At 61.9% G+C, this 56,047-nt stretch carries 54 protein-coding genes and 1 pseudogene (2 of these 55 running past the window's edge); 29 read left to right on the forward strand and 26 right to left on the reverse strand.

Features of this window, described 5'->3' with window-relative positions; genetic code table 11:
• The 4 genes from M0808_RS10605 to M0808_RS10620 form a co-directional block, all read left to right on the forward strand.
• A protein-coding gene (locus tag M0808_RS10605) for a sigma-54-dependent Fis family transcriptional regulator (protein ID WP_247841007.1) crosses the window boundary here: on the forward strand, positions 1-987 show its 3' portion. Its footprint begins 921 nt before the window's first position; only the last 987 of its 1,908 coding nucleotides appear in the window; its start codon lies off the left edge, out of view; the stop codon is at positions 985-987.
• Positions 988-1,144: 157 nt separating this feature from the next.
• Positions 1,145-2,494: a UDP-N-acetylmuramate:L-alanyl-gamma-D-glutamyl-meso-diaminopimelate ligase gene (mpl, locus tag M0808_RS10610; RefSeq protein WP_098965788.1), complete on the forward strand. Its 1,350-nt coding sequence runs from the start codon at positions 1,145-1,147 to the stop codon at positions 2,492-2,494.
• On the forward strand, positions 2,491-3,138 hold the full coding sequence (gene ubiX, locus M0808_RS10615) for a flavin prenyltransferase UbiX (RefSeq protein ID WP_134787415.1): 648 nt from the start codon (positions 2,491-2,493) through the stop codon (positions 3,136-3,138). Before mpl ends, ubiX begins: the two co-directional genes overlap by 4 nt.
• Positions 3,131-3,415, forward strand: a complete 285-nt coding sequence (locus tag M0808_RS10620) for a YceK/YidQ family lipoprotein (RefSeq protein ID WP_096796309.1) — start codon at positions 3,131-3,133, stop codon at positions 3,413-3,415. The genes ubiX and M0808_RS10620 overlap by 8 nt, the downstream gene beginning before the upstream one ends.
• Before the next feature lie 134 nt (positions 3,416-3,549).
• On the opposite strand, the gene M0808_RS10625 is transcribed toward M0808_RS10620, so the two are convergent.
• From M0808_RS10625 to M0808_RS10635, 3 genes are all read right to left on the reverse strand, one after another.
• Complete coding sequence (locus M0808_RS10625; protein ID WP_095139170.1) at positions 3,550-4,191, reverse strand: oxidoreductase; 642 nt, start codon at positions 4,189-4,191, stop codon at positions 3,550-3,552.
• Between the two features lie 27 nt (positions 4,192-4,218).
• Positions 4,219-5,946 (reverse strand): C13 family peptidase, encoded by a 1,728-nt coding sequence (locus M0808_RS10630; RefSeq protein WP_135296635.1) that lies wholly within the window; start codon positions 5,944-5,946, stop codon positions 4,219-4,221.
• A gap of 110 nt (positions 5,947-6,056) precedes the next feature.
• Positions 6,057-6,512 (reverse strand): MaoC family dehydratase, encoded by a 456-nt coding sequence (locus M0808_RS10635; protein ID WP_003228575.1) that lies wholly within the window; start codon positions 6,510-6,512, stop codon positions 6,057-6,059.
• Positions 6,513-6,692: 180 nt separating this feature from the next.
• Between M0808_RS10635 and M0808_RS10640 the strand changes: the two genes are divergently transcribed.
• The 3 genes from M0808_RS10640 to M0808_RS10650 are packed head-to-tail and all read left to right on the forward strand — an operon-like array spanning position 6,693 to position 8,372.
• Positions 6,693-7,055 (forward strand): CidA/LrgA family protein, encoded by a 363-nt coding sequence (locus M0808_RS10640; protein ID WP_095139173.1) that lies wholly within the window; start codon positions 6,693-6,695, stop codon positions 7,053-7,055.
• Positions 7,055-7,771, forward strand: coding sequence for an LrgB family protein (locus M0808_RS10645; RefSeq protein ID WP_027612903.1), 717 nt, complete (start codon positions 7,055-7,057; stop codon positions 7,769-7,771). The genes M0808_RS10640 and M0808_RS10645 overlap by 1 nt, the downstream gene beginning before the upstream one ends.
• 10 nt (positions 7,772-7,781) lie before the next feature.
• Positions 7,782-8,372 carry an LON peptidase substrate-binding domain-containing protein gene (locus M0808_RS10650; protein WP_247841009.1) on the forward strand — a complete coding sequence of 197 codons (591 nt, stop codon included), beginning with the start codon at positions 7,782-7,784 and terminating at the stop codon, positions 8,370-8,372.
• Between the two features lie 3 nt (positions 8,373-8,375).
• Here the strand turns inward: M0808_RS10650 and M0808_RS10655 are convergent, their stop codons facing one another.
• Positions 8,376-9,692: a bifunctional DedA family/phosphatase PAP2 family protein gene (locus tag M0808_RS10655; RefSeq protein ID WP_223007246.1), complete on the reverse strand. Its 1,317-nt coding sequence runs from the start codon at positions 9,690-9,692 to the stop codon at positions 8,376-8,378.
• A gap of 190 nt (positions 9,693-9,882) precedes the next feature.
• Complete coding sequence (locus M0808_RS10660) at positions 9,883-10,581, reverse strand: DNA-3-methyladenine glycosylase (protein WP_027612901.1); 699 nt, start codon at positions 10,579-10,581, stop codon at positions 9,883-9,885.
• 177 nt (positions 10,582-10,758) lie between these two features.
• Here M0808_RS10660 and M0808_RS10665 point away from each other — a divergent pair, with 177 nt between their 5' ends.
• The 13 genes from M0808_RS10665 (at position 10,759) to M0808_RS10725 (ending at position 23,303) form a co-directional block, all read left to right on the forward strand.
• The gene (locus M0808_RS10665; RefSeq protein WP_027612900.1) at positions 10,759-12,030 is read left to right on the forward strand and encodes a glutamate-5-semialdehyde dehydrogenase; all 1,272 of its coding nucleotides are present in this window, start codon (positions 10,759-10,761) and stop codon (positions 12,028-12,030) included.
• The gene (gene nadD / locus M0808_RS10670; protein WP_049827899.1) at positions 11,999-12,721 is read left to right on the forward strand and encodes a nicotinate-nucleotide adenylyltransferase; all 723 of its coding nucleotides are present in this window, start codon (positions 11,999-12,001) and stop codon (positions 12,719-12,721) included. The genes M0808_RS10665 and nadD overlap by 32 nt, the downstream gene beginning before the upstream one ends.
• Positions 12,722-12,793: 72 nt before the next feature.
• Entirely contained in the window at positions 12,794-13,288 is a 495-nt protein-coding gene (rsfS, locus tag M0808_RS10675; RefSeq protein WP_007960601.1) for a ribosome silencing factor, read from the forward strand.
• A 9-nt stretch (positions 13,289-13,297) separates the two neighbouring features.
• Complete coding sequence (rlmH, locus tag M0808_RS10680) at positions 13,298-13,765, forward strand: 23S rRNA (pseudouridine(1915)-N(3))-methyltransferase RlmH (RefSeq protein ID WP_003185785.1); 468 nt, start codon at positions 13,298-13,300, stop codon at positions 13,763-13,765.
• A gap of 10 nt (positions 13,766-13,775) precedes the next feature.
• Entirely contained in the window at positions 13,776-15,671 is a 1,896-nt protein-coding gene (gene mrdA, locus M0808_RS10685) for a penicillin-binding protein 2 (protein ID WP_027612897.1), read from the forward strand.
• Between the two features lie 31 nt (positions 15,672-15,702).
• On the forward strand, positions 15,703-16,806 hold the full coding sequence (gene rodA / locus M0808_RS10690; RefSeq protein WP_166497270.1) for a rod shape-determining protein RodA: 1,104 nt from the start codon (positions 15,703-15,705) through the stop codon (positions 16,804-16,806).
• Positions 16,807-16,823: 17 nt separating this feature from the next.
• Entirely contained in the window at positions 16,824-17,834 is a 1,011-nt protein-coding gene (mltB, locus tag M0808_RS10695) for a lytic murein transglycosylase B (RefSeq protein ID WP_007960589.1), read from the forward strand.
• The gene (locus M0808_RS10700) at positions 17,834-18,844 is read left to right on the forward strand and encodes a septal ring lytic transglycosylase RlpA family protein (RefSeq protein ID WP_007960588.1); all 1,011 of its coding nucleotides are present in this window, start codon (positions 17,834-17,836) and stop codon (positions 18,842-18,844) included. Before mltB ends, M0808_RS10700 begins: the two co-directional genes overlap by 1 nt.
• 187 nt (positions 18,845-19,031) lie before the next feature.
• Entirely contained in the window at positions 19,032-20,189 is a 1,158-nt protein-coding gene (locus tag M0808_RS10705; protein ID WP_003228546.1) for a D-alanyl-D-alanine carboxypeptidase family protein, read from the forward strand.
• An 87-nt stretch (positions 20,190-20,276) separates the two neighbouring features.
• Complete coding sequence (locus M0808_RS10710) at positions 20,277-20,552, forward strand: DUF493 domain-containing protein (RefSeq protein WP_003215438.1); 276 nt, start codon at positions 20,277-20,279, stop codon at positions 20,550-20,552.
• Positions 20,552-21,199 carry a lipoyl(octanoyl) transferase LipB gene (lipB, locus tag M0808_RS10715; RefSeq protein WP_027612894.1) on the forward strand — a complete coding sequence of 216 codons (648 nt, stop codon included), beginning with the start codon at positions 20,552-20,554 and terminating at the stop codon, positions 21,197-21,199. The genes M0808_RS10710 and lipB overlap by 1 nt, the downstream gene beginning before the upstream one ends.
• Positions 21,200-21,224: 25 nt before the next feature.
• The gene (gene lipA / locus M0808_RS10720) at positions 21,225-22,223 is read left to right on the forward strand and encodes a lipoyl synthase (RefSeq protein ID WP_160768663.1); all 999 of its coding nucleotides are present in this window, start codon (positions 21,225-21,227) and stop codon (positions 22,221-22,223) included.
• 129 nt (positions 22,224-22,352) lie between these two features.
• Positions 22,353-23,303, forward strand: a complete 951-nt coding sequence (locus tag M0808_RS10725) for an LD-carboxypeptidase (RefSeq protein ID WP_247841012.1) — start codon at positions 22,353-22,355, stop codon at positions 23,301-23,303.
• A gap of 126 nt (positions 23,304-23,429) precedes the next feature.
• Here the strand turns inward: M0808_RS10725 and M0808_RS10730 are convergent, their stop codons facing one another.
• From M0808_RS10730 to leuS, 5 genes are all read right to left on the reverse strand, one after another.
• Positions 23,430-24,752, reverse strand: a complete 1,323-nt coding sequence (locus tag M0808_RS10730; protein WP_247841014.1) for a lytic murein transglycosylase — start codon at positions 24,750-24,752, stop codon at positions 23,430-23,432.
• 61 nt (positions 24,753-24,813) lie between these two features.
• On the reverse strand, positions 24,814-24,978 hold the full coding sequence (gene arfA, locus M0808_RS10735; protein WP_027612891.1) for an alternative ribosome rescue factor ArfA: 165 nt from the start codon (positions 24,976-24,978) through the stop codon (positions 24,814-24,816).
• A gap of 199 nt (positions 24,979-25,177) precedes the next feature.
• On the reverse strand, positions 25,178-26,215 hold the full coding sequence (gene holA / locus M0808_RS10740; RefSeq protein ID WP_003228535.1) for a DNA polymerase III subunit delta: 1,038 nt from the start codon (positions 26,213-26,215) through the stop codon (positions 25,178-25,180).
• Positions 26,216-26,254: 39 nt separating this feature from the next.
• On the reverse strand, positions 26,255-26,860 hold the full coding sequence (gene lptE / locus M0808_RS10745) for an LPS assembly lipoprotein LptE (protein ID WP_247841016.1): 606 nt from the start codon (positions 26,858-26,860) through the stop codon (positions 26,255-26,257).
• Between the two features lie 88 nt (positions 26,861-26,948).
• Entirely contained in the window at positions 26,949-29,555 is a 2,607-nt protein-coding gene (gene leuS, locus M0808_RS10750) for a leucine--tRNA ligase (protein ID WP_108183903.1), read from the reverse strand.
• A gap of 256 nt (positions 29,556-29,811) precedes the next feature.
• Between leuS and M0808_RS10755 the strand changes: the two genes are divergently transcribed.
• Positions 29,812-30,135 (forward strand): hypothetical protein, encoded by a 324-nt coding sequence (locus M0808_RS10755; protein WP_247841018.1) that lies wholly within the window; start codon positions 29,812-29,814, stop codon positions 30,133-30,135.
• Between the two features lie 105 nt (positions 30,136-30,240).
• Positions 30,241-31,020 carry a YdcF family protein gene (locus M0808_RS10760; protein WP_115988823.1) on the forward strand — a complete coding sequence of 260 codons (780 nt, stop codon included), beginning with the start codon at positions 30,241-30,243 and terminating at the stop codon, positions 31,018-31,020.
• A gap of 91 nt (positions 31,021-31,111) precedes the next feature.
• On the opposite strand, the gene lnt is transcribed toward M0808_RS10760, so the two are convergent.
• The 5 genes from lnt to miaB form a co-directional block, all read right to left on the reverse strand.
• Entirely contained in the window at positions 31,112-32,635 is a 1,524-nt protein-coding gene (gene lnt / locus M0808_RS10765) for an apolipoprotein N-acyltransferase (protein WP_247841020.1), read from the reverse strand.
• Positions 32,636-32,649: 14 nt separating this feature from the next.
• Complete coding sequence (locus tag M0808_RS10770) at positions 32,650-33,489, reverse strand: HlyC/CorC family transporter (RefSeq protein ID WP_027612886.1); 840 nt, start codon at positions 33,487-33,489, stop codon at positions 32,650-32,652.
• 5 nt (positions 33,490-33,494) lie between these two features.
• Entirely contained in the window at positions 33,495-33,989 is a 495-nt protein-coding gene (gene ybeY / locus M0808_RS10775) for an rRNA maturation RNase YbeY (protein WP_096795275.1), read from the reverse strand.
• The gene (locus tag M0808_RS10780) at positions 33,982-34,980 is read right to left on the reverse strand and encodes a PhoH family protein (protein WP_247841022.1); all 999 of its coding nucleotides are present in this window, start codon (positions 34,978-34,980) and stop codon (positions 33,982-33,984) included. The genes ybeY and M0808_RS10780 overlap by 8 nt, the downstream gene beginning before the upstream one ends.
• Before the next feature lie 284 nt (positions 34,981-35,264).
• Positions 35,265-36,593 (reverse strand): tRNA (N6-isopentenyl adenosine(37)-C2)-methylthiotransferase MiaB, encoded by a 1,329-nt coding sequence (gene miaB / locus M0808_RS10785; protein WP_247841024.1) that lies wholly within the window; start codon positions 36,591-36,593, stop codon positions 35,265-35,267.
• 133 nt (positions 36,594-36,726) lie between these two features.
• Here miaB and M0808_RS10790 point away from each other — a divergent pair, with 133 nt between their 5' ends.
• Positions 36,727-37,056, forward strand: coding sequence for a DUF1820 family protein (locus tag M0808_RS10790; protein WP_003185742.1), 330 nt, complete (start codon positions 36,727-36,729; stop codon positions 37,054-37,056).
• Between the two features lie 166 nt (positions 37,057-37,222).
• Here the strand turns inward: M0808_RS10790 and M0808_RS10795 are convergent, their stop codons facing one another.
• The 4 genes from M0808_RS10795 to M0808_RS10810 all read right to left on the reverse strand — a co-directional run bounded on the left by M0808_RS10795 (position 37,223) and on the right by M0808_RS10810 (position 40,741).
• Positions 37,223-37,777: a tetratricopeptide repeat protein gene (locus M0808_RS10795; protein ID WP_003228518.1), complete on the reverse strand. Its 555-nt coding sequence runs from the start codon at positions 37,775-37,777 to the stop codon at positions 37,223-37,225.
• A gap of 225 nt (positions 37,778-38,002) precedes the next feature.
• Positions 38,003-39,286, reverse strand: a complete 1,284-nt coding sequence (hemL, locus tag M0808_RS10800) for a glutamate-1-semialdehyde 2,1-aminomutase (RefSeq protein WP_098965768.1) — start codon at positions 39,284-39,286, stop codon at positions 38,003-38,005.
• 15 nt (positions 39,287-39,301) lie between these two features.
• Positions 39,302-39,925, reverse strand: a complete 624-nt coding sequence (thiE, locus tag M0808_RS10805) for a thiamine phosphate synthase (protein ID WP_247841026.1) — start codon at positions 39,923-39,925, stop codon at positions 39,302-39,304.
• 18 nt (positions 39,926-39,943) lie between these two features.
• A complete protein-coding gene (locus M0808_RS10810; protein ID WP_007960553.1) occupies positions 39,944-40,741 on the reverse strand; it encodes a hydroxymethylpyrimidine/phosphomethylpyrimidine kinase in 798 nt (265 codons plus the stop codon).
• 474 nt (positions 40,742-41,215) lie between these two features.
• Between M0808_RS10810 and M0808_RS10815 the strand changes: the two genes are divergently transcribed.
• Together M0808_RS10815 and M0808_RS10820 are read left to right on the forward strand one after the other, a co-directional pair.
• Positions 41,216-43,570, forward strand: coding sequence for a hybrid sensor histidine kinase/response regulator (locus M0808_RS10815; RefSeq protein ID WP_247841028.1), 2,355 nt, complete (start codon positions 41,216-41,218; stop codon positions 43,568-43,570).
• 97 nt (positions 43,571-43,667) lie between these two features.
• Entirely contained in the window at positions 43,668-45,317 is a 1,650-nt protein-coding gene (locus M0808_RS10820; RefSeq protein WP_247841029.1) for an acyl-CoA dehydrogenase family protein, read from the forward strand.
• A 16-nt stretch (positions 45,318-45,333) separates the two neighbouring features.
• On the opposite strand, the pseudogene M0808_RS28565 reads toward M0808_RS10820, so the two are convergent.
• Positions 45,334-45,462: pseudogene (locus M0808_RS28565) on the reverse strand (DUF4381 domain-containing protein); the annotation flags it as partial.
• Between the two features lie 37 nt (positions 45,463-45,499).
• On the opposite strand from M0808_RS28565, the gene amn reads away from it, so the two are divergent.
• On the forward strand, positions 45,500-46,999 hold the full coding sequence (gene amn, locus M0808_RS10830) for an AMP nucleosidase (protein WP_247841031.1): 1,500 nt from the start codon (positions 45,500-45,502) through the stop codon (positions 46,997-46,999).
• Between the two features lie 72 nt (positions 47,000-47,071).
• A complete protein-coding gene (locus tag M0808_RS10835) occupies positions 47,072-47,707 on the forward strand; it encodes a pseudouridine synthase (RefSeq protein ID WP_247841033.1) in 636 nt (211 codons plus the stop codon).
• On the opposite strand, the gene M0808_RS10840 is transcribed toward M0808_RS10835, so the two are convergent.
• Positions 47,702-47,911, reverse strand: a complete 210-nt coding sequence (locus M0808_RS10840) for a DUF2788 domain-containing protein (RefSeq protein WP_003228500.1) — start codon at positions 47,909-47,911, stop codon at positions 47,702-47,704. The two genes, M0808_RS10835 and M0808_RS10840, sit on opposite strands and share 6 nt — an antisense overlap.
• A 188-nt stretch (positions 47,912-48,099) precedes the next feature.
• Positions 48,100-48,579 carry an Lrp/AsnC family transcriptional regulator gene (locus tag M0808_RS10845; protein WP_008081091.1) on the reverse strand — a complete coding sequence of 160 codons (480 nt, stop codon included), beginning with the start codon at positions 48,577-48,579 and terminating at the stop codon, positions 48,100-48,102.
• Positions 48,580-49,033: 454 nt separating this feature from the next.
• Between M0808_RS10845 and M0808_RS10850 the strand changes: the two genes are divergently transcribed.
• Positions 49,034-50,074, forward strand: coding sequence for a DUF6515 family protein (locus tag M0808_RS10850; protein WP_096795269.1), 1,041 nt, complete (start codon positions 49,034-49,036; stop codon positions 50,072-50,074).
• Here the strand turns inward: M0808_RS10850 and M0808_RS10855 are convergent.
• Positions 50,068-50,976: a cation diffusion facilitator family transporter gene (locus M0808_RS10855; protein WP_027612877.1), complete on the reverse strand. Its 909-nt coding sequence runs from the start codon at positions 50,974-50,976 to the stop codon at positions 50,068-50,070. The two genes, M0808_RS10850 and M0808_RS10855, sit on opposite strands and share 7 nt — an antisense overlap.
• Positions 50,977-50,985: 9 nt before the next feature.
• Entirely contained in the window at positions 50,986-51,405 is a 420-nt protein-coding gene (locus M0808_RS10860) for a hypothetical protein (protein ID WP_003228492.1), read from the reverse strand.
• A gap of 363 nt (positions 51,406-51,768) precedes the next feature.
• Between M0808_RS10860 and hrpB the strand changes: the two genes are divergently transcribed.
• On the forward strand, positions 51,769-54,288 hold the full coding sequence (hrpB, locus tag M0808_RS10865; protein ID WP_247841035.1) for an ATP-dependent helicase HrpB: 2,520 nt from the start codon (positions 51,769-51,771) through the stop codon (positions 54,286-54,288).
• Positions 54,289-54,449: 161 nt separating this feature from the next.
• Here the strand turns inward: hrpB and M0808_RS10870 are convergent, their stop codons facing one another.
• Positions 54,450-55,529, reverse strand: a complete 1,080-nt coding sequence (locus M0808_RS10870) for an endonuclease/exonuclease/phosphatase family protein (protein ID WP_247841037.1) — start codon at positions 55,527-55,529, stop codon at positions 54,450-54,452.
• A 74-nt stretch (positions 55,530-55,603) separates the two neighbouring features.
• Positions 55,604-56,047 carry the 3' portion of a YciC family protein gene (locus M0808_RS10875; RefSeq protein WP_139054430.1) on the reverse strand. It continues 231 nt past the right edge of the window, so the window shows 444 of its 675 coding nt (coding positions 232-675); its start codon lies off the right edge, out of view; its stop codon occupies positions 55,604-55,606.

Consider the following 56,047-nt stretch of genomic DNA (forward strand, 5'->3'; position numbering starts at 1 on the left):
CGCGGCGAATCGCGCAAGCCGGCGCCGATCCTGCCGGCCCCGATCGTGGCCAAGCCGCAAGCGCTGGCGGGCATTTGCCTCGGCGACGCGGCGCTGCAAGCGGATTTCCGCAAGGCGCTGCGGGTGTTCGAACGCGACGTGCCGCTGCTGATCAACGGTGAGACCGGCTCCGGCAAGGAAGCCTTTGCCAAGGCTGTGCATCACGCCAGCCAGCGCGCCAGCAAAGCCTTCGTCGCCCTCAATTGTGCGGCGATCCCGGAAAGCCTGATCGAGAGCGAGCTGTTCGGTTATCGCGGCGGCAGTTTCACCGGCGCGCGCAAGGACGGCATGCGCGGCAAGCTGCAGCAGGCCGATGGCGGCACGTTGTTTCTCGATGAAATCGGTGACATGCCGCTGGCGCTGCAAACCCGGTTGTTGCGAGTGCTGGAAGACCGGCAGGTGGTGCCGATCGGCGGCGAGCCGGAAGCGGTCAACGTGCGGATCATCAGCGCCACTCACCGTAATCTGCTGGAGCGGGTCGAAGGCGGCAGCTTCCGTGAAGATCTGTATTACCGGCTCAATGGGCTGGAGGTCGCGCTGCCGGCGCTGCGTGAGCGTAGCGACAAGTCGCAGTTGCTGGATTTCCTGCTGGCCGAGGAGGCCGGCGGCGAGACAATCGTGATCGACGAACCGGCGCGCCAGGCGTTGCTGGCCTTCAACTGGCCGGGCAACGTTCGGCAGTTGCGCAATGTTCTGCGCACATTGGCGGCATTGTGTGATGAAGGGCGAATCGGGCTGGAGGATTTGCCGGCGATGATTCGGCAGACGCGGCCGGCGCTGGAGCTGAGGTCGGTTGAGTCCGAGCATCCGCTGGAAGACGCTGAACGTCTGGCGTTGCTCGATGTGCTGGAGCAAACGCGCTGGCACATGACCCAGACCGCGCAGCAGCTCGGGGTCAGCCGCAATACCCTCTATAGAAAGCTTCGTAAGCACGCGATCTCCCGTTAAACCGCGTCGCGCCATTCGCGAGCAAGCCCGCTCCCACAGGATCAGCGCCAACCTTGTGGGAGCGGGCTTGCTCGCGAAGGCGTCGGCGCAGGCGAAACACAAGGTGCGATTTTTCCCACCCTACGCTAACCTGCGGCCATGTTTTACGAGGTCGACTATGCACATTCATATTCTGGGTATCTGCGGGACTTTCATGGGCTCGATGGCGGTTCTGGCCAAAGAGCTGGGCCATCACGTGACCGGCTCCGACGCCAACGTCTATCCGCCGATGAGCACGCAGCTTGAGGCCCAGGGCATTCAGTTGACCCAGGGCTACGACCCGGCCCAGCTCGATCCGGCACCGGATCTGGTGGTGATCGGCAACGCCATGTCCCGCGGCAACCCAGCGGTGGAATATGTGCTGAACAAAGGCCTGCCGTACGTCTCCGGCCCACAATGGCTGGCCGATCACGTGCTGCAAGGGCGCTGGGTGCTGGCGGTCGCCGGTACGCACGGCAAGACCACCACCAGCAGCATGCTCGCCTGGGTGCTGGAACATGCCGGGATGAGCCCGGGGTTCCTGATCGGCGGCGTGCCGCAGAACTTCTCGGTGTCCGCACGTCTGGGCGGCACGCCGTTCTTCGTGATCGAGGCCGACGAGTACGACAGCGCGTTTTTCGACAAGCGTTCGAAGTTCGTCCACTACCGTCCGCGCACCGCGATCCTCAACAACCTTGAGTTCGATCACGCCGACATCTTCCCCGATTTGCCGGCGATCGAGCGGCAGTTTCACCACTTGGTGCGGACCATTCCGAGCGAAGGTCTGGTGATCCACCCCACCACCGAACCGGCCTTGCAGCGCGTGATTGAAATGGGCTGCTGGACTCCGGTGCAGACCACCGGCGTCGGCGGTCAGTGGCAGGTCAAGTTGCTCAAGGACGATGGCTCTGCGTTCGAAGTGATGTTCGACGGCGTGTCCCAAGGCACTGTCGAATGGGAGCTGACTGGGCAGCACAACGTCGCCAACGCCCTGGCTGCGCTGGCTGCGGCGCGGCATGTCGGTGTGGTGCCAGCGATGGGCATCGCCGGCTTGAGCGCATTCAAGAACGTCAAACGCCGGATGGAGAAAGTTGCGGAAGTACGCGGCATCACCATCTACGACGACTTCGCCCACCACCCGACCGCGATCGCCACCACACTTGATGGCTTGCGCAAGCGCATCGGCGACGCACCGCTGATCGCGATCATCGAGCCGCGCTCCAACTCGATGAAGCTCGGCGCGCACCGTGACGGTCTGCCGGACAGCGTAGTCGATGCCGATCAGGTGATCTGGTACGCCCCGGCCAACCTCGGTTGGGATCTGGGCGCCACTGCCGCACTGTGCAGCGTGCCATCGATTGTCAGCGATTCGCTGGAAGGCATCATCGAACGCGTGAAGAGCCAGGCCCAGCCCGGCACCCACGTGGTGATCATGAGCAACGGCGGTTTCGGCGGCCTGCACGGCAAACTCGCCGAGGCGCTGCAATGAACACTTTTTCCCAGAGCGGCGGCCCGGAACGCATCACGCTGGCGATGACCGGCGCGTCCGGCGCGCAGTATGGATTGCGCCTGCTCGACTGCCTGGTACGGGAAGATCGCGAAGTGCACTTCCTGATCTCCAAGGCCGCGCAACTGGTGATGGCCACCGAGACCGATGTCACGCTGCCGCCCAAGCCGCAGATGATGCAGGCGTTCCTCACCGAATACACCGGGGCGGCCGCCGGGCAGATCCGCGTGTACGGCAAGGAAGACTGGATGTCGCCGGTAGCTTCGGGCTCCGGCGCACCGGCGGCGATGGTCGTGGTGCCGTGTTCCACGGGTACCTTGTCGGCGATTGCCACGGGCGCGTGCAACAACCTGATCGAGCGCGCGGCGGACGTCACCTTGAAGGAGCGGCGCCAGTTGATTCTGGTGCCGCGCGAGGCACCGTATTCGAGCATTCATCTGGAGCACATGCTCAAGTTGTCGAACATGGGCGTGACCATCCTGCCGGCCTCGCCGGGTTTCTATCACCAGCCGCAGACCATCGACGACCTGATCGATTTCGTCGTGGCGCGGATTCTCAATCTGCTGGGCATTCCACAGGACATGCTGCCGCGTTGGGGCGAGCATCATCTGAGCAGCGATGAATAAGCTGTTGATGATTGCGCTGGCGCTGCAACTGGCCGGCTGCGCCACCGCGCGCACGCTGGATGCCGCCAAGCCGGGGGCGCCGGTGGTGTATTCCGGGACACGCCTGGATTTGTACGCGATGAATGGCGGGTGCTGTGCGATGGACCGCTTCGGGGCTGAAGCGCCGAGTTATCCGGGAGTGGACCTGCCGGCGAGTGCGTTGCTCGATACGCTGTTGTTGCCGTTGTCGTTGCTCACGGTGATCGGCGTGGGGTTTCAGGCGACTGGCGGGTTGTAGGGGAGCGCTGCGCACTCCATTCGCGGGCAAGCCACGCTCCCACAGGGATTGAGTCGTGCGCTAAATCTGTGTTCGCTGAAGACTACTGTGGGAGCGGGCTTGCCCGCGAAGAGGCCAGCCCAGACACCACAAAACTATTTGCCGAGCTTTCGTAGCTCATCCGACTCAACCACCCGCACCCCATCCTGTTCTTCCAGCGCCAGGCGCCACATCGCCCGGGCCAGCTGGCAGGCTTCGATGCCGCGGTACTTGCCGGGAATCAGTTTGGAAAACGGCGCCGCCAGCTGTTCGCCCAGGCGCGGTTCGGTACGATCACCCAGCAACAGCGATGGCCGGCAGATGGTCAGTTGCGGCCAGTCCTGCGCGCGCAACGCCTGCTCCATCTCGCCTTTGACCCGGTTGTAGAAAATCGACGATTTCGGATCGGCGCCCAGCGCGCTGATCACGATCAGGTGCCGCGCGCCCATCTCCCGCGCACGTTTGGCGAAGGCCACCACCATGTCCAGATCCACCGCGCGGAACGCGGCTTCGGAACCGGCCTGTTTGATCGTGGTGCCGAGGCAGCAATAGGCGATATCGACGCGACCACTGAGTTGCGGCAGAAACGCCTGTGGGTCGCCCACCGGGTTTTCCAGGTGCGGATGCTCCGCCAATGGACGACGGGACGGGGCGAGCACGCGGGTGATCGTCGGCTCGTTGAGCAAACGGTCGAGCAGATGCTCACCGGTCAGTCCGGTAGCTCCGGCAAGCAAAACGTGCTGAGGCGTCAAGTACATAGTGTTTCTCCCTTGATACTGTTCAGCTTAGTTGCTGTTTGTTGCTCCGTCGTTCAATGCAGCACTCTGCAACGCTTTTCTGGCCTGCTGTTTACGCAGCAGTTGCCAGTGCGCCAGCACGGTTTTCGGTGCCCAGATCTGTGGTTCCGAGGCTTCGAAGTTATCCGCCAGTTCGCGCTCGGCGACGGTGGCCTTGGCCAGTTTGAAGGCCTGCTCCAGATCGTCGGTCTGGTTCAGGGCCTGAGCGAACAGGGCGTCGCCGAAGTAGGTGAAGTTGGCTTCTTCCGAGCAACCGAACGACACGCGATCGGCACGCGAGGCGGTCATGATCAGTGTGCGCTCATCTTTCAGCGCGGGGATGAAACCGCCGGAATAGCACGATGAGATCACGATCACCTTGTCGCGATTTTTCAGTGGCGCGAGCACGGCGGCGAGTTCGTCGGCGGGCAGGTCGGCCAGCTCCATGCGCGGCTGGTCGAGCACCAGCTCGTGTTCGGCGGTGCCGTGGCTGGTCAGGTAGATGAACACCAGGTCTTCCGGGCCGCTGCGTTCAGCGAGGGTCTGTGCGGCGCGGCGCAGGTTTTCGCGAGTGGCCATCGGCCGGTCGACGAGGTGGTCGCGGTGGTTGACCAGACGAATCTGGCCGTAGGCACCGAAACGTGTGGTGAGCATGTTGGCGACGTAGTCGGACTCGCGCAGGAACACGCTTTGCTTGCCGTCGCCACCGAGGGTCAGGGTGTACAGCTCGACTGCCGGCGTCGAGGCGGGCACGGCGGCCAGCGCGTTATCGAGTAGGCGGCCCTGGGCCAGAAGGCCGAGTTCGAGGGTGTCGGGCAACAGCTTGCCGTCGGCGTCACGTACGCGCTGGCCGTTGATCCAGGTGCCGCTGAGCACGGTGCCGTCGGTCAGCACCAGAGTGCCGCGTCCGGCGTAGCTGTCGCCGTCGAACCCGCCGATGTAGAAGCTGCCGTCAGACAGGTTCAAGCGGCCCTGACCGCTGAAGCGCCAGTCGTTGAAGAAGCCGATGTAATGGCTGCCGTCGGCACCGATCAGTTCGCCCTTGCCGGTCAGCGCACCTTCCTTGAACTGGCCGAGCCACACGTCGCCGTCGGCGTTCTCGTAGCGGCCCTTGCCGTGCAGTTGGCTGTTCTTGAAGCCGCCGACATAGATATCGCCATCGGCACTGTTGAATGTGCCATTGCCTTCGAGCTGGCCGTTGACGAAATGGCCACTGAAGGTGTTGCCGCTAGAGTCGCCGCGCTGTCCTTCGCCGTTGGGTTTGCCGTGCGCGAACTGGCCCTGATAGGAGCTGCCGTCGTCCATTTCCAGACGGCCCAGCCCGGAATACTGGTCAGCCTTGAACTCGCCACGGTAGGTCATGGCGTTTTCTTTGAGCGTGCCTTCGCCATCGCGTCGGCCCTGCTTGAAACCGCCGGTGTAACTGCTGGCGTTGGTGGTCAGGCTGCCCTGGCCATCGAACAGGCCTTGCTGGAACTGGCCGCGATAGACCTCGCCGTTGCTGCCGTGCCACTCGCCCTGGCCATGCCATTGGCCCTTGTCGAACTGCCCGGCGTACCAACTGCCATTGGGGTAGTCGACCCGGCCCTGGCCTTGCAGCAGGCCGTTGACCAGTTCACCGCGATAGCGTCCGCCGTCCGGCAGCCGTGCATCCGGGGGCAACAGCGATTCGCCGTCGCCGCACGCGGTGAGCATCAGGGTCAGGGCAAGGGGTGCAAGAGAAGCGAGTGGGCGCATAGCGGGATCCGGGCAATTAGGCGACCGAGTATGCCGCAGCTATGTGACCTTATACAGCCGGGAAAACAGCGCTGATGCGAAACAGCGTGCGCTGTTTCGCATCCCGTGACTTAAACGAAGCAGAGCGACAACGGTTCGGCGATATAGGCCGGTTTGTCCGAGCCTTCTATCTCAAGCGTCGCGGTGGCCTTGAGCAGCCATTGACCGGGTTTTTTCTCGGTCACTTCGGCCAGATCGACCTTCAGGCGCACTTTTGAATTGACCTTCACCGGCTGGATGAAACGCACGCTGTCCAGACCGTAATTGACCACCATCTTCAGGCCTTGCGGCAGCACGAGGATGTCTTCCATCAGTTTCGGGATCAGCGACAACGACAGGAAACCGTGGGCAATGGTGCTGCCAAAAGGCGTTTGCGCGGCTTTGACCGGATCGACATGGATGAACTGATAATCCCCGGTGGCTTCGGCGAACAGGTTGATGCGCTCCTGATCGATGGTGAGCCATTCGGAACGTCCGAGTTCCTTGCCGACATAATCTTTGAGCTCTGCAACGGGAACATAGGGCATTGAGACTCTCCTTGGGTTCATCGGTTTTATAGTTTTTCAGGTGGGGGATTTGACCGCCCTGCGAACCACTGTAGATCAACATGGCGATTTGCTCCGGTCAACCGACCATGCTTTTGGCGAATGCCGATCCATAGCGCTGCCGTGCTTATAATGCCGAGGACTTGCGGGGGGAGATGTCTGATGTTGTTACGTGGCCTGACCATGCTGGTGCTGTTCCAATTGCTCGGCACGGCACTCAACCATTTGCTGTTGCCGGTGCTGCCGGGGCCGATCATCGGCCTGCTGCTGTTGCTGGTGTTCCTGATCATTCGCGGTGAAGTCGGCGAGCCGCTGAACCTCGCGGCCGGCAGTCTGTTGCGTTATCTGCCGCTGCTGCTGGTGCCGCCGGCGGTGGGCGTGATGGTTTATGCGAGCGACATTGCCGCTGACTTCTGGGCCATTGTCGGCGCGCTGGTGTTGTCGTTGATCCTGTCGATGGCCTTCGCCGGGGTGCTGATGCAACGCCTGGTCAAGCGCCATGCGCCGCACTCGGAGGAGTCGTGATGCTCTTCGATTGGCAAGGCGCCTGGGCTTCGGTGATCCATCATCCGCTGTTCGGCATCGGCATCACCCTCGGTGCCTATCAACTGGTACTGGCGGCGTTCGAGAAAACCCGCTGGATCTTTCTGCAACCGGTGCTGGTCTCGATGCTGGTGGTGATCGGCGTGCTGGTCGGCTGCGGCCTGACCTACGCCGAGTACCGCAAGAGCACCGAAATCCTCAGCATTCTGCTGGGCCCGGCGACGGTGGCGCTGGCGGTGCCGTTGTATCTGAACCTCAAGCGCATCCGCCAATTGTTCTGGCCGATTTTTACTACGCTGGTGATAGGCGGTGTAGTCGCCACGGGCATGGGCGTGTTGCTCGGCTGGTGGTTCGGTGCCGAGCACATGATTCTGATGACCATGGCGCCGAAGTCGGTGACCTCGCCGATTGCCATGCTGGTGGCCGAGCAGATCGGTGGTGTGGCGGCGCTGGCGGCGGTGTTCGTGCTGATCACCGGGGTGATCGGCGCGATCTTCGGCCCGGCGCTGCTGACCCGGCTCGGCGTGCACAGCCCCGAGGCGCGCGGCATGGCGCTGGGCATGACCGCGCACGCGGTCGGCACGTCGGTGGCGTTGCAGGAAAGCGATGAGTGCGGCGCCTTCGCGGCGCTGGCGATGAGTCTGATGGGCGTGGCCACGGCGGTGTTCCTGCCGTTGGCGGTGTCGATGGTGGTGTAAGGAAATGTCTATGAGTCTGCCGCTTTTTCCGCTCAACACAGTGCTGTTCCCCGGCTGCAACCTCGACTTGCAGATCTTCGAGGCGCGCTACCTGGACATGATCGGCCGCTGCATGAAACAGGCCGGCGGTTTCGGCGTGGTGTGCATCCTCGATGGCCATGAAGTCGGCGTCGCGGCAGAAGGCTTTGCCCTGGTCGGCTGCGAAGCGCGGATCACCGATTTCCAGCAACAGGACAACGGTCTGCTCGGGATCCGGGTGCAGGGCGGGCGGCGTTTTCAGGTGTTGCGCACGGAAGTGCAGCGCGATCAGTTGATCCTCGCCGACGTCGAGTGGCTGGACGATGAGCCGGAGCAACCGCTGCAGGACGAAGACGCCGATCTGGTGGCGCTGCTCAAGGCCTTGGCCGAGCACCCGATGGTCGAGGCGTTGAACATGGGCACCGAAGCGTTGGGGCAGCAGTCGCTGGCCAATCAACTGGCGTATCTGCTGCCGTTCGCCGAAGAAGACAAGATCGATCTGCTGCAACTCGACGATCCGCAGCAGCGACTGGATGCGATCCAGGCGCTGCTCGATGAGCTGCAGGGCGAGCTGTTCGCCTGAGTATCAGTAGGCGTAACGCAACATCGTGTCCGGCAGATGCCGCAGAACGAACAGGCTGAACAGCACCAGCAGTGCCGGCAGAATCAGCCACCAGACCTTGAACGGCATGGCATTGAGCGGCGCCTTGCGCTGACTCAGCCACAAGCCCGCCGCACATACGCATGCCGCCAGCATTGCGCCGGCCAGAATATCCGTCGGCCAGTGCGCCCCCAGATAAACCCGTGACAAAGCAATCGACAGCGCCGGAATACAGCCGAGCAGCAGCCAGGTCAGGCGCATGCGCGGCGGTTGGCCGCGACCGGCGAGAACCGCCAGCACCAGAAACAGCGCGAACGAACCGGAGGCATGACCGCTGGGCATGCTGTAGCTGGTCAGCGGATCGGTCAGCACTTCCGGGCGGACCCGGGCGAAAAACTGTTTGGTGACGGTATTGAGGAGCGCGGTGCACAGCAGCACGCCACCGGCAAAGATTGCCTGGCGCCATTGCCGGCACAGCAGCAACAGACCGGTGAGCAGGGCGCTGAACATCAACATATTGCGGAATTCACCGATCAGGGTGAAGGTCACTGCGATTTCATCGAGCATCGGCTGGCGATGTTCCTGCACCAGGGTCATCACGCCCTGGTCGAGGGCGTGCAGATACGGATAGCCAATAAACAGGCCGATCAGAATCAACAGGCTCATGCTGCTGATCCAGATCGTCGCACGGCGATGCTGGCGCAAGCTGCTGTTGACGCTCATGCCGACCATCACCGCAATACTGGCGGCAACGATGCCGGCCTGCAGCCAGAAACCTTCCGGCAGCGGCAAGCGGATCGCCGCGCCGGTGGCCCAACCCGGCAGCAGGTAGGCGACGCTCCAGCCGGCAGCGGCCAGCAGGCTGACGGCGGCGAAACGCGGGAAGGGCATGTCGCACATCCCGGCAACCATCGGCAACATCGGCCGCAACGGGCCGATGAAGCGCCCTACCAGCAGGCTGGCGATGCCGTAACGCTGGAAGTAGGTTTCGGCCCCGGCCATCCATTCCGGATGGTGGCGCAGTCCCGGCAGGCGGCGGATGTTCTGATGGAAATGGCGGCCGAGGAAGTACGAGATCACATCGCCGAGTATCCCGCCGAGAAAGCCCAGCAGCAGGGTTTCACTCAACGACAGTGCGCCGCTACCGGCGAGTACGGCCACGGCAAACAGCAACACCGTGCCGGGCACGATCAGCCCGGCAATTGCCAGGCACTCTACGCAAGCGACGATAAATACCGCAGCCGCCAGCCACTGCGGATTGGCGGCGAGCCACCCGGTCACGCTATCGAGCCATGGGCCCATACACACAACTCCATCAAATCTTCAATAAGTCCCGAAGGCTGTACAAAATTTCAGCAATCACTCAGTACCCCTGTGGGAGCGGGCTTGCTCGCGAATGCGGTGTGTCATCAACGAGCTCGTATCTGACACGCCCTCTTCGCGAGCAAGCCCGCTCCCACAAGGGCGCATTGGGTTCAAAACCTGTGTCACTTCAGGACAGCAAAAAATAATCGCGACCTTCGACCTGGCCCCGACGCAGCGGGTTCCGCGTGCACCACTGGGCATACGCGGCGTCGACGAAGCGGTACATCAGGTGTTCGTCGCGGCCATGGGGGATGCCCAGGCGGGTGGTCTGGATAATCTGGGTCGGCGCCGGCCCGGTGTCTTCCACCAGCATCAGCTCGTGATCGAAACGCTTGGCGTCCCACATCGGCACCTTCAACCCCAGCGCCTTGCACAGCAGCGTCTGCCCGGCGCAAAGCTTTTGCGAAGGACGCGGCCGGCCTTGGGCATCGGGATTGTTCAGCAGCATCTGCGCCAGACTCGCCGGCCCACTGATTTCATCGACCCACGGGTAGGCGGACTTGATCAGCACCGCATTGCCCGGCCCCTGAGCGCTGAAGTTCAGCGAATCGCCACCGCGGGCGTAATACATATAGATGTGCCCGCCATCCAGAAACAAAGCCTTACGTTTTTCCGTATAGCCGAGCGATGCATGACTGCCTTTTTCCGCGCAGTAATAGGCTTCGGTTTCGATGATCCGGGCGCTGAGCCACAGATCGCCGACCCGGTGGCGGATGACTTTGCCGAGCAGATCGCGGGCCAGCACTTGCGCGTCACGGTCGAAAAAAGCGTCCGGGAGGCCCAGTGGCAGGCGCTCGGCGATGGCGCGATCGGTCAGGTTGGACATGGCAAACGGTGTTTATCCAGGCGAAGGAGGTCGTGATGATAACAATCCGCGGCTTAATTACGGCTGAACGTCGGCAAATTGCAGTCCATTTCGACCATCCGCCTGTCACCGCTGTTAGTCCCGGGACGCGACAGCTATAATCTGCCGCTTTCCTCTTTGCCAAGACCCCAGCAGACCATGACTGAGTCCGTTCTTGACTACATGACCCGATTGGGTCGCGCCGCCCGCGAAGCTTCCCGGGTCATCGGCCGTGCCAGCACCGCGCAGAAAAACCGCGCCTTGCAGGCTGCTGCCAATGCGCTGGACGCTGCTCGCGCCGAGCTGGCCGCAGCCAATGAACAGGATCTGGCCGCCGGTCGCGCCAATGGTCTGGAACCAGCCTTGCTGGAGCGCCTGGAACTGACCCCGGCGCGCATCGACGGCATGATCGTCGGACTGCGTCAGGTGGCGGCACTGCCGGATCCGGTCGGTGCGATCCGCGACATGAGCTTTCGCCCGTCCGGGATTCAGGTCGGCAAGATGCGCGTACCGCTGGGCGTGATCGGGATCATCTACGAATCCCGGCCCAATGTGACCATCGACGCCGCCAGCCTGTGCCTGAAGTCTGGTAACGCGACCATCCTGCGCGGTGGCTCCGAGGCGATTCATTCCAACCGCGCGATTGCCGCGTGCATCCAGCGCGGTCTGGCCGAGGCCGAATTGCCGGCAGCCGTGGTGCAAGTGGTCGAAACCACCGACCGTGCCGCCGTCGGCGCGATGATCAGCATGCCCGAGTACGTCGACGTGATCGTGCCGCGCGGTGGCCGTGGCCTGATCGAACGTATCAGCCGTGATGCCCGGGTGCCGGTGATCAAGCACCTGGACGGTATCTGCCACGTATTTGTCAGCGAGCACGCCGATCTGGCCAAAGCCCAGCGCATCGCCTTCAATGCCAAGACTTACCGTTATGGCATCTGCGGCGCGATGGAGACCTTGCTGGTTGATCAAAGTGTTGCGAAGGATTTCCTGCCGTCGATGGCTGCCCAGTTCCGCGAGAAAGGCGTCGAGCTGCGTGGCTGCGAACGCACCCGGGCGATCATCGACGTGGTAGCGGCCAGCGAAGACGACTGGAGCACCGAGTATCTGGCGCCGATCCTGTCGATCCGTGTGGTCGACGGACTGGATCAGGCCATCGAACACATCAACCATTACGGCTCGCATCACACCGACTCGATCGTCAGCGAAAACCTCGCCGACACCCGGCGTTTCGTTGCGGAAGTCGACTCGGCGTCGGTGATGATCAACACCCCGACCTGCTTCGCCGATGGATTCGAATACGGATTGGGTGCCGAGATCGGCATTTCTACTGATAAGCTGCACGCCCGCGGCCCGGTGGGCCTCGAAGGACTGACCTGCGAGAAGTACATCGTGGTCGGTGATGGCCAGTTGCGCGGCCAGGCGACGGTCTGACTTGACCGACCTCGACTTGACAGCGCCGCTGCCTGACGGCGAACTCCGACCCCGGCGCATCGGCGTACTGGGCGGCACGTTCGACCCGGTGCACATCGGCCATTTGCGTGGTGCGCTGGAAGTCGCCGAAGCGCTGCTGCTCGACGAGCTGCGCATGATGCCCAGCGCCCGGCCGCCGCACCGCGATACGCCGCAGGTGTCGGCGCAGGATCGGTTGGCAATGGTTGAGTGCGCGGTGGCCGGAGTGCCGCCGCTGGTGGTGGACGCCCGCGAATTGCAGCGGGACAAGCCGTCTTACACCATTGATACCCTGGAGTTGATGCGTGCCGAAATGGCCGCCGAGACCCAGGTTTTTCTGCTTTTGGGCTGGGACGCATTTTGCGGCCTGCCCACTTGGCACCGCTGGGAAGAGTTGCTCCAGCATTGCCACATCCTGGTGCTACAGCGCCCGGACGCCGACAGCGAACCGCCGGATGCCTTGCGCAACCTGCTGGCAGCGCGTTCGGTGAGCGACCCGCTGGCCCTGAAAGGGCCGAGCGGACAGATTGCATTCGTCTGGCAGACACCGCTCGCGGTTTCCGCCACCCAGATCCGTCAACTGCTGGCCAGCGGTAAGTCGGTACGTTTCCTGGTGCCCGACGCGGTCCTGGCCTACATCGATGCGCACGGTCTGTACCGTGCGTCGAACTGAACAAGGCGTGCTTCACTGATACGAATCCACGTATCGCCAAGCCGCCGAATATACGAGCAAAACGAGTTTTATATGACTGACAAAGACGTAAGCAAAGTTAAGCGCAAAGGCACGTTCAAGAGCGCACCGCTGCCGGAAGTCGCCAACACCAACGAGCCGCTCAAGGGCGACGAGCTGGTCAAGGTTGCCGTGGCAGCCCTGGAAGACGTCAAGGCACAAGACATCCAGATCATCGATGTTCGCGACAAGCAGAGCATCACCGACTACATGATCATCGCCACCGGTACGTCCAATCGCCAGATCAACGCGATGCTGGACAAGGTCCGTGAAGAAGTCAAAAAGCAGGGCGCCAAGCCGCTGGGCGAAGAAGGCAAGGGCGACAGCGACTGGGTGCTGCTCGACCTCGACCTGGTGATCGTGCACATGATGACTGCCTCGGCGCGTCAGTTCTACGACCTGGAGCGCCTGTGGGCCGGTGCCGAGCAAAGCCGTGCGGCAGACGCCAAGCACCACAGCCCGGAAAACACCCACGAGCATTTCACCAAGCTCAACAAAGACCAGCTGTAAGGGATTGCTGTGCGACTGCGACTGATCGCCGTCGGTTCACGCATGCCCAAGTGGGTGGAAGAAGGCTGGCATGAATATGCCAAGCGTCTTCCGTCCGAGCTGGCGCTGGAACTGGTGGAAATTCCGCTCAATACCCGTGGCAAGAACGCCGACGTGGCCCGTTTCATCCGCCAGGAAGGCGAAGCCATGCTGGCCAAGGTCGGGCCGAACGAGCGGATCGTCACGCTGGAAGTCCACGGCAAGCCCTGGAGCACCGAGCAACTGGCGGTCGAACTCGACCGTTGGCGGCTGGATTCGCGCACGGTCAATTTCATGGTCGGTGGCCCCGAAGGGCTGGCGCCGGAAGTCTGTGCCCGCGCCGATCAGCGCTGGTCGTTGTCGCCGCTGACCTTGCCGCACCCGCTGGTGCGGATCCTGATCGGCGAACAGCTGTACCGTGCCTGGACCGTGCTGTCCGGTCACCCTTACCACAAGTAGTCCTGCCCTCATGTCTCAGCCGATCCGCATTAAGGACCACGAAAAGGACGCCCGCCTGGTGCGTAGCCGCGTCGTGTTCGGGGCCATTGCGGTCATGCTGTTGATCTGCGTGCTGATTGCGCGGCTGTACTACTTGCAGGTGATCCAGTACGAGTACCACTCGACGCTCTCGGAAAACAACCGCGTCCATGTGCAGCCGATTCCGCCGACCCGCGGCTTGATCTTCGACCGCAACGGCGTGGTGGTGGCGGACAACCGCCCGAGCTTCAGCCTGAGCATGACCCGCGAGCGTTCCGGCGACTGGCAGCAAGTGCTCGACGTGATCGTCGAAGTGCTGCAACTGACGCCCGAGGACCGGGTGATCTTCGAGAAACGCATGCGTCAGGGGCGTCGGCCATTCGAGCCGGTGCCGATCCTGTTCGAGCTGACCGAAGAGCAGATTGCCCGGATCGCGGTGAACCAGTTCCGCCTGCCTGGGGTGGAAGTGGTCGCGCAACTGGTGCGCCACTACCCGCAGGGCGCGCATTTTGCGCACTCGGTGGGTTACATGGGGCGCATCAACGAGAAAGAGCTGAAGACCCTCGACCCGGTCAACTACAGCGGCACCCACCACATCGGCAAGACCGGCATCGAGCGTTTCTACGAGCCGGAACTGCACGGCCAGGTGGGTTACGAGGAAGTCGAAACCAACGCCCGGGGCCGCGTATTGCGCGTGCTCAAGCGTACCGATCCGATTCCCGGCAAGGACATCGTCCTGAGCCTGGACATCAAACTGCAGGAAGCGGCCGAAGCCGCGCTGGGCGGGCGTCGCGGCGCGGTGGTGGCGCTCGATCCGAAGACTGGCGAAGTGCTGGCGATGGTCAGCCAGCCGAGTTTCGACCCGAACCTGTTCGTCACCGGCATCAGCTTCAAGGCCTATGCCGAACTGCGCGATTCCATCGACCGGCCGCTGTTCAACCGCGTGCTGCGCGGCCTGTACCCGCCGGGTTCGACGATCAAGCCGGCGGTGGCGATTGCCGGTCTCGATTCTGGCGTAGTGACGGCGTCGAGCCGGGTGTTCGACCCCGGTTACTACATGCTGCCCAACTACGATCACAAGTACCGCAACTGGAACCGCACCGGTGACGGCTTCGTCGATCTCGACACGGCGATCATGCGTTCCAACGACACCTACTTCTATGACCTGGCGCACAAGCTGGGCATCGATCGGTTGTCGGCCTACATGAACAAGTTCGGCATCGGCCAGAAGGTCTCGCTGGACATGTTCGAAGAATCCCCCGGCCTGATGCCATCCCGCGAGTGGAAACGCGCGACACGCAAGCAGGCGTGGTTCCCGGGCGAAACCCTGATTCTGGGGATCGGCCAGGGTTATATGCAGTCCACACCGCTGCAACTGGCGCAGGCTACGGCGCTGGTCGCCAACAAAGGCATCTGGAACCGGCCGCACCTGGCCAAGACCATTGAGGGCGCCAAACCGGTAGACGAGAACCCGATGCCGGACATCGTCCTGCGCGATCCGTCGGACTGGACCAAGGTCAACCACGGCATGCAGCAGGTGATGCACGGCGCCCGGGGTACTGCGCGCAAGGCAGCAATCGGTGCGCAATACCGCATCGCCGGCAAGTCCGGTACCGCTCAGGTCGTCGCGATCAAACAAGGTGAAAAATACGACCGCTCCAAGGTTCAGGAACGCCACCGCGACCACGCCTTGTTCGTTGGTTTCGCCCCGGCCGACAACCCGAAAATAGTGGTTTCGGTGATGGTCGAGAACGGTGAGTCCGGCTCCGGTGTCGCCGCGCCAGTGGTGCGTCAGGTCATGGATGCCTGGCTTCTGGATCAGGATGGTCGATTGAAGGCCGAATACGCCGGTCCTATCAGTGCGGAGGCTACGGCCCGTGATGAATAATTTTGATCGCATGCTCTCCAGCGAGGATGTGATGCGTCGCCGGGCGACGCTGCTGCAACGCCTGCATATCGATGGCCCGCTGTTGATCCTGCTGCTGATCCTCGCTGCGGGCAGTCTGTTCGTGCTGTATTCGGCCAGTGGCAAAAGCTGGGATCTGCTGGGCAAACAAGCCACTTCGTTCGGCATCGGCCTGGTGTCGATGATTGTCATCGCCCAGTTCGAGCCACGGTTCATGGCGCGTTGGGTACCGCTCGGTTACGTGATCGGCGTGGTGCTGCTGTTGGTGGTGGACATCATGGGCCACAACGCCATGGGCGCGACGCGCTGGATCAACATCCCCGGGGTGATCCGCTTCCAGCCCTCGGAGTTCATGAAGATTCTGATGCCGGCGACGATTGCCTGGTATCTGTCCAAGCGCACGCTGCCGCCGCAGCTCAAGCACGTCGGCATCAGCCTGATGCTGATCGGTGTGCCGTTCATTCTGATCGTGCGCCAGCCCGACCTCGGTACGTCACTGCTGATTCTGGCCGGCGGCGCGTTCGTGCTGTTCATGGGTGGGCTGCGCTGGCGCTGGATCCTCAGCGTGCTGGCCGCTGCCGTACCGGTGGCGATCGCCATGTGGTTCTTCATCATGCACGACTACCAGAAGCAGCGGATCCTCACGTTCCTCGACCCGGAAAGCGATCCGCTCGGCACCGGCTGGAACATCATCCAGTCGAAAGCCGCGATCGGTTCCGGCGGTGTGTTCGGCAAGGGCTGGCTGCTGGGCACCCAGTCGCACCTGGACTTTTTGCCGGAAAGCCACACCGACTTCATCATCGCCGTACTGGGCGAAGAGTTCGGACTGGTGGGCATCTGCGCGTTGCTGCTGATCTATCTGTTGCTGATCGGTCGCGGCCTGGTGATTACCGCCCAGGCGCAGACGCTGTTCGGCAAATTGCTCGCCGGCGCGCTGACCATGACGTTTTTTGTTTATGTTTTCGTCAACATCGGTATGGTCAGTGGCCTGTTGCCGGTGGTGGGGGTGCCGTTGCCCTTCATTAGCTACGGAGGAACTTCGCTGGTGACACTGCTGTCAGCGTTTGGGGTTTTGATGTCGATTCATACGCATCGCAAGTGGATCGCACAGGTTTGAATAAGGTGAAGAGTTCAATGCAAGTCATGCGCAGCTGGGCGACTCGTTACGCGCCGTGGGTCGGCCTGGTCGGCATCCTTGGCAGCGCGCAGGAAGCGCTGGCCGGCGATTACGAAGGTTCACCGCAGGTGGCCGAATTCGTCGGTGAAATGACCCGCGACTACGGTTTTGCCGGCGAGCAACTGATGGCGGTGTTCCGCGAGGCGCAGCGCAAGCAGGCGATTCTCGACGCCATCTCCAAACCCGCCGAGCGGGTCAAGCAGTGGAAAGAATATCGCCCGATGTTCATCACCGACGCGCGCATCGCCCGTGGTGTGGACTTCTGGCGCCAGCACGAGGCCGTACTGGCCCGTGCCGAGCAGGAATACGGCGTACCGGCACAAGTCATCGTGTCGATCATCGGCGTCGAGACCTTTTTCGGACGTAATACCGGCAATTACCGGGTGATTGATGCATTGTCCACGCTCGGTTTCGACTATCCTCCCCGTGCCGAATTTTTCCGCAAGGAATTGCGTGAGTTCCTGCTGCTGGCCCGTGAAGAACAGGTCGATCCATTGACCCTCAAAGGCTCGTACGCCGGGGCGATGGGCCTGCCGCAATTCATGCCGAGCAGCTTTCGCGCCTATGCGGTGGATTTCGACGGTGACGGTCACATCAATATCTGGACCAATCCGGACGATGCGATCGGCAGCGTGGCCAGTTACTTCAAACGGCATGGCTGGGTCGCCGGGGAACCGGTGGTCAGTCGCGCCGATGTGCGCGGCGAGCAGGTCGATGAAGGCCTGACCACTGGCATCGAGCCGACGAAAACGGTCGGAGAGTTGCGGGCGCTGGGCTGGTCAAGTCATGATGCGCTGCGCGATGATATGCCGGTTACTGCATTTCGCCTCGAAGGCGACAACGGCCCTGAATACTGGATGGGCCTGAAGAATTTCTACGCGATCACGCGTTATAACCGCAGCGTGATGTACGCCATGGCCGTACATCAACTGTCTGAAGAGCTGGTAAAAGCACGGGGCGTCAAGTAATGCGGGCATTGCCTATCAATAAACCCCTGAAGCTGGTGGCTTTCGCTGCGTTGGCGGTGCTGGTCGCCAGCTGTTCGACCAGCCGCGCGCCGACCCAGAAGACTTCGTCCACCGCCGTACGCGCGCAGCCGGGGCTGGACATCAACCGCGCGCACAAAGACGGCGCGCCGTGGTGGGATGTCGATGTTTCGCGGATCCCGGACGCCACGCCGACCCTGCACACCGGCCCGTACAAGGCCAACCCGTACACCGTGCTGGGCAAGACCTATTTCCCGTTGCAGGAATCCAAGACCTACGTCGCCTCGGGCACGGCGTCCTGGTACGGCACCAAGTTCCACGGGCAGAACACCGCCAACGGCGAAGTGTATGACCTGTACGGCATGAGTGCCGCTCACAAGACTCTGCCACTGCCAAGTTACGTTCGGGTGACCAACCTGGACAACAACAAGAGCGTGATCCTGCGGGTCAACGATCGCGGGCCGTTCTATTCGGACCGGATCATCGACTTGTCCTACGCGGCCGCGAAGAAGCTCGGTTATGCCGAAATCGGCACCGCGCGGGTCAAGGTCGAGGGCATCGATCCGCAGCAATGGTGGGCCGCCAAGGGCCGTCCGGCGCCGCTGATGCTCAACGAGCCGCAAGTCGCGCAGAATAGCGCCCCGGTGATCACGGCGTCGGCCGGTACCATCGAGCAGTGGACCCCGCCGCCGCAGCAACATGCCTCTGACACTGTCCCTGTACAGATCAGCGCAAAAAAAAACGCTTCTGCACCAGCGTCTGGCCAGTATCTGCAGGTGGGCGCGTTCGCCAACCCGGACGCTGCAGAACTCCTGAGGTCGAAGCTCAGCGGGATGGTGAGCGCTCCGGTGTTCATCAGCTCGATCGTGCGCAATCAGCAGACCCTGCACCGGGTACGCCTGGGGCCGATCGGGTCGCCGGGTGAGATCGCGCAGGTGCAGAACAGCGTGCGCCTGGCCAATCTCGGCTCGCCGAGCGTGGTCACCGAGTAAGAAACGTAGCACTTGATTGACGGTTCACTTGCGGTTTTGGGGGGTGAACCAGGTTGTTGGCTCGTCGAAGAACAAAAGCCCGGCAAGGGTGACTGGAGTGAGCAACTGAACACGCGATGGCCCGTTAGAAGGCTGTCTGAATAGTTTTGCCTTCGGGCAAGTTTCCATTAGCGATTTCGAGAGACGGATGAACATCACCACCTTTGCCAAACGCCTGTGTCTGCTAGTCCCGCTGCTCCTCTCGCCAGCCGCTTTCGCGGCCGAGATGATGCCGTCGCCACCTCAACTGGCTGCAAAAGCCTACGTGCTCATGGACGCCAGCAGCGGCAACGTGCTGGTGGAGAACAACGGTGACCAGCGTCTGCCGCCAGCCAGCCTGACCAAACTGATGACCGCGTACATCGCTACGCTGGAAATCCGTCGTGGCCAGATCGGTGAAAACGATCCGGTGACCGTCAGCGAAAACGCCTGGCGTACCGGCGGTTCGCGGATGTTCATCAAAGTCGGCTCGCAAGTGACCGTCAGCGACCTGCTGCACGGCATCATCATCCAGTCCGGCAACGACGCCAGCGTGGCGCTGTCCGAGCACATCGCCGGCAGCGAAGACGCGTTCGCCGACCTGATGAACAAGACGGTCGCCGATCTGGGCATGACCAACTCGCACTTCATGAACCCGACCGGTCTGCCGAACCCTGAGCACTACTCGTCGGCTCACGACATGGCGATCCTGGCCCGTGCGATCATCCATGAAGACCCGGCTCACTACGCGATCTACTCGCAGAAAGAGTTCTTCTGGAACGGCATCAAGCAGCCTAACCGCAACCTGCTGCTGTGGCGCGACAAAACCGTTGACGGTCTGAAAACCGGTCACACCGACGAAGCCGGCTACTGCATGGTGTCCTCGGCTGTACGTGATGGCCAGCGTCTGATCGCCGTGGTGTTCGGCACCAACAGCGAAGTGGCGCGTGCCGCTGAAACCCAGAAGCTGCTGACCTACGGTTTCCGTTTCTTCGAAACCCAGACCTTCTACCAGAAGGGCACCGAACTGGCTCAGGCCCCGGTGTGGAAAGGCACCACCAGTCAAGTCAAGGCCGGCCTGGCTGAAGACCTGACCATGACCCTGCCAAAAGGCCAGCTGAAAAAGCTCGCTGCCAGCATGACCATGAACCCGCAACTGACCGCGCCAATCGCCAAGGGCGACGTGATCGGTAAAGTCGAAGTGAAACTGGACGACAAGGTAGTGCACAGCGCTGACCTGATCGCCCTGGACGCTGTCGAGGAGGGTGGTATCTTCCGTCGCATGTGGGATAGCATCCGTCTATTCTTCTACGGCTTGTTCAACTGAATTTAGTGTGCACCTGCATGCCCCCGCGCTGATCCGGCGCGGGGGCATGCCCGTCGCCACGGCTTACGCTTACGAGGCCGTTACGCCATGACCGATACCGAAGTAAAGGCGCCAAAGATCGAATTCCCCAACGTTGATTACCCGGTTAAGGTGATCAGCGACACCGGTGTGGGCAACAAGGACAAGATCATCGAGATCGTCAAGAAACACGCGACGATCAACCATGACCGTGTGGATGAGCGCCAGAGCACAAACGGCAAATACACCACGATTCAGTTGCACATCGTCGCCACCGACCAGGACCAGCTGTACAACATCAACAGCGAACTGCGGGCTACCGGCTTCGTGCACATGGTGCTGTGATGCCGGGCACGTTGGGCTTTCGCGAGCTCGGCCAGATGGCTTACGAGCCGGTCTGGCACGCCATGCAACGCTTCACCAACGAACGCGGCAGCGATGCCGCCGACGAAATCTGGCTGGTCGAGCACCCTCCGGTGTTCACCCAGGGCCAGGCCGGCAAGGCCGAACACCTGTTGCTGCCGGGCGATATCCCGGTGGTACAGGTCGATCGCGGCGGGCAGGTGACTTATCATGGCCCGGGCCAGTTGGTCGCCTACCTGTTGCTGGATGTGCGCAAGCTGGGTTTCGGCGTACGTGATCTGGTCACGCGCATGGAACAGTGCCTGATCGAACTGCTGGCCAGCTACGGCGTCACTGCCGCCGCCAAGCCAGATGCTCCCGGCGTCTATGTCGACGGAGCGAAAATCGCTTCTCTGGGTTTGCGGATTCGCCACGGTTGCTCCTTTCATGGCCTGGCTCTGAACGTGGATATGAACCTGGAGCCGTTTCGACGGATTAATCCCTGCGGCTATGCCGGGCTGGCAATGACCCAGCTGAGCGATCACGCAGGATCGATTGAATTTGCCGAGGTAAGTGCCCGGCTGCGCGCGCAGCTCGTCAAACACCTCGACTATGCTGAGCAGACGACCCTGACGGGCGGAATCGACTGATATGACTACTGATGCAGTGCAAACCATGATCCCGACGCTCGACGTGACCGAGCGCCCGGCCCCGCGTCCCAAGGTTGAAGCCGGCGTCAAGCTGCGCGGCGCCGAGAAGGTTGCACGCATCCCGGTAAAGATCATTCCGACCACCGAACTGCCGAAGAAACCCGACTGGATTCGCGTGCGCATCCCGGTTTCGCCGGAAGTCGACCGGATCAAGAGCCTGCTGCGCAAGCACAAGCTGCACAGCGTCTGCGAAGAAGCCTCCTGCCCGAACCTGGGCGAGTGCTTCTCCGGCGGCACCGCGACCTTCATGATCATGGGCGACATCTGCACCCGTCGTTGCCCGTTCTGCGACGTTGGCCACGGTCGTCCGAAACCACTGGACGTCAACGAGCCGGAAAGCCTGGCGATCGCCATTGCCGACCTCAAGCTCAAGTACGTGGTGATCACCTCGGTTGACCGCGACGACCTGCGTGACGGCGGTGCCCAGCACTTTGCCGACTGCATCCGCGAGATCCGCAAGCTGTCGCCGAACGTGCAGTTGGAAACCCTGGTTCCGGACTACCGTGGCCGCATGGACATCGCCCTTGAGATCACCGCCGCCGAGCCGCCGGATGTGTTCAACCACAACCTGGAAACCGTGCCGCGCCTGTACAAGGCTGCGCGTCCGGGTTCGGACTACCAGTGGTCGCTGACCCTGCTGCAACGCTTCAAGCAGATGATGCCGCACATCCCGACCAAATCCGGCCTGATGCTGGGTCTGGGCGAGACCGACGAAGAAGTCATCGAAGTCATGAAGCGCATGCGCGAACACGACATCGACATGCTGACCCTCGGCCAGTACCTGCAACCGTCGCGCAGCCACTTGCCGGTGCAGCGTTTCGTGCACCCGGACACCTTCGCCTGGTTCGCCGAGGAAGGTTACAAGATGGGCTTCAAGAACGTTGCTTCCGGCCCGCTGGTACGTTCCTCGTATCACGCCGACGAGCAGGCGAAACTGGTCAAGGCTGAACTGCTCGGTTCCTGATCCGGCGCTGATAGCCTCGAAAAATACCCGCTTCGGCGGGTATTTTTGTTTGGGCCTGCCGCGCACTCTTTTGTTTGTCTCTGGACCTGACTACTGTGTCTGCAAGACTTTACACAGGGAGACCCATGGATGACCGTTCGACCGACCCACAGCCTTTTTCCGCATAAACCCGTACCGGCGCTGCCGTCCGAAGGGCAGATCGGCGTGATCGCGCCCGCCGGCCCCGGTGCGCTGGACACGGAAAAGGCTGTGCAGTGGATGCGCGCCCGCGGCTATGCGTTGAAAGTGTTCCCCGGTGTCTACGAGAAGGCTGGCTATCTGGCCGGCAGCGATGACGTGCGCCTCAACGACCTGCATGCCGCGTTCGCCGACCCTGAAGTCGACGCGATCATCTGCCTGCGCGGCGGCTACGGTACGCCGCGCCTGCTGGACCGGATCGATTACGATCTGCTGAGTCGTCACGCCAAGCCGTTTGTCGGCTACAGCGACATCACCGCGCTGCATCTGGCGATCAGTCGCTACGCCGGGTTCGTGACCTTCCACGGCCCGCTGCTCAACGCCGATTTGCTGGGCGACAAGGAGCCGCCGACTGTCACTTCATTCTTCGCCATGCTGCGCGGTCAGTTGAAGGCGGGGAGTGTGTTGAGCCATCCGGTGGCTTATCCCTTGACCACCGTCGAACCGGGCATTGCGCACGGGCGTTTGCTCGGCGGCAATCTGGCGATGATCGCCGCAACGCTGGGCACACCGTATGAGATTGATGTCGAGGGCGTGATTCTGCTGATCGAGGACGTCAACGAGCCGCTGTATCGCATCGACCGTTTGCTCACGCAGATGCGTCTGGCCGGCAAGCTGGCCAGATTGCGCGGTGTGCTGGTGGGGGATGTCGCCGGGGTCGATGTCGAGGCTTTGAACCGCTTGCTCAAGCAGACGTTCGAGCCGTTACGGATTCCGGTGCTGTCGGGGTGGCGCAGCGGGCATTGTGATCCGAACCTGACGCTGCCGATGGGGGCGCTGGTTCGACTGGATGCGGGGAAGAAGGAATTGATGTTGGAACAGGATGTGGTGATCAAAGCCTAACGTTTGGTTGCCAGTGAGTCAGTCTTCGGGAGCAAGCCCCCTCCCACATTGGATTCGTGTCGTACACAGAACCAATGTGGGAGCGAGCTTGCTCGCGAAGGCGGCATCAGCCATACGATTATCGTTCTATTGGCTGCGCAGGCTCTCAAGCAGCTTATGCGTCGGATACCCGTCCGCCGGCCAGCCAAACGCCTGCTGGGCACTGCGGATCGCCTTGCGGGTATTGGCGCCGATAATCCCATCCGCCGTTCCCGCATCGTAGTTACGCGCGCTCAGCAGGTTCTGCAATTCGATACGCTCGGTGCGGCTCAGTGGCAGATCGTCTTTCGGCCATGTGCCATTGATCAGGCCTGCGCCGTTGAAGCGCTCGGACAACAGGCTGACCGCCAGCGCATAGGACGACGAGTTGTTGTACTTGAGGATCGCCCGGAAGTTATCGAGGATCAGGAACGCCGGGCCACGGTAACCGGCCGGCAGCAGCAGGGCGGCAGACAGTTGTTCCGAGCCGGCCGGGGCCTGACCGCCATTGGGCAGGATCACGCCCAGTTGACGCCATTCGGCAACGGTCTTGCGCATCGCGCCATCGGCCAGGGTGTAGTTGAAGCCGCTCGGCAGTTGCACTTCGAAGCCCCATGGCTGACCACGCTGCCAGCCGGAGCTTTGCAGGTAATGCGCTGTGGAGGCCAGGGCATCGGCCGGGCTGCCCCAGATGTCGCGGCGGCCGTCACCGTCGAAATCCACGGCGTGGGTGTTGTAGGTGGTCGGAATGAACTGGGTCTGGCCCATCGCGCCGGCCCACGAGCCGAGCATTTTCTCCGGAGTGATATCGCCCTGTTGCAGGATCTGCAGCGCCGCGATCAGTTGTGCATGAGCAAATGCGGGGCGACGGCCTTCGTAGGCCAGGGTCGCCAGCGAGTTGATCACCGATTTGCTGCCCTGGAACTGACCGAAGTTGCTTTCCATGCCCCATACCGACACCAGTGCCTGGCGATCCACGCCATAACGCTGTTCGATGCTTTGCAGGATGTCGGCGTACTGACTGATCAGCGCCTGCCCCTTGCGCACTCGCAGCGGCGACAGGGCGCCATCGAGGTATTCCCATACTGGACGAGAGAACTCCGGCTGGCTGCGGTCGGCTTTGATCACACTGGCATCGAAGCTGACATTGGCAAACGCGCGGTCGAACAGATCGGCGCGGATCCCGGCCGCCAGCGCATCCTTGCGGAAACCCGCCTGCCATTCGGCAAAGGTCTGGGTTGGCTGAAGATCAAGCGGGTCAGCGGACGGCACTACCGGCGGGATGATTGCCGGGGCTGTTGCGACAGGGGCGGCTTGAAGGGGTTGCGCATCGGCGGCGGTAGGTTTTTCCGCGCAGGCGACAAGCAGAATGAAGCTGGAGGCAGCGATCAGTTGGCGAACGGGCCAACGACGGGAAAGACTGAAGGGCATGCACAGTTCCAGGGGATACGAATCAGGTGCAGACCTTAACATGACCAGGGGGTGCTGTGCTTCAGGCAGCCAGAAAGTAAGAAGCCTCCCAGCTATTAGACTGGAAGGCTTCGCGGCGGTAGCTGCCTTTACCCTTGGTTGGTCGTTCCTGGCGACTGCGGAACAGGGGTTGGGCGATGATGGATTTGGCCTTGTTCGGGCCATGTTTCGATGGCTTTTTGCTCATGAGGGTTCTCTCGGTAAGTGGGTGCTGCGGGGCGAATAATCTGCCGAAGCCGCGCGTCTGTCCAGCCTCTATTGCGTAGGAATATTCTGACGCCTTCGCGAGCAAGCCCGCTCCCACAGTCGACCGAGTTCTATCATGTGAATGCGATCGACTGTGGGAGCGGGCTTGCTCGCGAAAGGGCGTTATGCGGTTGAACGTCTTACTCGGCGGGCAGTGAAAGACGCTGGCCGGACATCAACAGCGCCAACCGGCTCAGGCTCATCCAAGGGGAACCGGCGGCTTGCCCCTTGATCTGCGCATCGATGCGCTGGGCTTCGAGCAGCAACTGCGCCCAGCGTTGTGCCGAATAGCGTTGCAGGGCTTTGCTCATCAGGGGTTTGCGCTTGTCCCAGACTGGCGGTTTCGCCTGGCTGAAGCACTTGTCCAGCGGCGTGCCCTGGCTGTACTGCAGCGAAATATTGGCCAGCAGGCGCAACTCCCGCGCCAGTGCCCAGAGAATCACCGGTGGCTCGACGCCTTCACCGCGCAGGCCTTCAAGCATGCGCAAGGCGTGGGCCGGTTCGCCGTTGAGTACGGCGTCGGTCAGGCCAAACACGTCGAAGCGCGCACTGTCGGCCACTGCGGCCTGCACGGTTTCGACGGTGATCTGCCCACCTTCGGCCATCAACTTGAGCTTTTCGATTTCCTGCGCGGCGGCGAGCAGGTTGCCCTCGACGCGTGCGGCGATGAGTTCGACCGCGTCCTGGCTGGCCGACAAACCGGCTTGCGACAGACGCTGGCGAATCCAGCTCGGCAACTGGTTGGCATCCACCGGCCAGATCTGGATGAACTGGGTCTGCTGGCCTTCGACCAGGGCCTTGCCCCACTTGGTTTTCTGCGCACTGCCGTCGAGCTTGGGCAAGCTGATCAGCAGCACCGTGTCTTCAGCGGGGCGCGAGCAGTATTCGATCAGCGCGGCAGCGCCCTTGTCACCGGGCTTGCCCGAAGGCAGGCGCAGTTCCAGTAGGCGTTTTTCGGCGAACAGCGACATGCTGGCTCCGGCCTGCAACAAGGTCCCCCAATCGAAATTGGCGTCGGCGGCGAACACCTGGCGTTCGTCGAAACCTTGCTGGCGGGCAGCACTGCGAATGGCGTCGGCGGCTTCCTGGCACAACAGCGGGTCATCGCCGCTGATGATATAGACGGGCGCGAGCGCGCCTTGCAGGTGTTTGCCGAGTTGAGCGGGAGCGAGCTTCATAAGAGAGGGCGAACGGGGCGCCTGAGCGCCCCGTACGTCTTACTGCTGCGGCAGTTCGAGCGGCGACTGACGCGGGGTTTCCGCTTCAGCTTTCTGTGCCGCCTTCAGCGCGTCGGCTTCAGCCCGGGCACGGTCGTTGGCCGCTTGCTGCAATTGCTGCAGTTGGCCCGGCGTCAGCTGTTGCAGGCGCAGCATCATGCGCTGAACCAGTTCGCGACGGGTTTCGCGACGGGCGTCGTTGGCTTCCTGATCGGAGCCGACGAGGTTGTTGCCGTCGTGGATGAACACTTTCTGCACTTCAAGCTTGTCGCTCAGCAGGTTCAGATTGTGTTCGCCTACGATGTCGTAGTTCAGCACGGTGGTCACTTGGTACTCACCCGTACGACCGGCGCCGGCGTAGCTGAGGATGCGCTGGTTTTCCTGTTCGTCAGCCAGATACAGCTTGTACGGTGCACCGCTGTAGACCTTGACGCCGCTGGACTCGAGCACCTGACGCAGCTGGGTGACGGTCTCGCCATAAGCGTTACGGGCGCTCAGATCGAGCTCCTTGATCGACAGTTCGTTGGTGCCGGTGCCACGCAGCTGGAAACCGCAGGCGCTCAGCAGAACGGCGAGGCCTATCACCAGCAGATTGCGTTTGATCATTGTGTTGCTCCCCTTGAAACCATGTGGGCCGACCCTGCGGCCCGAAAGGTTTTACAGTGCGTCAGGCGAACCTGACGCCCAATCCAATTTAGCTGGCGACGATGTTAACCAGTTTCCCCGGTACAACGATCACTTTGCGAATGGTCAGACCGTCGACGAAACGCAGCACGTTTTCGTTTGCGCGCGCAGCCGCTTCAACTTCTTCGCGGGTGGCGCTGGCCGGCATTTCGATCTGGCCACGCAGCTTGCCGTTCACTTGAATGACCAGTTGCAGGCTGTCCTGCACCAGTGCGCTTTCATCGACCGCAGGCCAGCCGGCATCGATCACCGGGTCAGCGTGGCCCAGTTGATTCCACAGCTCATGGCTGATGTGCGGCGTGATCGGAGCCAGCAGCAACGTCACGGCTTCCAGACCTTCGTGAATCAGCGCGCGGTCCTGTTCGGTGCCTTGCGCAGCTTTTTCCAGCACGTTCATCAGCGTCATCACCTGAGCGATGGCGGTGTTGAATTTGTGGTTCTGGCCGACGTCATGGCTGGCCTGTTTGATGGCCAGGTGGATGGCGCGGCGCACGGCTTTCTGCTCGTCGTTCAGGCCTGCGATGTCCAGTTTGCCCGGCAGGCCCTGGGTCACATGGGCCTGCGCCAGACGCCAGACGCGCTTGAGGAAGCGGTGCGAGCCTTCAACGCCGGAGTCCGACCATTCGGCACTCATGTCCGGCGGCGAAGCGAACATCATGAACAGGCGGCAGGTGTCGGCGCCGAACTGATCGATCATCGACTGTGGGTCGACGCCGTTGTTCTTCGACTTGGCCATTTTCTCGGTGCCACCGATTTCCACCGGCAAGCCGTCGGATTTCAGTTTGGCGCTGATGACCTTGGCCTTGCTGTCACGCTCCAGTTCCACGTCCGCCGGGTTGAACCAGGTGTAGGCACCATTGGCTTCGCGGCGATAGTAAGTTTCGGCGATCACCATGCCCTGGGTCAGCAGGTTCTTGAACGGCTCGTTGGAGCTGACCAGACCTTCGTCACGCATCAGCTTGTGGAAGAAACGCGCGTACAGCAGGTGAAGAATGGCGTGTTCGATACCGCCGATGTACTGATCCACCGGCAGCCAGTGGTCGGCCGCGGATTTTTCCACCAGGCCGCCTTCGAAGTGCGGCGAGGCGTAACGGGCGTAGTACCACGAGGACTCGACGAAGGTGTCCATGGTGTCGGTTTCACGCTTGGCAGGCTGGCCGCATTTCGGGCAACTGCACTCGTAGAATTCCGGCATGCGTGCCAGCGGCGAACCGGCGCCGTCCGGCACCACGTCTTCCGGCAGCACCACCGGCAACTGGTCTTCCGGGACCGGCACGTCACCGCAGGTGGCGCAGTGGATGATCGGAATCGGGCAGCCCCAGTAGCGCTGACGGCTGATGCCCCAGTCGCGCAGGCGGAACTGGGTACGCGAGGCGCCGAGGTTTTTCTTGATCAGGGCGACTTCCATGGCGTCGAACGCGCCGGTGAAGTCCAGGCCGTCGAACTCGCCGGAGTTGATCAGCGTGCCGTGCTCGCCGTAGGCGTCTTGCCACGGAGCCGGGTTGGTGTCGCCGGAGCTGGTGCGTACAACCGATTTCACCGGCAGGTTGTACTTGTGGGCGAATTCGAAATCGCGCTCGTCGTGCGCCGGAACTGCCATCACGGCGCCGTCGCCGTAGTGCATCAGCACGTAGTTGGCGACCCATACCGGGAGTTTTTCACCGGTCAGCGGGTGCTCGACGAACAGGCCGGTCGGCAGGCCTTTCTTCTCTTGAGTGGCGACGTCGGCTTCAGCGACGCTGCCGCCCTTGCATTCGGCGATGAACGCTTGCAGCTCAGGATTGTTCTGCGCGGCCTGGGTGGCCAGCGGGTGTTCGGCAGCCACGGCAACGTAGGTTGCGCCCATCAGGGTGTCCGGACGGGTGGTGAAGACCTTGAGGGTGCCTGCTTCGCCGATCGAGTCGACGTTGTACGGGAACTGCACTTCCATGCCGCGGGACTTGCCGATCCAGTTGCGCTGCATGGTCTTGACCTGTTCCGGCCAGCCAGTCAGTTCGTCGAGGCTCTCCAGCAGCTCATCCGCGTAAGCGGTGATCTTGAAGTAGTACATCGGGATTTCGCGCTTTTCGATCAGCGCGCCGGAGCGCCAGCCGCGCCCGTCGATCACTTGTTCGTTGGCCAGCACGGTCTGGTCGACCGGGTCCCAGTTCACGGTGCCGTTCTTGCGGTAGATCACACCTTTTTCGAACAGGCGGGTGAACAGCCATTGTTCCCAGCGGTAGTAATCCGGCTTGCAGGTGGTCACTTCACGGGACCAGTCCACCGCGAGGCCCAGGCTGCGCAGCTGGGACTTCATGTAGGCGATGTTTTCGTAGGTCCACTTGGCGGGTGCCACGTTGTTCTTCATCGCGGCGTTTTCCGCCGGCATGCCGAAGGCGTCCCAACCCATCGGTTGCAGAACGTTCTTGCCTTGCATGCGCTGGTAGCGGGAGATCACGTCGCCGATGGTGTAGTTGCGCACGTGCCCCATGTGTAGCTTGCCGCTGGGGTAAGGGAACATCGACAGGCAGTAGTAGGTTTCCTTGCCTGGCTGTTCACTGACTTCAAAGGACTTTTGCTCGTCCCAGAACGACTGGGCGGCGGCTTCGATTTCACGGGGCTGATATTGTTCGTGCATGGCTACTTTTGTACTGGATAGGGGTGGCCTAATCCTCTTCAACGCGCCCTCCGGGGGATGCTCCGGACAGGCTGGAAGTGGAATGACAGGAAGCGCCGTAGCATACATGACCGCGCTTGGCCTAGGGAAACCCTGATTACAGCTGTCTGGCCCCGGAAAACCGTGGCGAGGGCCGTTGGTCGCGGCGTTCAGCCGGTTTGTGCAGCGAAGCTAAGCTCTTATTGGGGAGTGAGTCTTATCTTCAATGAGGTGAGGGATGGTGGAGCAACGGCAAAAAAACGTGACGAAACCCGAGTTGTATGAACGGTTGATGGATCGTCTGGGCATGGCGCTCGACGCTGCAAAAACCGCTGGCCGGCTGCGCGATGAGCGCCCCGTGGAACTGGAATTGCGTGGCTTGAGCCCCGCCGAGTTCAAACTGGTCAAGGCCTATCTGGATCGCAGTGAGCGTGAATCGCATGGATACCTGTCGCAGGCATTGAAACAGCTCGATGCAGCACATTCAGCCAAGGTCATCTGGCTCAAGGACAAGGCGCCCGGCAGAGACACCGTAAAGGTTCGTTCTGTGCAGGCCAAGTAATCGCATGGCAGGTCAAGTAACGGATCTTTTCCAACAGGATCCTACCTATCGGTTGTAACGTGTCATTAACACTCTTAGGCTTCGGGCATCTCTGGAGATGCCCCGATGCCTTTTCGTTATTTCATCAAACAACTGCTCTTGCCGCCCGGCATTCTTTTGCTGCTGTTGCTGCTCGCCTGGTGGCTGCGTCGCTCCCGGCCACGGCTGGCCGGCCTGTGTTTTGCCCTTGGCCTGGGTGGTTTCTGGCTGATGAGCCTGCCGGTGGTGGTGCAATGGGGCGCCAAAGCGCTGGAGCGTGAGCCGCCGCTGCCCCGTGAGTCGTGGTCGATATTGGCGCAGCGCGCCGATGCCATTGTGGTGCTGGGTTCCGGGCGCGAGCGCGGCGATCTGGCCTGGGGCGAAGATCAGCCGACTGGCGTGGGGCTGGAGCGTCAGCGCTATGCCGCGCGGCTGGCCAAGGCCTCCGGGCTGCCGATTCTGACCAGCGGTGGCCTGCATTACGGCACGCCGCCGACGGAAGCGAAGCTGATGGCCGATTCACTGCGCGATGATTTCGGCGTGACCACGCGCTGGCAGGAAGGCGAGAGCCGTACCACCTGGGAAAACGCCAAATTCAGCGCCGACATCTTGTTGCCACAAGGCATCAAGCGCGTCGTGGTGGTCACGCAGGCCTGGCACATGCCGCGCGCCGTGTGGTGTTTCCAGCAGGCAGGATTCGAAGTGGTGCCGGCGCCCGTCGGGTTTCTCGGAACCGATAATGCGCGCCCGTTTGGTGGCTGGCTGCCGGAGTTCAAGTCGATCTGGCAGAGCGGGCAGTTGCTGAATGAGGCGGTGGGGCAGGTGGGGTATTCGCTGTTTTACCGGGGTGATGCCAACCCTGATTGATTGGGTGCTGCTGATGTCCATTCGCGAGCAAGCCCGCTCCCACATTTGAATTGCATTCCAAATGTGGGAGCGGGCTTGCTCGCGAAGCTTTTTAAAGGGTTTTCGACATCCGGCTCGCCATCAGCGCCCAGCCAAACAGCAGCACACAGACGATGATCAGCGGCCATGAACGCCATTGCAGGTACGGCGTCAGGTTGTGCATCGGCACCACTTCGCCATACAGAATGCCCTGCTCGAACTGCGGGATCTGCTCGGTGATCTGCCCGAACGGGTTGATCAGCCCAGTCACGCCGTTGTTTGTAGCGCGGATCATCCAGCGGCCTGCCTCAAGTGCGCGCATCTGCGCCATTTGCAGGTGTTGCAGCGGGCCGATCGAGGTGCCGAACCAGGTGTCGTTGCTGATCGTCAGCAGCAGATCGCTGCGTGCCGACAGCCCAGCGGCGAATTCCGGGTACACCACTTCGTAGCAGATGAATGGCGCGATTTGATAACCCTTGGCCTGCAGCAACGGCTGATCCGCCGGCCCGCGAGCGAAGTCGGACATTGGCAAATCAAAGAACGCAATCAACCCGCGCAGCAGATCCTGCAACGGTACGTATTCACCGAACGGCACCAGTTTCTGCTTGAGGTAGGTGCCATCGCCCTCGCCGACCACGGTGATGCCGTTGAAGAAGCGTTTTTCGTGACGAACCGTCTCGCGGATCGGCACCCCGGTGATCAGCGCCGATTTACGCTCGGCGGCGAAGTTACCCATCATGTTCAGGTAGCCCTCGGCGGACTCCTTGAGCACCGGTACCGCGGTTTCCGGCCAGATCAGCAGGTCCACCGGTTTTGAGCGAAAGCTCAGGTCGCGATACAACGCCAGTTGCGCGTTAAGCTGCGCCGGATCCCATTTCATGCTTTGTTCGACGTTGCCCTGAATCGCGGCGACGCTCAGTGCCGGGCCGGACGGACTGGTCCAGGCGTGGCCCTTGAGCGCAATACCCGCCACCCAAGGCCCGACCAGCAACAGCAAAGCGGCCGCGATAAAGCCTTTACGACCGGTTTGCAGCAGGCGCGGTGCGTTGTAGATCAGCGCCGCAGTCAGCGCCAGAACGAACGACACCAACCACATGCCGCCCACCGGCGCGAGCCCGGCCAATGGGCCGTCGAGCTGGCTGTAGCCGGAGTAGAGCCACGGAAAACCAGTGAGGAACCAGCCACGAAACGCTTCCTGCCCGACCCACAGCGCGGCAAACGCCAGCGCATCGGCCAGCGGTGCTTCATTGCGGCGCAACCAGCGCGCCCAGACCCACGCGGGCAGGGCGAAGAACAGCGCGATCGCTGCGGTGAACAACAGCATCAGGAACCCGGCCAGCAGCACCGAGGCACCACCGAAGTGGTGGATGCTGTAGTAGATCCAACTGGTGCCGGCGCCGAACAGGCCGAAACCGAAACACCAGCCACGGCCCAGCGCCTGACGCGGTTTCAGCTCGCGCAGGCCGGCGTAGAACAGCCCAACCGCGAGCAAAGCCAGCGGCCAGATGTTGAACGGGGCGAGGGCGAAGGTGGTGATTGCACCGGCCGCCACGGCCAGCAGGTTACCGGGCCAGCCGGGGCGGGTTGTCCAGCGCATTTCAGTCCTTAGATTTAACGAGCGATTGGCGTCAGTCGCAGCAAATGAATCCGACGGCTGTCGGCGTTCAGGATGCGGAAACGATAGGCGCCGATTTCAGTGATTTCGTTGCGTTTTGGCAAGTGCCCGAACGCGCTCATCACCAGACCGCCGACGGTGTCGAACTCGTCGTCGGAGAATTCGCTGTCGAAGAACTCGTTGAAGTTCTCGATCGGTGTCAGGGCCTTGATCAGGAAGTCACCACTGGGCAGCGGCTTGATGTAGCTGTCTTCTTCGACGTCGTGCTCGTCTTCGATGTCGCCGACGATCTGTTCCAGCACGTCTTCAATCGTCACCAGGCCGGCGACGCCGCCGTATTCGTCGATGACGATGGCCATGTGGTTGTGGTTGGCGCGGAATTCACGCAGCAACACGTTCAGACGCTTGGACTCCGGCACGAAGGTGGCCGGGCGCAGCAGGTCCTTGATGTTGAAGCTGTCGCCGTTCTCCTTGAGGATCAGCGGCAGCAGATCCTTGGCCAGCAGCACGCCCATCACGTCGTCGTGGCTTTCGCCGATGACCGGATAGCGCGAGTGGGCCGAGTCGACCACGGCCGGGAGGAATTCACGGGGTGTCTGGTTCGCCTTGATGCTGATCATCTGCGAGCGCGGCACCATGATGTCGCGTACTTGCAGGTCAGCCACCTGAATGGCGCCTTCGACGATGGCCAGCGCTTCGCTGTCCAGCAGTTTGTTCTGATGTGCATCACGCAGCAGCTCAAGCAGCTCCTGACGGTTCTTCGGCTCGTGGGCAAAAGCCTGGGTCAGTTTACCCAGCCATGACTTCTGCCCGTTGCTCGATCGATCTTCGCTCATAGCGATTACTCTGAATCCTTTGTTGTAACGATAGGGGATGTTTCGGCTTCGTCGTCCGCGTACGGATCGGGATAGCCCAGTTCGGCAAGCAACTCGCGTTCCAGTGCTTCCATTTCTTCGGCTTCGTCGTCATCTATATGGTCGTAACCGAGCAGATGCAAGCAGCCGTGAATGACTAGATGTGCCCAATGGGCCTGGAGTTCCTTGCCTTGTTCGGCAGCTTCGCGCTCGACCACGGCCACGCAGATCACCAGATCGCCGAGCAGCGGGATGTCGAGAAACTCGTCCGGGACTTCGGCCGGGAACGACAGGACGTTGGTCGCGTAATCCTTATGGCGCCAGGTGTGATTCAGCTCACGACCTTCTTCCTCGTCAACCAGACGAATGGTCATTTCCGAGTCGGCGCTGCGCTGGCGCAGGGCCAGTTCGCACCATTTGCGGAAGTCGGCTTCACTCGGGGCGTTCGCTTCGGTAGCGATTTGCAGATCCAGCTCAAGCATCGCGCGAGGTTTCCTTGGCGGCGTCGGCACGGGTCTCGAAGCGCTCGTAGGCCTCGACGATCCGCTGCACCAATGGATGGCGCACGACGTCTTTGGGCTGGAAGTGGGTGAAGCTGATGCCCGGAACATCCTTGAGCACTTCGATCACATGGTGCAGCCCGGACTTGGTGCCGCGCGGCAGGTCGACCTGGGTGATGTCGCCAGTGATGACTGCGGTGGAGCCGAAGCCGATCCGGGTCAGGAACATCTTCATCTGCTCGACGGTGGTGTTCTGGCTTTCGTCGAGAATGATGAAGCTGTTGTTCAGCGTACGACCGCGCATGTAGGCCAGCGGCGCGACTTCGATCACCTGGCGCTCGATCAGCTTGGCCACGTATTCGAAGCCGAGCATTTCGTAGAGGGCGTCGTACAGCGGGCGCAGGTACGGGTCGATCTTCTGGGCGAGGTCGCCGGGCAGGAAGCCGAGCTTTTCACCCGCTTCAACCGCCGGACGCACCAGCAGGATGCGGCGGATCTGCTCGCGCTCCAGGGCATCGACGGCGCAAGCCACGGCCAGATAGGTCTTGCCGGTACCGGCCGGACCGATGCCGAAGTTGATGTCGTTGCCGAGGATTTCCTTCACGTAGCGCAGCTGATTCAAGCCGCGTGGGCGAATCATGCCTTTCTTGGTGCGCAGGGCGACGGAGGCTTCGGCGGGGGCGTGGTTGTCCAGTTCGACCACGGCCGATTCCTGGAGGAACAGGTGCACCATGTCCGGCGACAGCTCGGTACCCTTGGTTTCGCGGTACAGGCGGCGCAGCAGGTTTTCCGCAGACGTGGTGTGCTTGGGGTCGCCGATCAGCTCGAACTGGTTTCCGCGATTGCGGATCTCGATGGCCAGGCGCTGTTCGATCAAGCGCAGGTGCTCGTCGAATTGCCCGCACAGATTGGCGAAGCGGCGAGCCTCAAAGGGCTCGAGGATAAAACGATGTGGTTCTATGGGTGCGTTCAAGGTCGTATTTAGCCGCCCTGGGGCAATTAAGATGAAATCAAGGATAACGCCAGTGGCGTGGGTGCGAAAGCTCTTAAATATCGATGCGAGTCTGGAAAGCCTTTCTGTGGCGGGTGGAGTTATCTGTGGCGAGGGGATTCATCCCCGATGGGCCGCGGAGCGGCCCCAAAACCAGAGCTTTCGGTATGGCAGATTCACCACAACTTCAGCTTTGGGTCGGCTGCGCCAACCATCGGGGATAAATCCCCTCACCACAACAGCCCTACTATAGAAGACGCGCGGTGTTATTGGATCAGCGAGCCGCGCAGCGAGTGCGGTTGCGCCGCGTCGATGTGCACGTCGGCGAACTGGCCGATCAGGGTCGGATTATCGCAGCGGAAGTTGACGATACGATTATTCTCGGTACGCCCTTGCAGCTCGCCCGGGTCTTTCTTCGAGTAGTCGGTGACCAGAATGCGCTGAATCGAGCCGACCATTTGTCGGCTGATCTCGAACCCTTGCTGATTCAAACGATGCTGCAAGGCGTTCAGGCGTTCTTTCTTCAGCTCCTCCGGGGTGTCATCGGCCAGATCGGCCGCCGGGGTGCCCGGGCGCTGGCTATAGACGAACGAGTAGGAGAAGTCGAAACCGACATCGGCAATCAGCTTCATGGTCTGTTCGAAGTCTTTCTCGGTCTCGCCAGGGAAGCCGACGATGAAGTCCGAACTGATGCAGATGCCCGGCACGGCAGCGCGCAGTTTACGCAGCTTGGATTTGTACTCCAGCGCGGTGTGGTTGCGCTTCATCGCCGCGAGGATCCGGTCGGAACCCGACTGCACCGGCAAGTGCAGGTGTTTGACCAGCTCCGGCACTTCGGCGTGGGCCTGGATCAGGCTGTCGGAGAACTCCAGCGGGTGCGAAGTGGTGTAGCGGATGCGGTCCATGCCGTCGACAGCGGCGACCACGCGGATCAGCTCGGCCAGATCGGCCAGACGTCCATCGTGGGTCAGGCCGCGATAGCCGTTGACGTTCTGCCCGAGCAAGGTCACTTCACGCACGCCGTTCTCGGCGAGGTGGATGATCTCGGCAATCACGTCATCGAACGGCCGGCTGACTTCTTCGCCACGGGTGTAAGGCACCACGCAGAACGTGCAGTACTTGCTGCAACCTTCCATCACCGACACGTAAGCGCTCGGGCCGTCGATGCGCGGCTCGGGCAGGTGGTCGAATTTTTCGATTTCCGGGAACGAGACGTCGACCTGCGGCAACTTGCTGCTGCGTGCGGCGTCGATCATTTCCGGCAGGCGGTGCAGGGTCTGCGGGCCGAAGACCACGTCGACATACGGGGCGCGATCACGGATCGCCGCACCTTCCTGGCTGGCCACGCAACCACCGACGGCGATCACCATGTCCGGGTTGGCCAGTTTCAGTTCGCGCCAGCGGCCGAGCTGCGAGTACACCCGATCCTGAGCACGTTCGCGGATCGAGCAGGTGTTGAGCAGAATCACGTCGGCGTCTTCGGCACGGGCGGTGACTTCCAGGGCCTGATGTTCGCCCAGCAGATCGACCATGCGCGAGCTGTCGTACTCGTTCATCTGGCAACCGTGGGTTTCGATGTAAAGCTTCTTGGCCATGGAGTAAGGTCGTCACCTGATTCAAAGAACCGCGCATTATAGGGAACAAGCCCTCAGGTTCCTACCGCTGTGCGTCCGGTGGCTATGCTATAGTTTGCGCCCTCATTTTTATCCCCGATGTTATCCCCCCGCCATGACCAAACGCGAAGCTCCAATCTATAAGGTGATTTTCCTCAACCAGGGCCAGGTGTTCGAAATGTACGCCAAGCAGATCTATCAAAGTGATCTGTGGGGTTTTCTGGAAGTGGAAGAGTTCGTCTTTGGCGAGCGCACGCAAGTGGTGGTCGATCCGAGCGAAGAGAAGCTCAAGGCGCAGTTTGAAGGCGTGGTGCGCAGCTTTGTGCCGATGCATTCGATCGTGCGCATCGACGAGGTGGAACGTCTGGGCACCCCGAAAATCAGCGAAGCCCGTGGCGCGGTCGGCAATGTGATGCCGTTTCCGATGCCGATGCCTGAGAAGTAAGCCCGGATCTGGATTTGAAATGATTTGTGGCGAGGGGATTTATCCCCGATCGACTGCGAAGCAGTCGCAAGTCCATTCAGCAAGGTATGTCAGAAGGAGCTTGATTGCAGGGTTTTGGGGCTGCTTCGCAACCCATCGGGGATAAATCCCCTCGCCACAAAAGCTCCTATGGCAATGGCGAAAACGGCGTACGCCCATCGGCGCTCTGCAGTTCCATCAGGTATTTACGGAAAATTTGCCCGAGCACCTGGGTCGCGGTTTCGAGGTCTTCGCGGGACATTTTTTCGGAGACTTCGTCGGCGGTGTCCAGCGCATCTTCGGCGCCGTTGACCGCAGCCATCTTCAGCACGATGTACGCCTGAATGTTGTTGGCCTGCACGCCTTCGCCGTGGAAGAACATGGTGCCAAGCTTGAACTGCGCCTGAGCGTGGCCTTGCAGCGAGGCCTTTTCGAAATAGCTCAGGGCTTGATTGAGATCGCGTGGCGCATTCTTGCCGTCGTAGTAGAACTCACCCAACTCGTATTGCGCTTGCGCATCCCCTTCGTCGGCCGCTTTCTGGCAGGCGGCCAGTGCCTGCGTGACGTCTTGCGGCTGAGTGTTGAGGGTGCAACGACCCATCGCCGGGATCAACAACGAGTTGCCGCCTGCTTGTGCATGCGCGAGCAGGGGCTGAAGGAGCAACAGGCAGCCCAAGGCAAGGGTGCGGCCGGTGCGGTTCATGGGAATCGACTTACCTCTGAAGGGCACGCGGACCCATCGAGGGATCCAATAAGCGCGCATTATGAAATAAGCAGGGCCAACCTTACAAAGTCTTTACTCGTTTTTCTGCTGCGCGGGGAATATATCGGCCACTTTCTGGCGGATTTTTAGCAGGGGCGTGGGAAAAACAGCGTGGGTGTAGGTGAAAGCTGACGCTGGCCATGGCCAACGTCAGCGGTACGGCGATTACTTCAGTGCAGCGAAGGCACGTTCGGCAGCGTCCAGAGTGATTTTCAGCTCGGTTTCGCCGTGGGCGATCGAGGTGAAACCGGCTTCGAATGCACTCGGTGCCAGGTACACGCCACCTTCCAGCATCAGGTGGAAGAAGCGACCGAACAGTGCTGCGTCGCTGGCCATCACGTCTTCAAAGGTGACGATGTCGTCGGCGCCGCTGAAATACAGGCCGAACATGCCACCCGCTTGCGTGGTCACGAACGGAATGCCCGCGGCATCGGCGCGTTGTTGCAGACCGTCGAGCAGGCGCGTGGTGTAGTCGGTCAGTTCGGCGTGGAACCCCGGACGGCTGATCAGGCGCAGGGTGGTCAGACCGGCGGCCATCGCCAGCGGGTTACCCGACAGGGTGCCGGCCTGATACACCGGGCCCAGCGGCGCGATGCGTTCCATGATTTCACGCTTGCCGCCGAAGCAGCCGACCGGCATGCCGCCGCCGATGATCTTGCCGAAGGTGGTCAGATCCGGGGTTACGCCGTAGTGCGCCTGGGCACCGCCGAGGGCGACGCGGAAACCGGTCATCACTTCGTCGAAAATCAGCACCACGCCATGCTTGTCGCACAGCGAACGCAGGCCTTCAAGGAAACCCGGTGCCGGCGGTACGCAGTTCATGTTGCCAGCGACTGGCTCGACGATGATGCAGGCGACGTCCTGACCGACTTCGGCGAGCATCTTCTCCACGGCGTCGATGTCGTTGAACGGCAGAGTCAGGGTGTGTTTGGCGAACGCGGCCGGGACACCGGCGGAGCTTGGTACGCCCTGGGTCAGCGCGCCGGAGCCGGCCTTGACCAGCAGGCTGTCGGAGTGGCCGTGGTAGCAGCCTTCGAACTTGATGATGCTGTCGCGACCGGTGTAACCACGGGCCAGACGAATCGCACTCATAGTCGCTTCGGTGCCGGAACTGACCATGCGCACCATGTCCATCGACGGCACCAGCGAGCAGACCAGGTCGGCCATCTCGGTTTCCATCGCGGTCGGCGCGCCGTAGGACAGCCCGTGTTGCAGTTGATTGCGCACTGCGTCGAGCACGTCCGGGTGGCTGTGGCCGAGGATCATCGGCCCCCACGAACCGACGTAATCCACATAACGCTTGTCGTCTTCGTCAGTGACGTAGGCGCCTTCGGCATGTTTGAAGAACAGCGGCGTGCCGCCCACGCTCTTGAACGCGCGAACCGGCGAGTTCACGCCACCGGGAATGTGTTTCTGGGCATTGGCAAACAGGGTTTCGGAACGAGACATGTTCGGGCTCTCAAATCAGATTTTCAGAAGTTCGTTGAAGGCGCGGGCGCGGCGGGTCACTTCGGCGGTGCTTTCGGCACCGAACAAACCGTGGACCACCGCCAGCAGTTCGACCCCGTGGGCCACCAGCGGCGCGGCGTTGTCGAGGGTGATGCCGCCAATCGCGCAGACCGGCAGATGCAGCTTGCGTTTGGCCTCGTCGAGCAGATCGAGGCTGCAGCTTGGCGCGCCGGGTTTGGTGTTGGAATTGAAGAAGCGACCGAAGGCGACATAGCTCGCGCCTTCCTTGGCGGCCTGTTCAGCCAATTCAAGCTGCGCGTGGCAGGTCGAACCGATGATGGCTTTTGAACCAAGCAGCGCGCGGGTCGGAGACAACGGGCCGTCAGTCTGCCCCAGGTGCACGCCGACGTTGAGGCGCGCGGCCAGTTCGGCGTCATCGTTGATGATCAACTGCGTCTTGTAGCGCTCGCACAGATCACGTAGCGCTTCGGCCTCGCGCAGACGGCGGGCCTCGTCGCTGCTTTTGTCGCGATATTGCAGCAGGGTGACGCCGCCTTCCAGCGCCGCCTCCACATACGACAGAAACTTGCCCGCCAGCAATTGGCTGTCGGTGATGGCGTACAGGCCACGGAGTTTCATCAGGCAGACCTCACGACGTTACGAGCAAAAATCCAGCGGCAGGCGACGCGGCACGAACTGGCCTTTGCCCAGTTGTTCGGCATCGCGCAGGGTGCGCCAGGTGTAATCCAGTGCCGTACGCACGGCGCTGGCGAGGTTTTCACCCTGGGCCAGCCGACCGGCGAGGGCGCTGGCCAATGTGCAGCCGGAACCGTGATAACTGCCCGGTAAACGCTGGCAATAGAAGGTTTCACGCAGGCCGTCACGGCTGTACAGGCGATTGTGGATTTCAGTTTCGTCGCCATGGCCGCCGGTGATCAGCAGGTTTTTGACGAACGGCAGGAGCTTTTCCGCGCACTCGTCCGCAGTGCCTTCGGGCAGTTCGGCAAGGATTCGGGCTTCGGGCAGGTTGGGGGTGGCAATGATCGACAGCGGCAGCAGACGCTCGCGCATCGCATAACCGACTTCGTCCTTGCCCAGGCGTCCGCCGCCGCCGGCACGCAGCACCGGGTCGCAGACCACTGGCAGATGCGGGTGCGCCGAAAGCAGTTCGACCACGGTGTCGACCATTTCCAGCGAACCGAGCATGCCCAGTTTGACCGCTGCGACTTCGGAGTCGTTGAGCACGGCATTGGCCTGGGCCAGTACCCACTCACGGTCGAGGACGCGGAAGTCAGTGACGTTGACAGTGTCTTGCACGGTCAGGGCGGTGACGGCCGGAGCCGCATGGCAACCCTGCGCAAGCAGGGCTTCGATATCTGCCTGCAACCCGGCGCCACCACTGGGGTCGTGGCCGGAGAGACAGAGGACAACGGGGCGGGAGCTGTAGATATTCATGGTGCGCGAGCTTACCACCAAACCTGATTTTGGGGTTCAGTCCTGAAAGCGTTTGGCTAGAGATTGTCTGACACATTGCGGCCATTAGTCGGGTAGCAATTGTGGCGAGGGGATTTATCCCCGATGCGCTGCGAAGCAGTCGCAAATCCATTCTATGAATCGTGTCTGAAAGAATCTGGTTGCATGGTTTGGGGCCGCTTCGCGACCCATCGGGGATAAATCCCCTCGCCACAAGAGGTATTTACAACATCCGTCGTTGTAGTGAGCTGACCAACTCAACAGCTCTAGCCCGCAGCTTTGCTCTGAAACGCCCGTTCTAGAGCCTTTGTAGGAAAAATTTCGATGGTGCTCAATGGCCATCAACGGCTATGCTAGTCTGGATCCAAACCAATAACAGGTAATACCGGTTTTACGTCTACTCAAAGGGAATGGGGGGCTTCCTGACACAACCGGACGAGCCACGCTGGGGCTTCAATGCGCTATTTGCTGATGTTGCTGTTCTGCTTGCCCCTCCTCGCAAGCGCCGTCGAGTTCGACGAAAATACCCAGAGCCTTCCCCTGGGCCGCTCCTTGCAAGTGTTCGAAGACCCGAGCGGTCAGGCGAACATCGCCGACGTCCGTGCTCAAGCGGCGGCGGGCAATTTCAAACCCCACGACAAAGCCACGCTCAATGCCGGTTACTCGCGCTCGGCGTTCTGGCTGAAGATCGACCTGCATTACCGTCCGAACAACCCGGCCGCGCAGCGCACCTGGCTGCTGGAGCTGGCGTATCCGCCGCTCGATCACCTCGACCTTTATATGGCCGATGCCAATGGCGACTACCGCCTGATCCGGCAGACCGGCGACGCCTTGCCGTTCGCCAGTCGCGAGATCCGGCAGAACAATTACCTGTTCGACCTGACCTTCGCCCCTGACCAGCAAAAAACCGTATACCTGCGCCTGGCCAGTGAAGGTTCGATTCAGGCGCCGGTGACGTTATGGTCGAGCACCGCGTACCTCGAAGACCAGCCGGTGCGCCTGTATGTGCTGGGGATCATCTATGGCGTGCTGCTGGGGATGCTGGTCTACAACCTGTTCATCTACCTGAGCGTGCGCGACACCAGCTACCTCTATTACATCTTTTACATCGCCTCGTTCGGCCTTTATCAACTGTCGGTAAACGGCGCGGCGGTCGAGTATTTCTGGCCGCACAATCCGTGGTGGGCCAACGCCGCCACACCGTTTTTCATCGGTTGCGCCGGGTTGTTCGGCAGCCAGTTCGCCCGCAGTTTCCTGCAGACCAGAACCCACAGTCGCTGGCTCGACTATCTGCTGATCGCCCTGATCGCGTTCGGCGCGCTGGTGGTCGGGCTGTCGCTGATGACCAGTTACGCATTGTCGCTGCGCCTGGCGACCCTGTTGGCGCTGGTGTTCACCGTGGTGATCTTCGCCGCCGGGATTCTCGCCTGGTGGCGCGGCTTGCGGGTGGCGCGTTATTTCATCATTGCCTGGTCGGCATTCCTGCTCGGCGGCATCGTCAATACGCTGATGGTGCTGGGCCTGCTGCCGAACGTGTTCCTGACCATGTACGCCAGTCAGATCGGTTCGGCGATCGAAGTTGCGCTACTGTCGCTGGCGCTGGCCGACCGCATCAACGCGATGCGCGAGCAACAGGCGCAGACCCTGTTCGACGCCGGGCAGAAGCTCGAAGTGCTCAACCAGCAACTGGCCCACAGCAACAAGCTCAAGGATGAATTCCTCGCGACCCTGACCCACGAATTGCGCACGCCGATGAACGGTGTGATCGGTTCGCTGGAACTGATGCAGACCGTCGAGCTGGAGCCTGAATTGGAGCAATACCAGCAAACCGCCGCCGGCTCCGCCCGGGACATGATGCGCATGGTCAACGGCATCCTCACCCTCACCGAATTGCAGGCCGGCAAGCTCAAGGCGACGCCGGGCAGCTTCAGCCTGCGCGCGGTGGTCGAGGCCTTGCGCGTGCAGTTCGACGGCAACGCGGCGAGCAAGTCGCTGGACTTCAAAGTCGAGGTGCTGCCGACCCTGCCGGATCGCTTGCACGGCGACAGCGCAAAACTGGCGCAATGCCTGGAGTGCCTGCTGGACAACGCGATCAAGTTCACCCGAGTCGGTGGTCTGGCGCTGCGAGTGACCGGCAAACCGTCGGCGGGCAATCGCTTGGCGTTGTCGTTTGCGGTGATCGACACCGGCATCGGTTTCACCGATCTGGGCGAGGCGACGATGTATCAGCGCTTCTTCCAGCTTGATGGCTCGATGACCCGCGAATACGGTGGGCTGGGCGTGGGGCTGGCGATCTGTCGGCAACTGGTGGAACTGCTCGGCGGCAAGCTGACTCACCGCTCCCAGCCTGGCAGCGGCAGCCGTTTTCAACTGGATGTCGAGTTCGAGCTGCCGGAAGTCGAAGCGGCGCCAACCGCGGACGCGCTGCACGAGCGCAGCCGTGCGCCGCAGGATTGCACGGTGTTGCTGGTGGATGACAACAGCGTCAACCAACTGGTGATGCGCGGCATGCTGCTCAAATTGGGGTTCCGCGTACGCACGGCGGACAACGGCGCGGCGGCGCTGGACTGTCTGCAACGGGAAACCTTCGACGCGGTGCTGATTGATTGCCAGTTGCCCAATCATGAAGGCGCGTCGTTGTGCTGCCAGATTCATGGGTTGCCCGGCTGCGCCAATCTGCCGGTGTTCATGCTGGCCATGGGCACGGATCGCGAGCATTGCGCACCGGGCACGCGCATCGATTACCTGAACAAACCGGTGAAATTCGAAGACCTGCAAACGGCGCTGGAGCGTCGGGTGCTCAGCGCGTAATAGGGTGAAAGCGCCGACAGTTCGGCGCATATGACACTTTGATCAACCACGGGGCGGTGCTTAACTGGATCCCTTGGCTGACCAAAGGAGCCCCGTCATGAACCTGCATCAGTTCGCCGAAACCCACGAAGTCACCAACCAGCCGCCATCGCTGGACGGTGCCAACCTGTACCGCATCGACCTGCCATTGCAGGAGTGGTCGCGCCGCTTTGGCGCCGGGTGGGCCGAGTCGCGAATCGACACCTATGGCGCTCTGGCCGGTGGGCCGCTGATGGCGGCCGGGTTCCTTGCCAATCAGAACAAACCGGTTTTTGTCAGTCATGACCGCTACGGTCATCGCATCGATCTGGTGGAATTCCATCCGGCCTATCACGAGCTGATGCGCACCGCGATCGAACATGGCCTGACTTCATCACCCTGGACTCATCCGCAGGACGGCGCACATGTCGCCCGCGCCTCGATGAGCTATCTGCACAGCCAGGCCGAGGCGGGCAGCGGTTGCCCGTTGACCATGACCTTCGCCAGCGTACCGGCCATGCGTTTGCAGCCGGATCTGGCCGAACAGTGGCTGCCGAAGATCCTCGCCACCGAATATGACTCGCGCAACATCGGCATGGCGCACAAGGCCGGCGTGACCATCGGCATGGCGATGACCGAGAAACAGGGCGGCACCGACGTGCGGGCCAATACCACCAAGGCCTATCCGGTCGGTGCCAGTGGCCCGGGGCAGGCCTATGAACTGGTCGGGCACAAGTGGTTCTGCTCGGCGCCAATGTGCGATGCGTTCCTGACGCTGGCGCAGACCGACAAGGGCCTGACCTGCTTCCTGCTGCCGCGCCACCGCCCCGACGACACGCGCAATCAGTTCTACATCCAGCGCCTGAAAAACAAACTCGGCAACCAGTCCAACGCCTCCAGTGAAGTGGAGTTCCGTGGCGCTTTGGCGTGGATGGTCGGCGAAGAGGGGCGCGGTGTGCCGACCATCATCGAGATGGTGGCGATGACCCGTTTCGATTGCATGGTCGGCTCCAGCTCGCTGATGCGTCAGGCGCTGACCCAGGCCAGCCACCACTGCGCGCACCGCAAGGTCGGCGGAAAACTGCTCAGCGAGCAACCGTTGATGCAGAACGTGCTGGCCGATCTGGCGCTGGAAAGCGAAGCCGCACTGGCCCTGAGTCTGCGCATGGGCGAGGCGCTGGATCATCTGGATGATCGCCATGAAGCGCAATTCGCCCGGCTGGTGACGGCGGTGGGCAAATACTGGATCTGCAAACGTGCCCCCGGAATGATCAACGAAGCCGCCGAGTGCATGGGCGGTGCCGGGTATGTCGAGGAGAGCATCCTGCCACGGCTGTATCGCGAAGCGCCGGTCAACTCGACGTGGGAAGGCTCGGGCAATGTGCAGTGCCTGGACGTGCTGCGTGCGCTGTCGAAAGAACCGGGTGTGCTCGACGTGTTGTTCAGCGAATTGGGCGATGGCCATGGCGACAAGCACCTGGCCGCGCATATCCAGCAGTTGCAGGCGCAGTTCAAGGACACCAGCGACATTCAGTATCGGGCGCGGCAACTCACCGAAGACATCGCGCTCGGTTTGCAGGCCAAGCTATTGCTGGAGGCCGGCAACTCGGCGGTCAGCGACGCGTTCATTGCCAGCCGCCTGAACGGTGGCGGCCGGGTCTACGGTGCATTGCCGCGTGGGCTGGACGTCGAAGCCATCGTCGCTCGCGCAACCCCCCAGGGTTTCTGACCCAACACAAATCCCCTTGTGGGAGCGGGCTTGCTCGCGAATGTGGTGTGTCAGTCAATGGATAGGTCGACTGACACAGCGCATTCGCGAGCAAGCCCGCTCCCACAGGGGATCTCCATTGACAGGGAGATTTGGGTACAGCCACAACGCCACTGTTCCCGTGAGACCACGATGCAGGCAAGATGAAGCTCTGCAAGTCAGAACACAGGAAGCTGATCGTGACCGAAGCGTTTATTGTCGTTCAAACCGCCGAACAAGCCGTGGATCGTCTGGCCGAGCTGCATGAGCGGGCCACCACTGCGCTCAACTCGGCGCTCAAGCGTTACCTCAAGGATCGCGTCGAGCCTGACGCTGAACAGCGTGCCCTGTTTCGTTATCCCGAACTGCGTCTGACCTACCTGTGTCAGGGCGAAGTCCCACAGACCACCCGCGCCTACGCCAAGGTGCAACTGCCGGGCACCTACAGCGTCACCGTCACCCATCCCAAGGCGTTCCGCAAATACCTGCTGGAACAACTGGTGCCGTTGATGCACGACTTCACCGTGACCGTGGAAGTCGGTGTCAGCCAGCAGAATATTCCGTACCCGTACGTAGTCGAGCAGGGCGATGAGCTGGCCGGCTCCGGCGTTACCGCTGCGGTGCTGGCGCGGGTGTTCCCGAGTACCGATCTGTCCGCCGCCACCGATGGCATTGCCGACGGTCTCTACGACTGGGAAAACACCGATCCGCTGCCACTGGCGCTGTTTGACGCCGCGCGCGTCGACTTCTCCCTGCGGCGCCTGGTGCACTACACCGGCAGCCACTGGCGCCATGTACAGCCGTGGATTCTGCTGACCAACTATCACCGCTACGTCGACCAGTTCATCGTTCATGGCCTGGAACAACTGCGCAACGACCCGCGTTTCGTGCGCATGGTGCTGCCGGGCAACGTGATCATCGAGAAGGGCATGGATCACGGCGAAGCGTCGGCGATTGCCGCCGGCGTGGTCTGGCACCGCTACCAGATGCCGGCCTATCACCTGATCGCCAATGACGGCCACGGTGTGACCCTGGTCAACATCGGCGTCGGCCCGTCCAACGCCAAGAACATCACCGACCACCTGGCGGTGCTGCGCCCGCATTGCTGGCTGATGATCGGTCACTGCGGCGGGCTGCGTCAGTCGCAGACCATCGGCGACTACGTGCTGGCTCACGCCTACATGCGTCGCGACGGGATTCTCGACCGCGTGGTGCCGCCGAACATTCCGATCCCGGCACTGGCCGAAGTGCAACTGGCGCTGCAGCAAGCCGCGGCCAATATCACCGGCGAGAAGGGCGAGGAGCTGAAAAAACGTCTGCGCACCGGTACCGTGCTGACCTACGACGACCGCAACTGGGAACTGCGCTGGGCGCAGGAACGTCCGCTGATCAACCTGTCCCGCGCCGTGGCGGTGGACATGGAAAGCGGCACCATCGCCGCCCAGGGTTATCGCTTGCGGGTGCCTTACGGCACGTTGCTGTGCGTTTCGGACAAACCGCTGCACAGTGAAATCAAGCTGCCGGGTTCGGCCAACGCGTTCTACGAGCGCGCGGTCAGCCAACACTTGAAGATCGGCATCGCGGCGGTGGATCTGCTGCGCACCGAACTCAACTCGCTGCACTCGCGCAAACTGCGCAGCTTCGACGAGCCGCCGTTCCGCTAACGGTTAGTCGTGGTCATTTGGCGGTCGGGGCACTAGCATTAGCAGCCCTGATCGCTAAATGTCTGTTCTCTTATGTCCCGTCCCCCGCGTCCACCTTCCCGCCGTCCCGGTGCGAAGCCATCCTCCTCGGCTCCACGTCGTGTCGCCAAAGCGCCGCCGGCCGAGCCGAAGTTGATCCTGTTCAACAAACCGTTCGATGTGCTGACGCAGTTCAGCGACGAAGGCGGGCGGGCGACGCTCAAGGATTACATTGACGTGCCCGGTATCTATCCGGCCGGACGCCTTGATCGCGACAGCGAAGGCTTGTTGTTGCTGACTAATGACGGCCAGTTGCAGGCGCGCATCGCTGATCCGAAACACAAACTGGCGAAGACTTACTGGGTGCAGGTCGAAGGCGTGCCGACAGGCGAGCAGTTGCAGCGTCTGCGCGAAGGTGTCGAGTTGAATGACGGCAAGACTTTGCCTGCCGAGGCGCGGCAACTGGAGGAACCTGAACTGTGGCCACGCAATCCGCCGGTACGCTTTCGCAAAAGCGTGCCGACCAGTTGGCTGGAGTTGGTGATTCGTGAAGGGCGAAACCGTCAGGTACGGCGGATGACCGCAGCGGTGGGGCTGCCGACGTTACGGCTGGTGCGGGTCAGGATTGGCGATTGGACGCTCGACGGGCTCGATCAGGGCCAGTGGAAAGAAGTGCCGGCGCGGTTATAGAGCGCCGGATTCGATCAGGCCGATCACCACACTCTTGATGATGAACGCGGCCACGCCCAGGCCCAGGACGAAAAACAGAATGAACGAGCCGAAACGCCCGGCCTTGGACTTCTTCGCCAGATCCCAGACGATGAAACCCATGAAAATGATCAGGATGCTGACCAGGCCAGTCATCATCCACTCTTCGAATACTGCAGGATCCATCGGGCATCTCCGGCGCGCACAGGGCTGAAAGGGCTGGGCGATTATACGCCGAGGGTGGCAGGGCCGCATTGACCTGTGTCGGTGTGCCGCGGTTATGGGGTGCCTGTACCGGCCTCTTCGCGAGCAAGCCCGCTCCCACATTTGCAATGCATTTCCCTGTGGGAGCGGGCTTGCTCGCGAAGGCGATGTCAGTTGCGCAGATGGGTCAGCGGCAGTTCGGTGCTGTTGAGCACCTGATTCAGTACAAAACTCGAACGCACGCTGGTCACCCCTTCAATCCGGGTCAGATGCCCCAGCAACAGCTTCTGATAGTGATCCATGTCCGGCACCACCACTTTCAACTGATAGTCGGCATCCACGCCGGTCACCAGGCTGCATTCCAGCACTTGCGGCAGAGTGCGGATTGCCGCTTCGAAATTCTCGAAACGCTCCGGTGTGTGCCGGTCCATGCCGATCAGCACGTAGGCGGTCAGGCTCAGGCCGAGCATCTTGCGATCGAGCAGGGCGACCTGGCGCGAGATGTAGCCGTCGTCCTCCAGTTGCTTGACCCGGCGCGAGCAGGGCGAGGGTGACAGACCGATGCGCTCGGCCAGTTCCTGGTTGGAGATGCGGGCGTCGCGCTGCAATTCCGCCAAAATACTCAGGTCGTAACGGTCGAGTTTGCTCATGAATCAGTCCTTGGTTGTAACTATTGCGGCGGATTATCTATCCAGGGTTAAAAATTGCGCAAGCAGTGTTTATTTGAGCAATATTCGCAATCCTCTGTCGCGCCTCCCGGCCTATTCTTATCACCAGAATCACTGCTCGGTAACACAGTCCACTGCGGCCCGCCCAATCAGGCCCGCCGCGGCCGCCACCCCCACCGGGGCTGGGCCGGCCCCCGAGCTGCACACTGTCCAGAAGACGGCGTGAGGTGAGCCGACGTCAAAAGCGTCGAGCCAGGACGAAGTTCTCTAAAGGGAGGCCGACGGGTCTCCCTTTTTCTTGCCTGCGATTTTTGTGCCTCGATGCACAGCCTTCCTCAATAAATAAGTTTCGTGACTGATAACCTGTCGCAGAACCCGGTGTGCGTATTCCCGGTCTTAGCTACAAGCCCTCTTAATACCCGCAGTGAGGAAAAGCATGAAGTCGCGCATCTGGCGTCTGGCCGGTGTTGGTTTGCTGTGTGTGAGCGTCAGTGCGCAAGCGCTCGCCGACGATCCGGAGAGCCGCAGCCCTAATGGTGGACGCGGCCCTGAGCATCAGGGAAATAACCAGGGCCATGGGGGCGATCATCAACCCCACGGGCAAAACAATCCGCCGCCGCAAAATCAGCCGCGGCCGCAGAACAACGAAATCATTCGGGGCGACAATAGCCGTCAGTTCGAGCACAACGGCCAGCAGCACAACAATGGCCAGTGGCAGAACCAGAACCGCGCGCCCAATCAGCCTGCTCCGGTGCATCAGGCGCCCCCGTCGAACAACCTGCCGATCCAGCCACGGCCCGACACCGTGCGCCAGACTCAGGAGCCGCGTCAGGGCTACTACCGCGACGAGCGCCCGCAGAACGGCTACCACAACCAGCAATGGCAAACCGGCAACCGGCCCAATGACAATCGCTGGCCGGGTCGCCCGGACGGACATGGCAACGGTTGGGGTCCAGGCCCGCAATACCGCCCGGGGCATGTGATCGACCGCTTCCCGGATCGCGAATACCGCGTGCCGTATCGCGGTCAGGATTACTTCTATTCCGGCGGCTACTGGTATCGCCCGCAAGGCCCGCGCTACATCGTCGTGCAGCCGCCACGAGGGATTCGCACCCAGTATCTGCCGGACTATGCCCGTGAAGTGTGGATCGGCGGTGCGCTGCTGTTCCTCGCTGCCGGTTCCTACTATGCGTATCAGGAAGCCACTCAGGATTACGTCGTAGTCGAACCCCCGGTGCAGCAACCGCCGCAACCGCAGCCACAATCCCAGGGCTATGACGTCGAGGCTTATCCGGCCAACGGGCAGTCGCCGGAACAGGTGCAGCAGGACGGTTATCAGTGCTACCAATACGCTGTGCAGCAGAGCGGTTTCGACCCGCGTACCGCGACCTATCAACCGGCGCCTGAGGTGGTGCAGGCTTACCGTCAGGCGCAGGGCAACTGCCTGAGCAGTCGCGGTTATCAGGTGTCTTACTGAATCCGGGTTTGCGCCCGTTCGGTCTTGACCACTTCCTGCGGGTCGGCGTGCACCAGCACCTCGGCTCGCGGGTAGGCGGCGTGAATCGCATCCGCCGCCTGATCGCTGATGCCGTGAGCCACTGACAAGGTCAGCTCTCCTGGCAATTCCAGATGCAGCTGCACAAACCAGTGGTTACCCGAGATCCGTGTGCGCAAATCATGCGCGCCCAATACGCCAGGTACCGCGCAGGCCAGTTCGAGCATGTGCTGACTGACGTCCGCCGGCAGCTCTTCATCCATCAGCACCGAAAAACTTTCCCGGGCGATCTGGATCGCGCTCCACAAAATGTACCCGGCAATCCCCAGACCGAACCATGCGTCCAACTGATGAAAGCCCATGCCGGCGAGAATCAGCGCGATCAGAATGCTGCCGTTGAGCAGCATGTCCGAGCGGTAATGCAGCGAGTCGGCGCGCACGGCGTTGGAGCCGGTCTGCTTGATCACCCGATGTTGCAGCGTCAGCAACGCCGCGGTCAGCAGCAGCGAGAACACGATCACGCCGATGCTTAGCCAAGGCGCGCCGAGCGGCTCCGGTTGCTTGATGCGTTCATACGCCTGGAACGCAATCAGCACCGCACTGCCGCCGATGAACAGCGCCTGTGCCATGCCCGCCAGCGATTCGGCCTTGCCGTGGCCGTAACGGTGATCGTCATCGGCCGGACGCAGCGCGTAATGCACCGCCAGCAGATTGAGCAGCGAAGTGACGCCATCCAGCGCCGAGTCGGTGAGGCCGGCGAGCATGCTCACCGAGCCGCTCAGCCACCAAGCGATGGCTTTGGCGATGATCAGCGTGCAGGCCACCGCCACCGAAGCGCGGGTTGCCAGCCGCAGCAGGCGGGCGTGTTCGGGGCTGGTGGTCATGTGATTTCCTTATGCGGCGGGTTGCAGGCCAAACATCGCCAGTTGTTGAGTGCTGCCCTTGTGCTGGATCAGGCGTGGATCGTCCAGCGGCAGGTTGCGGCCCAGTTCTGTTTCGAGAATAGCCTGCAACTTGAGGTTATCGACCTGACCGTCCGGGCCGACCGCCTGTTTGAGCTTGGCCGGATCGACCTGAGCGGTGTGGCCCGGTTCGAAATAGATCGCACCGGTGGTGAAGTCGACCGCGAACGCGATCAGCCCTGGAATCACGTAGAACAGCAGGCCCACGGCGTCGAGCACGGCAATCGCCGGGTCAATCTTGCCGTCGATCTGGCCACGACGGTCCGGATAGAAAATCGAACCGCAGGCCGTGAGTTGAGTGAGCAGGGTGGCAACCAGAACACCGCCGATCAGGCGAGAAGGTAAGCGCATGGAAAATCTCCTGAGTCATTTGAAAACGAAGCGTCGTCATTTGAAATTAAGACCCTGACAAACGCCCGGCAGTTCGCCGTTATACTCGCCCTCGGCAGGGCGCGCCCACAGTAAATTGCGGCCTCGTCTCACCCCTACCGAAATATGTTGAGGATTGAAGTTGTTTTCTCCAGATCGACACCGCGTGAAGGTTGATGAATCCTGGCGGGGTTCGGCCCTCCGGGCTAAAGCTGTGAACGCGCCATGCTGCGTTGCGGAACTTGGCAAGGAAACGACCCTTGCCTGCGTCCCGCGCCTTGCCTGGCACGCTCACAGCTTTAACGCGACTCGCAATTTACTGTGGGCACGCCCTGGGGAGCCAGCATGATTTCTTTGCCGATCGATGAAGTTTTACCCGCCCTGCGTGAAGCCTTGGCGACACGCCACGAAGCCGTGCTCGAAGCACCGCCCGGCGCCGGTAAAACCACCCGCGTGCCTTTGGCCTTGCTCGATGAAGCGTGGCTGGCCGGGCAGACCATTCTGATGCTCGAACCGCGCCGTCTCGCTGCGCGTGCAGCCGCAGAACGTCTGGCCAGCGAACTGGGTGAGAAGGTTGGCGAAACGGTCGGCTATCGCATCCGCCTCGACAGCAAGGTCGGCCCCAATACCCGTATCGAAGTGGTCACCGAAGGCATTCTCACCCGGCGTCTGCAGGATGATCCGGCGCTGGAAGGCGTCGGTCTGCTGATCTTCGACGAATTCCACGAACGCAGTCTTGATGCCGATCTGGCCTTGGCCCTGAGTTTGAACGGTCGTGAACTGTTCCGAGCTGAACAGCCGCTGAAGATTTTGCTGATGTCCGCCACGCTGGAAGGCGAGCGTCTGGCCGGGTTGCTGGATGACGCGCCGATCCTGCGCAGCGAAGGGCGTATGTACCCGGTGACGATGCGCTGGGGGCGGCCGTTCCAGCCCGGCGAATACATCGACCAGCGCGTGACCCAGACCGTCCTCGAAGCGTTGCACGATGAAACCGGCAGCCTGCTGGTGTTTTTGCCGGGGCAGGCGGAAATCCGTCGGGTGCATCAGCAACTGAGCGATGCCATCGGCGAGCGTAAAGACGTATTGCTCTGCCCATTGCACGGTGAACTGGACCTGAATGCCCAACGCGCTGCCATCGACCCGGCGCCGGCCGGCCAACGCAAAGTGGTGCTGGCGACCAACATCGCCGAGACCAGCCTGACCATCAACGGCGTGCGCGTGGTAATCGACGCCGGGCTGGCGCGGGTGCCGCGTTTCGACCCCGGCAGCGGCATGACCCGCCTCGATACTCAGCGTATTTCCAGGGCCAGCGCCACCCAGCGTGCGGGCCGGGCCGGACGTCTGGAGCCGGGTGTGTGTTACCGCTTGTGGTCGCAGGATCAGCACGAGCAACTCGCCGCTTACGGCAGTGCCGAAATTCTGTCGGCGGATCTGGCGAGTCTGGCGCTGCAACTCGGACGCTGGGGCGTGACTCCGGGCGAACTGGTCTGGCTCGATATTCCGCCGGCAGCAGCCTACGCCCAGGCGCAGGATTTGTTGCAGCGCCTGGGCGCACTCGAAGGCGAGGCGCTGACGTCCCACGGTCAGGCCATGGCCGAGTTGCCGGCGCATCCGCGCATCGCCCATCTGTTGCTGCGCGGTCAGGCGCTGGGGCTGGCAAACATGGCGTGCGACGTCGCGGCACTGCTCGGCGAGCGCGATATCCTGCGCGGTGCCGGTGCGGATCTGCACAGCCGCCTGGTGCTGCTCTCCGGCGAAGAACGCGCGGCACGCGGTGCTCAGGGCGGCGTGCAGCGTGCGCGGCAACTGGCGCGGCAATATCGCGGTTACCTGCGCGGCAAGGCCAGCGCGCCGGTCAGCGATCCTGATCACCCGCGCTGGCTCGGTGCGTTGCTGGCGCTGGCTTACCCGGATCGGGTTGCCCAACAGCGGCGTGCCGGTGGCGCCGAATATCGTCTGGCCAATGGGCGCGCAGCACTGTTCGCCGAAGCCGACAGCCTGATGAAGGAGCCGTGGATCGTTATCGCCGATCTCGGCAGTCGTCAGGGCCAGCGTGAGGAACGGATTTACCTGGCGGCGGATTTTGATCCGGCGCTGTTCGATTCGGTGCTCGCCGAGCAAGTGCGCGCTGTCGATCAACTGGACTGGGATGAGCGCGAAGGCGTGCTGCGTGCCGAGCGTCAGCGCAAGGTTGGCGAACTGATCCTCAGCCGCGAACCGTTGACCGGTCTCGACGAAGCGGCGCGCAGTCAGGCGCTGGTCAATCTGGTGCGGCGCAAGGGACTGGAGTTGTTGCCGTGGACGCCGGAGCTACGGCAGTGGCAGGCGCGGGTTGCCCTGTTGCGGCAATTGGATCTGGCCACGCAGGATGACAGTCGTTGGCCGGATGTCAGCGACGCAACGTTGCTGCAAACCCTCGAGCATTGGTTAATGCCTTACTTGGGCAAGGTCTCGCGGCTCAGTCATTTCGCCAATCTGGACCTGTCGAGCATCGTCCGCAATCTGCTGCCGTGGCCGCTGCCGCAGAAGCTTGATGAGCTGGCGCCACATCACATCAGTGTGCCGTCGGGTTCATCGATTCGTCTGGATTACACCGAGTCTCCGCCGATTCTCGCGGTGCGTCTGCAGGAGTTGTTCGGCCTCGCCGAGACGCCGCGAATTGCCGGCGGCCGGCAAGTGGTCAAGCTGCACCTGTTGTCCCCGGCACGGCGGCCGGTGCAGGTGACGCAGGATCTGGCCAACTTCTGGCGCAGCACCTATGCCGAGGTGAAGAAGGATCTCAAGGGGCGCTATCCGAAGCATTATTGGCCGGATGATCCGTTGGTGGCCGAGGCGACCGCGCGGGCCAAGCCGCGCGGCACCTGAAGAGCAAAACATCGCAGCCTGCTACCCCATCACGGTACGACATCAATCTATTGTGGGAGCGGGCTTGCTCGCGAAGGCGGTGCGCCAGGCACGGATGCATCAACTGACGCGACGCCTTCGCGAGCAAGCCCGCTCCCACAGGGGGATATCGTGTTAACTGGCTACGGGGCTGCGGGCAGCAGGAACCGCGCAATCACCGGCAAGTGATCGGAAATGCGCAACGTATCGTCCTGCCGCACCCGCGCTTCGACCCGTTTGATCTTCGGGCTGTAGAAGAGATAGTCGACCGTGCGATCCGGGCCATTCAGGCCGGGGTCGTTGGGGTAGTGGGTCAGCCAGTGGGCGCGGTCGATGCCGCTGGCTTCGTTATTGGTCGGGATCATCGGGTACTTGTCCCACAACAGATGCAGGGCGCTGTCGATCGAGTAAGGCGTGCGCTGCTCGGCGGGCAGACGCTGATACTGGCCCAGCGGCAACAGATTGAAGTCGCCGCCGATCAGCCACGGCAGGCCCTGGCTTTCGTACTTGTCGAGTACCTTGGTCACCGCTGTCACCTGCGCCTGCAAGGTCTCGTCCGGTTGGCGGGCGCGATCCAGATGGGTGTTGAACACCGTCAGTTGCCCGCCGTCGCTCAGCGGCAGCTTGGTCGCGAGCAGGGCGTCCTTGGGTTCGAACTGGCGGGAGATGAAATTCGTTGGCGGCACCGGCAATTGCAGACGCTCGGCATGTTCGATGCGATAACGGCTCAGGGTCGCCAGTTGCCGGCCAACGCTGCCGAAGACGTGCGGATCGGGGACAAAATCGGCCTTCCAGTCGAAGGCGTGGGCGCTGCATGGGTAAAGGTCGGTGACCCGTTCTTGCAGCAACTTGAGCTGATTCTGGTAATCGCTGGCCTTGGCGCCGTCATCCAGTTCCTGCAGCAGCACCACGTCGGGTTGTTCGTCGCGGATCACCCGTGCCACTTCGTCGAGACTGAAGGCCATGTCTTCCGGGGACGGCGCTTCATCGGAGCCTTGGGCGAGATCGTTCCAGAACACGTAGCGCTTGCCCGCGAGGTACTGCACGTTCCAGGTCATGACTTTCAGCGCTTGCCCCGGCACCAGGGTCGGCGGCGTACCGCTGCAGGCGACCGGCAGGGTTTCCCGTGCGCCGGGGCGCCAGGTCAGGCTGTAGAACAGCCCGCCGATCAGGACGATGGCGAGCACAATCAGCAACAGGGTGTAGCGCAGCAGACGGGGCATGGCTCGGCTTATCGCGTTACAAAAGTGGCTCCGAGCATACCTGAGCGCAGAGCCTTGGCCCAAGGGTCGCGAAGTCAGACCGCTCCTGTACGTTTGTCAGGCAATTCGCTGATCAGCATGAACAGACGGAACAGCACCACACTGGTGAACAGCTGCAGGAAACTGTGCGCGCTGTCGATCATTACCGCGATCAGCGGATTCTGCGGGTCGGGGTACGCCGCCAGCGTTGCACCCTTGAGCAGCCACAACGGCCCCATCACACACAGAATGCACAGCAGGATCCGCCAGAAATGCCCACGGGTCAGGCGCAGACTTTCCTTCATCGCCTGCAACGGCCCCATACCGCGCAACACCAGCAGGTATTCAGCGAATGCGAGCATGACCATCAGCATCAGCCCCGGCAGGAAATACAGCGACAACCCCAGCAGAATCAGCAAGGTATTGAGCGCCGTGAGCAAGGCGAAACGCGGCCACAGGCGCGCGGACATCGCCAGCAGATCGAGATTGCGCGGAGCTTC

It is taken from the genome of Pseudomonas sp. MWU12-3103b (genome assembly GCF_023100615.1).
GTDB classification, from domain to species: domain Bacteria; phylum Pseudomonadota; class Gammaproteobacteria; order Pseudomonadales; family Pseudomonadaceae; genus Aquipseudomonas; species Aquipseudomonas putida_A.

Bases quoted from the DNA above. Each gene is read 5' to 3' on its own strand.
- leuS (WP_108183903.1), bottom strand. From the start codon at position 29,555: ATGCACGAACAATATCAGCCCCGTGAAATCGAAGCCGCCGCCCAGTCG.
- rsfS (WP_007960601.1), top strand. From the start codon at position 12,794: ATGACTGACAAAGACGTAAGCAAAGTTAAGCGCAAAGGCACGTTCAAG.
- M0808_RS10640 (WP_095139173.1), top strand. From the start codon at position 6,693: ATGTTGTTACGTGGCCTGACCATGCTGGTGCTGTTCCAATTGCTCGGC.
- miaB (WP_247841024.1), bottom strand. From the start codon at position 36,593: ATGGCCAAGAAGCTTTACATCGAAACCCACGGTTGCCAGATGAACGAG.
- M0808_RS10725 (WP_247841012.1), top strand. From the start codon at position 22,353: ATGACCGTTCGACCGACCCACAGCCTTTTTCCGCATAAACCCGTACCG.
- M0808_RS10845 (WP_008081091.1), bottom strand. From the start codon at position 48,579: ATGAGCAAACTCGACCGTTACGACCTGAGTATTTTGGCGGAATTGCAG.
- M0808_RS10810 (WP_007960553.1), bottom strand. From the start codon at position 40,741: ATGAATATCTACAGCTCCCGCCCCGTTGTCCTCTGTCTCTCCGGCCAC.
- M0808_RS10655 (WP_223007246.1), bottom strand. From the start codon at position 9,692: ATGGGCCCATGGCTCGATAGCGTGACCGGGTGGCTCGCCGCCAATCCG.
- mrdA (WP_027612897.1), top strand. From the start codon at position 13,776: ATGTCTCAGCCGATCCGCATTAAGGACCACGAAAAGGACGCCCGCCTG.
- lptE (WP_247841016.1), bottom strand. From the start codon at position 26,860: ATGATCAAACGCAATCTGCTGGTGATAGGCCTCGCCGTTCTGCTGAGC.
- M0808_RS10665 (WP_027612900.1), top strand. From the start codon at position 10,759: ATGACTGAGTCCGTTCTTGACTACATGACCCGATTGGGTCGCGCCGCC.
- hemL (WP_098965768.1), bottom strand. From the start codon at position 39,286: ATGTCTCGTTCCGAAACCCTGTTTGCCAATGCCCAGAAACACATTCCC.
- M0808_RS10770 (WP_027612886.1), bottom strand. From the start codon at position 33,489: ATGAGCGAAGATCGATCGAGCAACGGGCAGAAGTCATGGCTGGGTAAA.
- M0808_RS10645 (WP_027612903.1), top strand. From the start codon at position 7,055: ATGCTCTTCGATTGGCAAGGCGCCTGGGCTTCGGTGATCCATCATCCG.
- M0808_RS10730 (WP_247841014.1), bottom strand. From the start codon at position 24,752: ATGCCCTTCAGTCTTTCCCGTCGTTGGCCCGTTCGCCAACTGATCGCT.
- M0808_RS10630 (WP_135296635.1), bottom strand. From the start codon at position 5,946: ATGCGCCCACTCGCTTCTCTTGCACCCCTTGCCCTGACCCTGATGCTC.
- mltB (WP_007960589.1), top strand. From the start codon at position 16,824: ATGCAAGTCATGCGCAGCTGGGCGACTCGTTACGCGCCGTGGGTCGGC.
- M0808_RS10620 (WP_096796309.1), top strand. From the start codon at position 3,131: ATGAATAAGCTGTTGATGATTGCGCTGGCGCTGCAACTGGCCGGCTGC.
- M0808_RS10705 (WP_003228546.1), top strand. From the start codon at position 19,032: ATGAACATCACCACCTTTGCCAAACGCCTGTGTCTGCTAGTCCCGCTG.
- mpl (WP_098965788.1), top strand. From the start codon at position 1,145: ATGCACATTCATATTCTGGGTATCTGCGGGACTTTCATGGGCTCGATG.
- holA (WP_003228535.1), bottom strand. From the start codon at position 26,215: ATGAAGCTCGCTCCCGCTCAACTCGGCAAACACCTGCAAGGCGCGCTC.
- amn (WP_247841031.1), top strand. From the start codon at position 45,500: ATGAAGCTCTGCAAGTCAGAACACAGGAAGCTGATCGTGACCGAAGCG.
- M0808_RS10635 (WP_003228575.1), bottom strand. From the start codon at position 6,512: ATGCCCTATGTTCCCGTTGCAGAGCTCAAAGATTATGTCGGCAAGGAA.
- M0808_RS10790 (WP_003185742.1), top strand. From the start codon at position 36,727: ATGACCAAACGCGAAGCTCCAATCTATAAGGTGATTTTCCTCAACCAG.
- M0808_RS10815 (WP_247841028.1), top strand. From the start codon at position 41,216: ATGCGCTATTTGCTGATGTTGCTGTTCTGCTTGCCCCTCCTCGCAAGC.
- rodA (WP_166497270.1), top strand. From the start codon at position 15,703: ATGCGTCGCCGGGCGACGCTGCTGCAACGCCTGCATATCGATGGCCCG.
- hrpB (WP_247841035.1), top strand. From the start codon at position 51,769: ATGATTTCTTTGCCGATCGATGAAGTTTTACCCGCCCTGCGTGAAGCC.
- M0808_RS10870 (WP_247841037.1), bottom strand. From the start codon at position 55,529: ATGCCCCGTCTGCTGCGCTACACCCTGTTGCTGATTGTGCTCGCCATC.
- M0808_RS10660 (WP_027612901.1), bottom strand. From the start codon at position 10,581: ATGTCCAACCTGACCGATCGCGCCATCGCCGAGCGCCTGCCACTGGGC.
- lipA (WP_160768663.1), top strand. From the start codon at position 21,225: ATGATCCCGACGCTCGACGTGACCGAGCGCCCGGCCCCGCGTCCCAAG.
- M0808_RS10700 (WP_007960588.1), top strand. From the start codon at position 17,834: ATGCGGGCATTGCCTATCAATAAACCCCTGAAGCTGGTGGCTTTCGCT.
- ybeY (WP_096795275.1), bottom strand. From the start codon at position 33,989: ATGCTTGAGCTGGATCTGCAAATCGCTACCGAAGCGAACGCCCCGAGT.
- M0808_RS10625 (WP_095139170.1), bottom strand. From the start codon at position 4,191: ATGTACTTGACGCCTCAGCACGTTTTGCTTGCCGGAGCTACCGGACTG.
- ubiX (WP_134787415.1), top strand. From the start codon at position 2,491: ATGAACACTTTTTCCCAGAGCGGCGGCCCGGAACGCATCACGCTGGCG.
- M0808_RS10795 (WP_003228518.1), bottom strand. From the start codon at position 37,777: ATGAACCGCACCGGCCGCACCCTTGCCTTGGGCTGCCTGTTGCTCCTT.
- M0808_RS10860 (WP_003228492.1), bottom strand. From the start codon at position 51,405: ATGCGCTTACCTTCTCGCCTGATCGGCGGTGTTCTGGTTGCCACCCTG.
- arfA (WP_027612891.1), bottom strand. From the start codon at position 24,978: ATGAGCAAAAAGCCATCGAAACATGGCCCGAACAAGGCCAAATCCATC.
- M0808_RS10850 (WP_096795269.1), top strand. From the start codon at position 49,034: ATGAAGTCGCGCATCTGGCGTCTGGCCGGTGTTGGTTTGCTGTGTGTG.
- M0808_RS10760 (WP_115988823.1), top strand. From the start codon at position 30,241: ATGCCTTTTCGTTATTTCATCAAACAACTGCTCTTGCCGCCCGGCATT.
- M0808_RS10710 (WP_003215438.1), top strand. From the start codon at position 20,277: ATGACCGATACCGAAGTAAAGGCGCCAAAGATCGAATTCCCCAACGTT.
- M0808_RS10650 (WP_247841009.1), top strand. From the start codon at position 7,782: ATGAGTCTGCCGCTTTTTCCGCTCAACACAGTGCTGTTCCCCGGCTGC.
- thiE (WP_247841026.1), bottom strand. From the start codon at position 39,925: ATGAAACTCCGTGGCCTGTACGCCATCACCGACAGCCAATTGCTGGCG.
- M0808_RS10840 (WP_003228500.1), bottom strand. From the start codon at position 47,911: ATGGATCCTGCAGTATTCGAAGAGTGGATGATGACTGGCCTGGTCAGC.
- M0808_RS10835 (WP_247841033.1), top strand. From the start codon at position 47,072: ATGTCCCGTCCCCCGCGTCCACCTTCCCGCCGTCCCGGTGCGAAGCCA.
- M0808_RS10820 (WP_247841029.1), top strand. From the start codon at position 43,668: ATGAACCTGCATCAGTTCGCCGAAACCCACGAAGTCACCAACCAGCCG.
- lnt (WP_247841020.1), bottom strand. From the start codon at position 32,635: ATGCGCTGGACAACCCGCCCCGGCTGGCCCGGTAACCTGCTGGCCGTG.
- lipB (WP_027612894.1), top strand. From the start codon at position 20,552: ATGCCGGGCACGTTGGGCTTTCGCGAGCTCGGCCAGATGGCTTACGAG.
- M0808_RS10855 (WP_027612877.1), bottom strand. From the start codon at position 50,976: ATGACCACCAGCCCCGAACACGCCCGCCTGCTGCGGCTGGCAACCCGC.
- nadD (WP_049827899.1), top strand. From the start codon at position 11,999: ATGGCCAGTTGCGCGGCCAGGCGACGGTCTGACTTGACCGACCTCGAC.
- M0808_RS10755 (WP_247841018.1), top strand. From the start codon at position 29,812: ATGGTGGAGCAACGGCAAAAAAACGTGACGAAACCCGAGTTGTATGAA.